Origin of the sequence: Enterococcus pingfangensis (assembly GCF_005405205.1) — a bacterium.
Taxonomy (GTDB): Bacteria; Bacillota; Bacilli; order Lactobacillales; family Enterococcaceae; genus Enterococcus_A; species Enterococcus_A pingfangensis.
Window position 1 is genome coordinate 1 of the sequence record NZ_BJDP01000012.1, and the last position, 55,239, is coordinate 55,239.

General features: G+C 39.3%; 53 protein-coding genes and 1 tRNA gene. 7 read left to right on the forward strand and 47 right to left on the reverse strand.

Annotated elements, in window-relative coordinates:
- Positions 1–513: 513 nt before the first annotated feature.
- The 12 genes from FFM63_RS08055 to map all read right to left on the reverse strand — a co-directional run bounded on the left by FFM63_RS08055 (position 514) and on the right by map (position 13,350).
- Entirely contained in the window at positions 514–1,683 is a 1,170-nt protein-coding gene (locus FFM63_RS08055) for a nucleotide sugar dehydrogenase (RefSeq protein ID WP_137609796.1), read from the reverse strand.
- 347 nt (positions 1,684–2,030) lie between these two features.
- The gene (locus tag FFM63_RS08060; protein WP_137609797.1) at positions 2,031–3,974 is read right to left on the reverse strand and encodes a GH25 family lysozyme; all 1,944 of its coding nucleotides are present in this window, start codon (positions 3,972–3,974) and stop codon (positions 2,031–2,033) included.
- Between the two features lie 237 nt (positions 3,975–4,211).
- Positions 4,212–5,051 carry a glycosyltransferase gene (locus FFM63_RS08065; RefSeq protein ID WP_137609798.1) on the reverse strand — a complete coding sequence of 280 codons (840 nt, stop codon included), beginning with the start codon at positions 5,049–5,051 and terminating at the stop codon, positions 4,212–4,214.
- A 24-nt stretch (positions 5,052–5,075) separates the two neighbouring features.
- A complete protein-coding gene (gene rfbD / locus FFM63_RS08070; protein WP_137609799.1) occupies positions 5,076–5,921 on the reverse strand; it encodes a dTDP-4-dehydrorhamnose reductase in 846 nt (281 codons plus the stop codon).
- Between the two features lie 127 nt (positions 5,922–6,048).
- Positions 6,049–7,077: a dTDP-glucose 4,6-dehydratase gene (gene rfbB / locus FFM63_RS08075; RefSeq protein ID WP_137609800.1), complete on the reverse strand. Its 1,029-nt coding sequence runs from the start codon at positions 7,075–7,077 to the stop codon at positions 6,049–6,051.
- A gap of 109 nt (positions 7,078–7,186) precedes the next feature.
- Entirely contained in the window at positions 7,187–7,768 is a 582-nt protein-coding gene (gene rfbC, locus FFM63_RS08080) for a dTDP-4-dehydrorhamnose 3,5-epimerase (RefSeq protein ID WP_137609801.1), read from the reverse strand.
- 2 nt (positions 7,769–7,770) lie between these two features.
- Entirely contained in the window at positions 7,771–8,640 is an 870-nt protein-coding gene (gene rfbA, locus FFM63_RS08085; protein WP_137609802.1) for a glucose-1-phosphate thymidylyltransferase RfbA, read from the reverse strand.
- 234 nt (positions 8,641–8,874) lie between these two features.
- On the reverse strand, positions 8,875–9,612 hold the full coding sequence (locus FFM63_RS08090; RefSeq protein ID WP_137609803.1) for a glycosyltransferase family 2 protein: 738 nt from the start codon (positions 9,610–9,612) through the stop codon (positions 8,875–8,877).
- A gap of 15 nt (positions 9,613–9,627) precedes the next feature.
- Positions 9,628–10,422, reverse strand: a complete 795-nt coding sequence (locus tag FFM63_RS08095) for a glycosyltransferase (RefSeq protein WP_137609804.1) — start codon at positions 10,420–10,422, stop codon at positions 9,628–9,630.
- A gap of 15 nt (positions 10,423–10,437) precedes the next feature.
- Positions 10,438–11,556, reverse strand: a complete 1,119-nt coding sequence (locus tag FFM63_RS08100) for an MraY family glycosyltransferase (protein WP_137609805.1) — start codon at positions 11,554–11,556, stop codon at positions 10,438–10,440.
- A 90-nt stretch (positions 11,557–11,646) separates the two neighbouring features.
- On the reverse strand, positions 11,647–12,570 hold the full coding sequence (locus FFM63_RS08105; RefSeq protein WP_137609806.1) for a YihY/virulence factor BrkB family protein: 924 nt from the start codon (positions 12,568–12,570) through the stop codon (positions 11,647–11,649).
- Between the two features lie 15 nt (positions 12,571–12,585).
- A complete protein-coding gene (gene map / locus FFM63_RS08110) occupies positions 12,586–13,350 on the reverse strand; it encodes a type I methionyl aminopeptidase (RefSeq protein ID WP_137609807.1) in 765 nt (254 codons plus the stop codon).
- A gap of 338 nt (positions 13,351–13,688) precedes the next feature.
- Here map and FFM63_RS08115 point away from each other — a divergent pair, with 338 nt between their 5' ends.
- Both FFM63_RS08115 and FFM63_RS08120 read left to right on the forward strand, forming a co-directional pair.
- Positions 13,689–14,132, forward strand: a complete 444-nt coding sequence (locus tag FFM63_RS08115) for a flavodoxin (protein ID WP_137609808.1) — start codon at positions 13,689–13,691, stop codon at positions 14,130–14,132.
- A gap of 266 nt (positions 14,133–14,398) precedes the next feature.
- Positions 14,399–15,634 (forward strand): aminopeptidase, encoded by a 1,236-nt coding sequence (locus FFM63_RS08120; RefSeq protein ID WP_137609809.1) that lies wholly within the window; start codon positions 14,399–14,401, stop codon positions 15,632–15,634.
- 173 nt (positions 15,635–15,807) lie between these two features.
- On the opposite strand, the gene FFM63_RS08125 is transcribed toward FFM63_RS08120, so the two are convergent.
- The 4 genes from FFM63_RS08125 to sfsA form a co-directional block, all read right to left on the reverse strand.
- Positions 15,808–15,881, reverse strand: a tRNA-Arg gene (locus tag FFM63_RS08125).
- Between the two features lie 156 nt (positions 15,882–16,037).
- Positions 16,038–17,213: a DEAD/DEAH box helicase gene (locus tag FFM63_RS08130; RefSeq protein WP_137609810.1), complete on the reverse strand. Its 1,176-nt coding sequence runs from the start codon at positions 17,211–17,213 to the stop codon at positions 16,038–16,040.
- Between the two features lie 8 nt (positions 17,214–17,221).
- On the reverse strand, positions 17,222–18,223 hold the full coding sequence (locus FFM63_RS08135; RefSeq protein ID WP_137609811.1) for a Gfo/Idh/MocA family protein: 1,002 nt from the start codon (positions 18,221–18,223) through the stop codon (positions 17,222–17,224).
- 14 nt (positions 18,224–18,237) lie between these two features.
- Complete coding sequence (gene sfsA, locus FFM63_RS08140) at positions 18,238–18,969, reverse strand: DNA/RNA nuclease SfsA (protein ID WP_137609812.1); 732 nt, start codon at positions 18,967–18,969, stop codon at positions 18,238–18,240.
- Between the two features lie 187 nt (positions 18,970–19,156).
- Between sfsA and FFM63_RS08145 the strand changes: the two genes are divergently transcribed.
- The 3 genes from FFM63_RS08145 to zwf all read left to right on the forward strand — a co-directional run bounded on the left by FFM63_RS08145 (position 19,157) and on the right by zwf (position 22,200).
- Positions 19,157–19,513: a DUF4828 domain-containing protein gene (locus tag FFM63_RS08145; protein WP_137609813.1), complete on the forward strand. Its 357-nt coding sequence runs from the start codon at positions 19,157–19,159 to the stop codon at positions 19,511–19,513.
- 379 nt (positions 19,514–19,892) lie between these two features.
- A complete protein-coding gene (efaR, locus tag FFM63_RS08150) occupies positions 19,893–20,540 on the forward strand; it encodes a transcriptional regulator EfaR (RefSeq protein ID WP_137609814.1) in 648 nt (215 codons plus the stop codon).
- Between the two features lie 145 nt (positions 20,541–20,685).
- Positions 20,686–22,200: a glucose-6-phosphate dehydrogenase gene (gene zwf / locus FFM63_RS08155; protein ID WP_137609815.1), complete on the forward strand. Its 1,515-nt coding sequence runs from the start codon at positions 20,686–20,688 to the stop codon at positions 22,198–22,200.
- 87 nt (positions 22,201–22,287) lie between these two features.
- On the opposite strand, the gene ileS is transcribed toward zwf, so the two are convergent.
- The 17 genes from ileS to FFM63_RS08240 all read right to left on the reverse strand — a co-directional run bounded on the left by ileS (position 22,288) and on the right by FFM63_RS08240 (position 40,525).
- Positions 22,288–25,074 carry an isoleucine--tRNA ligase gene (ileS, locus tag FFM63_RS08160; protein WP_137609816.1) on the reverse strand — a complete coding sequence of 929 codons (2,787 nt, stop codon included), beginning with the start codon at positions 25,072–25,074 and terminating at the stop codon, positions 22,288–22,290.
- A 379-nt stretch (positions 25,075–25,453) separates the two neighbouring features.
- Positions 25,454–26,158, reverse strand: a complete 705-nt coding sequence (locus FFM63_RS08165) for a DivIVA domain-containing protein (RefSeq protein WP_137609817.1) — start codon at positions 26,156–26,158, stop codon at positions 25,454–25,456.
- A 19-nt stretch (positions 26,159–26,177) separates the two neighbouring features.
- Entirely contained in the window at positions 26,178–26,960 is a 783-nt protein-coding gene (locus FFM63_RS08170) for a YlmH family RNA-binding protein (RefSeq protein WP_137609818.1), read from the reverse strand.
- 13 nt (positions 26,961–26,973) lie between these two features.
- Entirely contained in the window at positions 26,974–27,249 is a 276-nt protein-coding gene (locus FFM63_RS08175) for a YggT family protein (protein WP_137609819.1), read from the reverse strand.
- Between the two features lie 13 nt (positions 27,250–27,262).
- Positions 27,263–27,895 (reverse strand): cell division protein SepF, encoded by a 633-nt coding sequence (locus FFM63_RS08180; RefSeq protein ID WP_137609820.1) that lies wholly within the window; start codon positions 27,893–27,895, stop codon positions 27,263–27,265.
- 9 nt (positions 27,896–27,904) lie between these two features.
- Positions 27,905–28,582, reverse strand: a complete 678-nt coding sequence (locus FFM63_RS08185) for a YggS family pyridoxal phosphate-dependent enzyme (protein ID WP_137609821.1) — start codon at positions 28,580–28,582, stop codon at positions 27,905–27,907.
- A gap of 15 nt (positions 28,583–28,597) precedes the next feature.
- Positions 28,598–29,836, reverse strand: coding sequence for a cell division protein FtsZ (gene ftsZ, locus FFM63_RS08190; RefSeq protein ID WP_137609822.1), 1,239 nt, complete (start codon positions 29,834–29,836; stop codon positions 28,598–28,600).
- A 120-nt stretch (positions 29,837–29,956) separates the two neighbouring features.
- Positions 29,957–31,282, reverse strand: a complete 1,326-nt coding sequence (gene ftsA, locus FFM63_RS08195) for a cell division protein FtsA (RefSeq protein WP_137609823.1) — start codon at positions 31,280–31,282, stop codon at positions 29,957–29,959.
- A gap of 165 nt (positions 31,283–31,447) precedes the next feature.
- Positions 31,448–32,545: a cell division protein FtsQ/DivIB gene (locus FFM63_RS08200; RefSeq protein WP_137609847.1), complete on the reverse strand. Its 1,098-nt coding sequence runs from the start codon at positions 32,543–32,545 to the stop codon at positions 31,448–31,450.
- Between the two features lie 9 nt (positions 32,546–32,554).
- Entirely contained in the window at positions 32,555–33,646 is a 1,092-nt protein-coding gene (gene murG / locus FFM63_RS08205) for an undecaprenyldiphospho-muramoylpentapeptide beta-N-acetylglucosaminyltransferase (protein ID WP_137609824.1), read from the reverse strand.
- Between the two features lie 9 nt (positions 33,647–33,655).
- Positions 33,656–35,020 carry a UDP-N-acetylmuramoyl-L-alanine--D-glutamate ligase gene (gene murD / locus FFM63_RS08210; RefSeq protein ID WP_137609825.1) on the reverse strand — a complete coding sequence of 455 codons (1,365 nt, stop codon included), beginning with the start codon at positions 35,018–35,020 and terminating at the stop codon, positions 33,656–33,658.
- Positions 35,021–35,034: 14 nt separating this feature from the next.
- Positions 35,035–35,997 (reverse strand): phospho-N-acetylmuramoyl-pentapeptide-transferase, encoded by a 963-nt coding sequence (mraY, locus tag FFM63_RS08215; RefSeq protein WP_137609826.1) that lies wholly within the window; start codon positions 35,995–35,997, stop codon positions 35,035–35,037.
- Between the two features lie 18 nt (positions 35,998–36,015).
- A complete protein-coding gene (locus FFM63_RS08220; RefSeq protein WP_137609827.1) occupies positions 36,016–38,205 on the reverse strand; it encodes a penicillin-binding transpeptidase domain-containing protein in 2,190 nt (729 codons plus the stop codon).
- A complete protein-coding gene (gene ftsL, locus FFM63_RS08225) occupies positions 38,206–38,583 on the reverse strand; it encodes a cell division protein FtsL (protein WP_137609828.1) in 378 nt (125 codons plus the stop codon).
- 4 nt (positions 38,584–38,587) lie between these two features.
- Entirely contained in the window at positions 38,588–39,541 is a 954-nt protein-coding gene (gene rsmH, locus FFM63_RS08230; protein ID WP_137609829.1) for a 16S rRNA (cytosine(1402)-N(4))-methyltransferase RsmH, read from the reverse strand.
- Positions 39,542–39,556: 15 nt separating this feature from the next.
- Complete coding sequence (mraZ, locus tag FFM63_RS08235; protein ID WP_137609830.1) at positions 39,557–39,988, reverse strand: division/cell wall cluster transcriptional repressor MraZ; 432 nt, start codon at positions 39,986–39,988, stop codon at positions 39,557–39,559.
- Between the two features lie 168 nt (positions 39,989–40,156).
- Entirely contained in the window at positions 40,157–40,525 is a 369-nt protein-coding gene (locus FFM63_RS08240; RefSeq protein WP_171000216.1) for a DUF3397 domain-containing protein, read from the reverse strand.
- A 230-nt stretch (positions 40,526–40,755) separates the two neighbouring features.
- Between FFM63_RS08240 and FFM63_RS08245 the strand changes: the two genes are divergently transcribed.
- Complete coding sequence (locus FFM63_RS08245) at positions 40,756–40,875, forward strand: DUF4044 domain-containing protein (RefSeq protein ID WP_137609832.1); 120 nt, start codon at positions 40,756–40,758, stop codon at positions 40,873–40,875.
- A 156-nt stretch (positions 40,876–41,031) separates the two neighbouring features.
- On the opposite strand, the gene recN is transcribed toward FFM63_RS08245, so the two are convergent.
- The 12 genes from recN to FFM63_RS08305 form a co-directional block, all read right to left on the reverse strand.
- The gene (recN, locus tag FFM63_RS08250; protein WP_137609833.1) at positions 41,032–42,702 is read right to left on the reverse strand and encodes a DNA repair protein RecN; all 1,671 of its coding nucleotides are present in this window, start codon (positions 42,700–42,702) and stop codon (positions 41,032–41,034) included.
- 29 nt (positions 42,703–42,731) lie between these two features.
- Positions 42,732–43,190 (reverse strand): arginine repressor, encoded by a 459-nt coding sequence (locus tag FFM63_RS08255; protein ID WP_137609834.1) that lies wholly within the window; start codon positions 43,188–43,190, stop codon positions 42,732–42,734.
- A 15-nt stretch (positions 43,191–43,205) separates the two neighbouring features.
- A complete protein-coding gene (locus FFM63_RS08260; RefSeq protein WP_137609835.1) occupies positions 43,206–44,021 on the reverse strand; it encodes a TlyA family RNA methyltransferase in 816 nt (271 codons plus the stop codon).
- A 45-nt stretch (positions 44,022–44,066) separates the two neighbouring features.
- Complete coding sequence (locus tag FFM63_RS08265; RefSeq protein WP_137609836.1) at positions 44,067–44,951, reverse strand: polyprenyl synthetase family protein; 885 nt, start codon at positions 44,949–44,951, stop codon at positions 44,067–44,069.
- Entirely contained in the window at positions 44,951–45,172 is a 222-nt protein-coding gene (locus FFM63_RS08270) for an exodeoxyribonuclease VII small subunit (protein ID WP_137609837.1), read from the reverse strand. Before FFM63_RS08270 ends, FFM63_RS08265 begins: the two co-directional genes overlap by 1 nt.
- Positions 45,172–46,506, reverse strand: coding sequence for an exodeoxyribonuclease VII large subunit (xseA, locus tag FFM63_RS08275; RefSeq protein ID WP_137609838.1), 1,335 nt, complete (start codon positions 46,504–46,506; stop codon positions 45,172–45,174). Before xseA ends, FFM63_RS08270 begins: the two co-directional genes overlap by 1 nt.
- Positions 46,507–46,521: 15 nt before the next feature.
- On the reverse strand, positions 46,522–47,379 hold the full coding sequence (locus tag FFM63_RS08280) for a bifunctional methylenetetrahydrofolate dehydrogenase/methenyltetrahydrofolate cyclohydrolase (RefSeq protein WP_137609839.1): 858 nt from the start codon (positions 47,377–47,379) through the stop codon (positions 46,522–46,524).
- A gap of 58 nt (positions 47,380–47,437) precedes the next feature.
- Positions 47,438–47,896: a transcription antitermination factor NusB gene (gene nusB / locus FFM63_RS08285; RefSeq protein ID WP_137609840.1), complete on the reverse strand. Its 459-nt coding sequence runs from the start codon at positions 47,894–47,896 to the stop codon at positions 47,438–47,440.
- Complete coding sequence (locus FFM63_RS08290) at positions 47,889–48,314, reverse strand: Asp23/Gls24 family envelope stress response protein (RefSeq protein WP_137609841.1); 426 nt, start codon at positions 48,312–48,314, stop codon at positions 47,889–47,891. The genes nusB and FFM63_RS08290 overlap by 8 nt, the downstream gene beginning before the upstream one ends.
- Before the next feature lie 241 nt (positions 48,315–48,555).
- Positions 48,556–49,620, reverse strand: a complete 1,065-nt coding sequence (locus FFM63_RS08295) for a M24 family metallopeptidase (protein WP_137609842.1) — start codon at positions 49,618–49,620, stop codon at positions 48,556–48,558.
- A gap of 124 nt (positions 49,621–49,744) precedes the next feature.
- Positions 49,745–49,981 (reverse strand): GlsB/YeaQ/YmgE family stress response membrane protein, encoded by a 237-nt coding sequence (locus FFM63_RS08300; protein WP_137609843.1) that lies wholly within the window; start codon positions 49,979–49,981, stop codon positions 49,745–49,747.
- Between the two features lie 303 nt (positions 49,982–50,284).
- The gene (locus tag FFM63_RS08305) at positions 50,285–50,986 is read right to left on the reverse strand and encodes an LCP family glycopolymer transferase (RefSeq protein WP_137609844.1); all 702 of its coding nucleotides are present in this window, start codon (positions 50,984–50,986) and stop codon (positions 50,285–50,287) included.
- Positions 50,987–51,425: 439 nt separating this feature from the next.
- On the opposite strand from FFM63_RS08305, the gene FFM63_RS08310 reads away from it, so the two are divergent.
- A complete protein-coding gene (locus FFM63_RS08310) occupies positions 51,426–51,653 on the forward strand; it encodes a DUF3021 family protein (RefSeq protein WP_246033333.1) in 228 nt (75 codons plus the stop codon).
- Between the two features lie 140 nt (positions 51,654–51,793).
- Here FFM63_RS08310 and FFM63_RS08315 read toward each other — a convergent pair whose 3' ends face one another.
- Both FFM63_RS08315 and FFM63_RS08320 read right to left on the reverse strand, forming a co-directional pair.
- A complete protein-coding gene (locus FFM63_RS08315) occupies positions 51,794–53,224 on the reverse strand; it encodes a family 1 glycosylhydrolase (RefSeq protein ID WP_137609845.1) in 1,431 nt (476 codons plus the stop codon).
- 14 nt (positions 53,225–53,238) lie between these two features.
- Positions 53,239–55,098 carry a beta-glucoside-specific PTS transporter subunit IIABC gene (locus FFM63_RS08320; protein WP_137609846.1) on the reverse strand — a complete coding sequence of 620 codons (1,860 nt, stop codon included), beginning with the start codon at positions 55,096–55,098 and terminating at the stop codon, positions 53,239–53,241.
- Positions 55,099–55,239: the final 141 nt, after the last annotated feature.

Here is a 55,239-nt window from a genome sequence, read left to right on the forward strand (position 1 = left end):
TTTGTCCTTTTCCATAAGGACACCTCCTATCTTTGATGGTGATGCGGTCGGGAAACCAACATCAGTTTATCAATTTTAGGAGGTCTTTTTAATACCACGCTGGAAGCTCTTTTGAACCACCAGCAGAGCAGGTGGTTTTCAAACATACAAAAAGGCCAAGAGGAAAAAGTCCTCTTGGTCTCCAATAATTCTAAGATTTCTCCTCACCAACACCAATTGACAAAGAGCCAGAATTTTCAGTCTACCTTAGATGTTCATAAATACTCTATCAGTCCTATTTGACAATGAGCCTAAAAAATGCGGTGCACAGAACGCACCACATAGGCCGCCTAGCCATTATTCAAACTTGTCTTTACCCACACGATTTCCCGAAAAGCCACTGTTCTATGCTGTATATAATTCAAAAGCAGATACTGGATATCATCTAAGGTTATTACTCTACCCGCAGAAGCAGTCATATCAAGAAATGAAGGTAAAAACTAACTTCTGAGTTTTAATAGGTAATCTACTCCATTAGTCTCGCTTGAAGATATCCCGTGTATAGATTTTTTTCTCTACATCTGTCAAAACAGGTTCCATCCTATTCGCTACGATAACATCGGAAAGAGATTTGAACTCATCAAAGTCTTTAATAATTCTAGAATTATAAAAAGTTTCTTCATGTAGTGTTGGTTCATATACTACGACTTCGATCCCTTTTGCCTTGATCCGTTTCATGATTCCTTGAATAGACGAGTAACGAAAGTTATCAGAGTTAGCTTTCATCGTTAGACGATAAATCCCAACTACATCAGGTTTTTTAGCTAAAATTTGTTCTGCGATAAAATCCTTACGTGTCGTGTTGGCATCGACAATTGCACCAATAATATTACTTGGGATATTTTCAAAGTTTGCACGTAATTGCTTAGTATCTTTCGGCAAACAGTAACCGCCATATCCAAATGAAGGATTGTTATAATGCGATCCGATACGAGGATCTAGCCCAACACCTTCAATGATTTGACGAGAATCCAAACCTCTAGATTCCGCATATGTATCTAATTCATTGAAATATGCCACACGCAATGCCAAATACGTATTTGAGAATAATTTGATTGCCTCTGCCTCAGTCGAATGTGTTAATAAAACTTTGACTTCTTTGTCAAACGCGTTCTCTTTCAACATATCAGCCACTTTTTGGCCTCGCTCTGAGCATTCTCCAACAACGATCCGTGACGGGTGCAGATTGTCATACAAGGCTTTTCCTTCACGCAAAAATTCAGGAGAAAAGATAATGTTATCAGTTTTTAATTTTTTCTTAACTTGTTCTGTATAACCAACGGGAACCGTAGATTTAATAATAAATGTAGCATCTGATCGAATCGCTAATGCTTTTTCAATCACATCTTCAACCGTGGTTGTGTTAAAATAATTTTTCTTTTCATCATAATCCGTCGGTGTCGCAATAATTAAGAAATCACCAAATTTTACTGCATCAGCAAAATCTTTCGTAAACTCAATATTCAAGTCATCCCGCTCTAAAAATTCATGAACTTCTTTATCTTCCAAAGGAGAAATTCCTTTTCGCAACGATTCGATTTTTGTATCAACAATATCATAGGCCTTTACTTGTTCATTTTGCGACAACAACAAGGCGTTTGCTAATCCAACATAACCTAATCCGAAGACAGATACTTTTGTCATTTTTACACTTCTTTCTAGCCCTACTCTTTTATAAGAATGCTTTGATAATTTTAACTCAGAATACCTCTATTTTTCTAATTTCGCAAGTTTTTGTACTGAAGTATATACCACCTTCTCACATTTAAAAAGAATATGATGCTCAAATTGCACCATATTCTTAACAAATTTTTATTCCAATATGTTTCTACTAACACGATTTAATGAGACAGAATATCTTTTCTTAAAAAATATCGACTAAACTATCAAGAATATAAAAAAATTTAAAGATTTACTTTAACACAAAATTGATTAATAAATCAATTTCAATTCCAAAGGTTTATTACCGATCAAAATAATAGAGTTTTTTTCTATTGAGGAGCAGCACTATATTTACGTGCTATCTTTATTTGAATGGCTTCCATTCGTTTATTTTTTCCTGTTGTTCCAGCAATTTCGTCATTTTTTACCCAGTTCTGCCAACCATACGTTTGACCATGTGCTCGATAATATATATTATAATGTTTAGCCAATTCTCCCGTCAGTCGGATTTTGACTGCCTCTACTTGCTGTCCTTGCCCTTCGGTCCCAGACAAAGCATAATTACTTACCGATTTTTGCCATCCGTTTCCATGAATGTTCGTTTGATATTCAATACCTCCAGAAAAGCTCAAAGGATTATTAGAGATCTTCAATTTCAAGGCTTCTAATCGTAACGCCCTCTCAACTGTACCTGAGACTTGACTGTTGGTCACGGAATCTATCCATCCTAGTTTTTGTATATGAGTTTGATAGGTAACATCAGCATTTTGAAACTTAACAAATTTTTTGCCTTGCCCTGCTGGTGCACTCTGTCCTTTAGGAACAAGTTGCACTTGAAAAGCTTCTACTCGATAAGAAAAGCCTTCAGTTCCAGCTTCCTCGCCATTTTTAGCCCAATTCATCCATCCAAATTTCTCCGAATGAACTCTATAATAGACATCGTATTGATTAGCAACTTCTCCAGTTAGTCTGATTTTCAACGCTTCAATTCGTTTGGCCTGCCCTGTCGTTCCAGAATTTTCACCATTCTTTTTCCAATTTGATTCCCAACCAATACTTTGGATATGTGATTGATATTCAATATTTCCAGAAACTTTATCAGATAAGGTCATTTTTAAAGCTTCTATGCGTCTAGATTCACCAATAGTCCCAGATATATAGTTATTTGAAACTGAACTTAGCCACCCCAAACCCTGTGCATGGCTTGAGTATGATATTGGTGAGTTAGGATCTGGTACCGGATTCGGATTTGGATTTGAACTCGGATTTGTAAACGAATGGTTATAATCAGCAGAAATATCAAATTCATTATTACTTATTTCTGGGAAACGCAACCGTGAATTCCATTGCCACGAGCTGTACTCAGTATAATAGTTTTTATTCGTTAGCGTGTACGGGTACGCAGCAACCCAAATTTTTTGTTTTCCTATAGTATTAGCATTTATCAGACCGTTAAACCAACTTAAAGAAGAATAATGACGAATTGATTGAAATCCCAACTGCTTCAATCTATTTTCAAAAGCAATCGAATTAGTTGTGTGATTACCTTTTCCAGCGATTTGAGGTTCTTCAATATCATTCACCATTACAGTAGAATTATCTAAACCGATACTTTTAGCAAAATTTGCAAAATAATCTGCTTCAGCTCTTGCCTGACTATCCGTTGTGAACCAACTATAATGATATGCTGATACTTTTAATCCAGCAGCTTTGGCATTATTTACCTGTGATGCTGCATATGGATTTTTATAACTAGTTGCCTCCGTTAATTTCACTACAACTCCAGCTACCCCATATTTTTTCATATTCAAAAAATCGTTAACTGAAAGTGCTCCATTATGTGAAGAGATATCAATAAAACTCTTAGTAGGAGTGTTCGTATTTGAAGCTAGAACTGAAGGGATAGAAGCTGATCTAGCTAATCTTCCTCTTGTATTGCTGTCAGATAAATTAGATCGATTTCTTGGTAAAGAATATACTCCGTACTCGTCTTCGCCCCAGGTTGGTAGTTCTATTGTTTGATCTGTTTCATTAGACTCTTCTGAATTCGAAACTGTGCCGTTAGTTTCCGAAGAAGGTTCTGTTCCCTCTATGTTTGCGCCTTCATTTGATACAGAATTTACTGTTGACTCAACAGTCGAATTCACTTGCGGTCCTACTGTGTTTTCTGTGGATGAAACAGTTTCAAGCGATTCTTCGACAGCTCTTGCAGCCACAGGAAAAAGTATCATCCCTCCCACTATCAAAGATAAGACAATTTTTTTATTCTTCATTAATATCCTCCTAAATTTTCTTATAAAATATACACAACTCAAGTATATTTTGACAAAAAAGAGATATTAAAAAAAGTTTAAACTTTAGATATAAAACTTTCTCTTTATATATTAAGTAAATTATTCATTATTTTTAAGTTCTGACAGTTCCCTAAGTAAACCAAATACATTGTCAGATAGTGAAAAGGTTCAATTAGAAATCGGTTACATCATACAAAAAAACTTGAACGATTCCTATTAGTCTCTCTTATCAAGAGCACTCCTCAAAAATAATGTAATAGTAATTTTAAAAAAGGCAAATCTTCCTAAGAACAACTGTTTCAGACTTCGAACAAACAACTGTTTTTTATAATCTTTTAATAATTTTTTTTGATATTTAGTATAGAAGATTGCTTCATTTTTTAAAATAGCTTTGTACCTTGATGCAGTTAATTCTGAGTCATGTAAAACTGATAATGAGTGAGCTAATGAGGCCTTCAAAATTTGTATATCTTTTTGATATTCAAAAATCTCCCCACTCAGCCAATGGTCCAAATAATCTAACGGAAAATCTAAATTATAGCCACCGATTTCTTGCAGGAAACTTACTCGTAGTGCTGTAGCTGAGTTGATCACCATAATATCTTGCGAATATATTTGATTGCCTTGAGGCAACGTGTTATGTAATGGCCGTAAAGTATCGCTGCGGACCGGTGAAATCTGTTGTTTCTGATCTTTTATCACAGGAGCGATCGCTGCGATCGATTCTGCAGATCCTAAAGAAGTTTTTATTAGTTCTTGTAAATACTGTTTTGTAAGAATCGTATCTTGATCAAGCGTTACAAGCCAGTCAGTTCCATCACCGCATTGGCTCAAAGCATAATTATACGCTTGTGCCAAGCCGACATTTGATGGGCTGTGATGATAACTGAAGCGTTCGTCTAAGCCTTCAGGTTCATTGGCTTGTTTGCCGTTATCAAAGATCAAGATTTTTTTGATTTCAGGAAAAATCTCAGAGGCAAGCAGTTTGTTCAAACTGGTGATCGTCGACGATTCTAAATAAGTCATCTGATATAAAACCACTACTAGTTCAAACAAACTTCTCACCTCCAAATCTTTTGATTATTGTTTTGCTTCTAATTCAAGAAAGCTGGCTAACGCTTCTTGCCATGTTGGGATTTCAAAACCAAGTGCTTTTGCTTTGCTTAGATCCATAACTGAATATTGTGGACGAGTCGCTTTTTGCGGATATTCAGCTGAAGTTACTGGCGCTACTTCCACCGTAGTATCTTTCAAGATTTCTTTCGCAAATTCGTACCAAGAACAGCTGTTTTCATTTGATAAATGATACACACCAAATGGTGCTTTTTCTGCAATTACAAACGTCATGAATTCGGCTAAAGTCCGTGTCCAAGTTGGGCGTCCGAATTGATCGTTCACGACAGTCAAATGGTCATGGGTCTCCGCTAATTTTTGCATTGTATAAATAAAGTTGTGTCCGTAAATACCAAATACCCAAGAAGTACGGATAATATAATAATCATCCATGATCTCTTGTACCGCTTTTTCACCTAACAATTTTGTCCGGCCGTATTCATTCAACGGATTCGTTGCTGCATCCACTTGATACATACCATCTTTGTTATTGCCGTCAAAAACATAGTCTGTACTGATATAAACCAGTGTTGATCCGGCAGCTTTAGCCGCTTCGGCTACGTTGCGCGTACCATCAACATTGATTTTTTCATCCAATTCTTTGCCTTCGTCTTCTGCTTTGTCGACAGCCGTATACGCTGCGCAATGATAAATGATTTCTGGCGTCATTTCAGTAATGAATTTATAAGTACCTGCTTTATCTGTAATATCTAATTGGTCTGCATCGGTTGAAACATACTCGATATTTTTTTCATCCAATAAATGACGCAGTTCTGTTCCTAACTGTCCATGTCCACCTGTGATTAAGATCATTTCTCTCTACCCCTTTTATTAAACTATTTTTTCTGCAAAGTTGTTCTGCTGTTTTTAAACTTCGAAAAGATCAGCGAAAGAAGAGCCGATAAAAAAGGCAGGATCTCCCTGCCTATTTCAATTTGTATTATTGGCCGTTTTTCGCGTAATTACTTTCAACCGCTTCTTTTTCAGCACTCCACCAATCTTCGTGCTCTGTATACCAGTCGATGGTATCTTTCATTCCCGCACGGAAATTAGTAAATTCTGGCGTCCAACCTAACTCTTCACGCAATTTAGTCGAATCGATCGCATAACGCAGATCATGACCCGCACGGTCTTTCACGTGATCGTAGGCATCTTTTGATTGACCCATTTCTTCTAAAATAATTTCCATTACAGTTTTATTGTCTTCTTCGCCATCAGCACCGATCAAATATGTCTCGCCGATTTTTCCTTTAGTCAAAATCAACCAAACAGCTGAAGAATGATCATTTGTATGGATCCAGTCGCGAACATTTTTTCCGTCACCATATAATTTTGGACGAATCCCTTTTAAAATATTCGTAATTTGGCGCGGAATAAATTTCTCGATATGTTGATAAGGGCCATAGTTGTTTGAACAATTTGAAATCGTTGCTTGCAAACCAAATGAACGAACCCATGCTTTGACTAACAGATCTGAGCCGGCTTTGCTTGATGAATAGGGGCTTGAAGGATTATAAGGTGTTTCTGCCGTGAATTTCTCGCCTTCACCTTCGCCATGACCAGGTAGATCTTCTCTTAAGGGAAGATCGCCGTAGACTTCATCAGTAGAAACGTGATGATACCGGACATTGTGTTTGCGACAAGCTTCAATCAATGTGTAGGTTCCGATAATATTTGTTTGGATGAATGGAAACGGATCTTTTAATGAATTGTCATTGTGCGATTCTGCAGCATAATGAACCACCGCATCCGTTTTTTGGACCAAACGATCGACTAAATCAGCGTCAGCAATATCGCCAACAACTAATTTTACTCGATCAGCAGGTAGACCTGCTAGATTTTCTCGATTGCCTGCATAAGTTAATTTATCCAAGACCGTCACGTGGACTTCTGGATGATTATTTACAACATAATGAACAAAGTTAGAGCCGATAAAACCCGCTCCACCGGTTACGATAATATTTTTCATCAATAATTTACTCCTATTTTGTATTAAAGTAATCATTTTTCTAAAATCAAAAAATGAAGTTGCTGCTCGCCATTTGCTAGATCGATACTGTTAGAACGGGCTAGCGCTTCTAGATTTCACCGTAAACGAAAGGATTTTCTGCTTCAAATTCCTTCAAGGTTGGTTGTTTGGCATCTTTTTCTGATGTGATCGCTTTTTCGATCGCGATCGGCCAGTCGATTGCTAACTCTGGATCAGCAAATGAAATACCGCCATCCGCTTCTGCATCATAGTAATTATCGCATTTGTACATGAAGTTGACATTTGGCGTCAACGTTACAAAACCGTGGGCAAAACCGCGAGGAACTAATAATTGACGGTGATTGTGTTCTGAAAGGATATAACCTTCCCATTTTCCATAGGTTGGACTGCCTTTGCGGATATCAACGATCACGTCAAGCACTGCACCCGTCACTACACGGATCAATTTAGTTTGTGCAGATTTGCCTTTTTGAAAATGCAAGCCGCGCAAAACACCTGGTTGTGTTGATAAAGAATGATTGTCTTGAATAAAATCAAAATCAACTCCAGCCGCTTTAAAATCTTCTACTGAATAACTTTCAGTAAAAAATCCGCGATGATCGCCGAAGACAGCAGGTTCGATAATTTTGACATCTGTTAGATTGGTTTCTGTTACTTTAATTTTCCCCATGTTTATTCCTCTTCTGCTAAACGTAATAAGTATTGACCATATTGGTTTTTCTTCAATGGTTGTGCTAATTCTACTAATTGTTCTTTCGTGATGTAGCCCATCCGATAAGAAATTTCTTCTAAGCATGCCACTTTTAAATTTTGGCGTTTTTCAATCGTCGAAATAAAGGTTGATGCTTCTAATAATGATTCGTGCGTACCTGTATCTAACCAAGCAAACCCGCGGCTCATTACTTCAACGGATAATTTATTCCGTTTCAAGTATTCTTTATTGACGTCGGTGATCTCTAATTCTCCACGTTCTGACGGCTGGATATTTTTTGCAATCTCAACAACATCATTATCGTAAAAATACAATCCAGTCACTGCATAATGTGATTTTGGTTTTTCTGGTTTTTCTTCAATTGAAACAGCTTGCATAGCGCCATCAAATTCTACGACACCGAAACGTTCTGGATCATTTACGTGATAACCAAAAACGGTCGCGCCTTCAGTTTTCTCCGCTGCTCGTTGCAACATGCTAGAAAGGCCGTCGCCATAATAAATATTATCGCCTAAAACTAAGCAGACGCTATCGTCGCCGATAAATTCTTCACCGATAATAAATGCTTGCGCCAAGCCATCTGGACTTTCTTGTACCGCATACTCGATGTGGATTCCTAATTCGCGGCCATCACCTAAAAGATTTTCAAAACGCGGTGTGTCTTGCGGCGTTGAAATAATCAAAATCTCATTGATTCCAGCCAGCATTAAGGTTGACATTGGATAATAGATCATTGGTTTATCATAAACCGGCATTAATTGTTTTGATGTTGCTTTAGTCAACGGGTACAAACGCGTACCGCTGCCTCCTGCTAAAATAATTCCTTTCATGCGTACACTTCCTATTCTTAGTAGTGGGTTCATTTCTCTTATCTGATAAATAAACAAATTTTATTGCCTTTGCTGATCAAACGTAAAAATCATTCAGAGAAAAGATGCTCTTCTTACTTGTCTTGGTACTTAGCCAATTGATTGCTGACTTTGACCGATAAAAGCAAGATCACAGTTTCTTCAATACATACGATAACATTATACCCGATGTTGGGTGTTAGAAAAATCGTTTTATTACTTTTTTTTAACTTCCTTTATTCTTTCTCTGACCAATCGCAACGCATTCCAGCGCCATTTGAATTGCTGGATCCGCGAAGCTGTCGTCTTGATCTCCGACGCATTCAATCCATGTCTGCGATAATAAACTAACGGGTCCGGGATAAAAACAACGCCGTGATAATAATCTGCCAGTAAACCAATCCACATATCATGCATCGGAACAGTCGGCGGGATCGGTAAAATAATTGCTTTGAATTCTGAACGAAATGCCATCCCGGCACCGATATAACTGCTTTTAGCAAGGTTATGCCAAAAACCTGCATGTGTGTGACGCATCGCCTGATAAGACGGCGCTAAAACTTCAAAATTGTTGTCTACGATGACTAGATCAGACACGACGACTTGTGTTTTCGGATCTTCAAAATACGGCAACATCTTTTCTACTTTATCCGGCTGCCAAACATCATCTTGATCACTTAAAAAAATAATCGGGTGAGTACTTTGCTGAATGGCATTAGTAAAATTCACGATTACGCCTTTTCCTTTATTTTGAAAAAGTTTGATTCGCGGATCTTTGGCTTTTAATTCTAATAAAAATTCCCACGTTCCATCGGTTGAATGGTCGTCGGAAATAATCAGCTCGTCATATTCTGAAAGTTGTGGGAATATGCTGTTCAATTGTTCTTCAATAAAGTGACGGCCGTTATACGTCGCCATGCAAACGGAAATTTTCGTCTTGGACTGCCTAGCCATTCCCTACCTCCATCATCAAAAAAATTGCCAGCCCCACTTATGAAAATATTTTCCCATGGACTGTAAAAAAATAAAAAATAATTTACGGCTTTTGACCGCCCCACGTTCGTACAAGTGCACCACTGAAAATTGCGGACTATAGATCACTTGATAGCCCGCTTGTTCCACTTTACGGCAAAGATCATTGTCTTCAAAATACATAAAATAGCGCTCGTCAAAGCCTGCGATCTCATTAAATTTAGCTAGATCAACTACCATAAAACTGCCTGAAATCATTCGGACATAGCTATCTCGATCATCTGGCAAATCACGGCATTCAAACTTCGCCAAACGTTTGTCAAAAAGCTTTTTGATAGATTTAAACGGAACAAAGCGCAACATATAATCAAAAACATTCAGCTGATCACGCATCAAATATTGGGTCGTTCCATCTTCATTTAAAATCGTAGGCGCCAATAAAGCGCAATTAGGTTGTTCAGCGAGATGCTCGACCATTTTTTCCAATTGATTCTCTGAAAGAATAATATCCGGATTAAAAATGATTCCATAGCCAGTTGTATTTAACAGATTGGCGTTATGACCAAAGCCAAATCCTTTATTTTCAGCATGAAAATCGATCGTCACAAATGGATAAGTAAGATATTTACTCAATCGTTTGCGATAGTCCGGCTCTGAAGCATTATCAAAAAGCTTGATTTGAATCGTCTGATTTTCACCTAGCGTTTTGATTAGTGCATCCAGACTCGAAAAAATCTTGTCACTGTTGTGGGTCACGATGCTGACAGTCACATTTCTATTATTGCTATTCATAACGGACGACAACACTCATTTCTTGAAATATTTATGCAGCACTTGCAAACGATAATCCTTGTTGCCAAAGAAACGAAAACTTTTTGTAATGAAACTATATTTTTCGCTGATCAAACCGATCAGTTCTAAGAGAAAAGTTAGTGCGAAAAGCATCGCAACGATCAAAACGATCGTTCCTGCACGACTTGTATAATTCAACAATACGGCGGTAAAAGAAAACAATACAGCAATGGCATAGATCGTTAAAACGGCTCCGCGATGAGTAAACCCTAGATTCAACAAACGATGATGCAAATGCTGTTTGTCTGCTGCTGAAACCGACATATTTTTAGCTTTCCGCCGCACGATCGCGAAAAATGTATCTGTTACCGGTACACCTAAAATGATCAGAGGTGTGATCAAAGAGATGAACGTCACATTTTTTAACCCTTGTAATGACAGTACTGCGATCATGAATCCTAAAAATAAAGCACCTGTATCGCCTAAATAGATCTTGGCGGGATGAAAATTATAAGGGAAAAATCCCATGATGCTCGCAACTAAACAAAAAATAGCCAACGAGATATAGACTGTCGAGGCATGCAAAAAGAAATACCCGATGACACCGATCGTTGTCAAGCCGATGATTGATACTCCTGAAGCAAGTCCATCTAATCCATCGATCAAGTTCAATGCATTGGTGATCCCATAGATCCAGAACAATGTCGCCGGTAAGCTCAACCATTCAAGATTGATTCGACCAAGTAAAGGCGCGGTGAAAAAATTGAAGCGGATCCCCGCGAAATAATAAATGACCAATGCGGCCAACAAGATGCCGACACTTTTTTGTCTAGGCGTAAGTTCATATTTATCATCAAGCAAGCCGGTGATCACGATAATCAGACCGCCTAACAAAATTTTGCTGATATAATCAAAAGGAATCACTTCACGGAATAAAACCAATGAAGAGATAGCAAAAGTTATAAAAATCGGCAAACCGCCTGCACTAGGCATTGGTACTTGATTCATTCGACGTGCATTAGGATTATCCACCAACCCAGTCTGGACCGAAATTATTTTAAAAATTGGAGTTAAAATCAATGCCATCAAGAAGGTTAGAAAATACCTGACGATCAGCCCGAAGGATACTAACATGTTGCCACCTGCCCTTTTTTTCTAAAATTATTATATAGGATTCAACATTCTTTACAAGGTTCTCTTAAAAACTTACAACAAAACATGAGATTATTTTTTTTTCTTAGCAAAACGATCTTTTAATTTATTGAACCATTTGTTCACTCGATTGGAGCCTTCTTTGACTTCTTGGCCTGTCAGATACTCCTCAATCGTCACATTTAGTATTCCGCCTAAAATGATGATAGTCGCCGCAAAATTCAGCCAAAACATCAACACGATAAAACTTCCGATGATTTGATACCCGGATACTCGTTGCGCAAATGTCTGAGCATACAGACTAAACCCTTGTGCTAAGACAATCCAGCCAATCGTTGCAAAGATCGTTCCCGGTAAGGCAAATTTCGGATGCACTCGCGCATTCGGGATCACGATATACAAACCGCCTAAAATAACTAGCAGTCCAACTAATGTTACTGGCCAACGCAAAGTTAAAAAGGTGTCGATAATATCAGGAGAAAAATGCAACAATTTCTGTAAGGCATCTAAAATTACTTGCCCTGCACTAAAAAATAGAGCCACCGCTACAATCGCCATCATAAAAATGCCTACGATCCCTACTGACACGATTCGGCTGATGACAAAATTTCCGCGCTTTTCAACGCCGTAAGCTCGATTCAATGCCGTTTGCAAGGCATTGATCCCCCGACTAGAAGACCACAACGCTGCTAAAACAGAGAGCGACAGCATGCCGCCTGACGTATCTTCTAACAATCCAGTGATCGCTGGTTTCAAAAAGCTGAAAACATTCGGCGGGATCGCTTCACTTAAATAAGGCAAGACGATTTCCGGCGTAATATTGAAGTACGGCAATAAATTACCGACAATAATCAACAGCGGAAAAAAAGACAGCAACAAATAATAGGCGACTACCACTGAGCGGTCGCCTATTTCTGTTTCTGTTAGATGTTTTCGGATCGATTGGATAAAACCCATTAATTTCTGATTGTTTTTAATTTTATCTATTGGTCCCATAAAAACCTCGTCATCCTAATAAGTTCCTTCTTCACCTTGTGAAGTTAAAATTTTGGGTCCTTCTTTTGTGATGGCCAATGTATGTTCATATTGCGCACACCAACCACCGTCACGCGTATAAGCGGTCCAGCCATTTGGATCCATTTTCATTTGCCAAACACCGGTATTGATCATCGGTTCGATTGTAATGACCATACCTTCTCTTAAACGCAAGCCTTTTCCAGCTACACCATAGTGAGGGATTGCTGGTTCTTCATGGATCGTAGGCCCAATGCCGTGTCCGACAAAATCACGAACAACAGAGAAGCCTTCTCCTTCAGCATACGTTTGGATTGCCTGACCAATATCGCCGATTCGATTGCCAACTTGAGCTTGTTCGATTCCTAAATACATTGCCTTTTTGGTTACTTCCATTAGGCGTTTGATTTCAGGTTCGACTTCACCGACTGCATAAGACCAACAAGAATCAGACATCGCGCCTTTGTATTCGACACACATATCCACTTTGATCAAGTCGCCATTTTTTAACGGTTTTTTTCTTGGGAAACCGTGACAGATCTCATCGTTGATACTGCAGCAAGTTGCGTATTCATAACCTTCAAAACCGATTTGAGCAGCTGTTCCGCCATGGCTTTCAATAAAGTCTCTAACAAATTTTTCAATATCCATACTAGTAATTCCCGGTTTGATGAAATCTCGTAAATGACGATGGACATCAGCCAATAATTCGCCTGATTCATTCATCATTTCAATTTCGCGGGGTGATTTTAAAGTAATCATGTTCTCGTCTCCTAGTTCCTTTTATAATTTCTGCAAGTATTTGTCTACGTTTGAAAACTAGACAAATATCCTTTTTCATCTTATTTATTTTAACATAACACTATAAAGCGAACAAATGGTTAAAGAGCCGTGTTTTCCTTTTGATTTCTATTTTGATATAATGACCATAAATTTAGCTTAAAGCTAAGGATGTCCATTCAACTTTTCGCAGTCTGATAAGAAGAAAATTTAGTTGAATAATCGGCGCGAACGCTCTAGTTGAGTGATTGACGGCATTCGAATGGAACTAATTTTTCCTTGGAAAATTAATTCATTCAAACGAATAAGGAGGAATTTTTTTGACATTAGCAAAAATTGTTTATGCCAGTATGACTGGAAATACCGAAGAAATCGCCGACATCGTCGCCGAAGCCTTCGAAAATTTAGATCTTGAAGTTGAAATCGATGAATGTACACAAGTCGATGCAGAAGATTTTGAAGCTGCTGATATTTGTGTCGTTGCTACTTATACTTATGGTGAAGGCGATCTGCCCGATGAGATCATGGACTTTTATGATGACTTGCAAGAATTAGATTTGAGCGGAAAGATTTTTGGTGTGTGCGGTTCAGGCGATAGTTTCTATGATGAGTATTGCAAATCCGTTGATGATTTTGATGCTGCCTTTATAAAAACTGGAGCCACTCGCGGGGCCGATAGTGTGAAAGTTGAGATGTCTGCAGAAGAAGAAGACATTGAAAACTTAGAAGCGTTCGCCAAAAAAATCGCAGAAGCGGCTTCATAATTCACGTGATGATAGCGTGGGTAACTTCAAAAAATAAGTAGGAATTTTTGAAAATTGCTCCTTATTTTTTTGTAGAATTTTAGCTGATTCCCGATGAAGTTACTAGAACACTTGTTTATTCGACAAAAAGATGTATCAAAAACTGGTACATCTTTTTTGTCATCTCACTTTTTATTGAGAAATATTTTACTTCTCAATTGAACGCCTTTTCTTTTGAGAAAACCTAAGAAATGCTAAGATGGAACTATTGAAACGGAGGGATAGAGATGGTTTTACCAAATTTTGAAACACTCTTACAAAAATATGCTCATTTGATCGCTAAAGTAGGTGGAAATGTCCAAAAAGAGGATACTGTTGTGATTTATGCCAGCGTAGAACAAGCGACTTTAGCACGGCTAGTTACTAAGGAAGCCTATCAATTAGGCGCGGCTGAAGTCATCGTGCAGTGGAACGACGACACGATCCAACGAGAATTTTTAAGTCATGCTTCTGACGATCGGATCACGACTGTTCCTGCCTACAAAATTGATGAAGCAAATACATTTGCCAAAAATCGGGTCACCCGCATCAGCATCGTTTCACAAGATCCAGATGCATTAGCAGGTGTTGATACTAAACGTGTGGCTTCTTTCCAAGCAGCTCGCGGAAAAGCCTTGCAAGCAGTCATGGAAGCAACTCAGTCTAATAAATTACGTTGGACAGTCGTAGCAGCAGCTAGTCCTGCGTGGGCGCAAAAAGTTTTCCCAGATATTTCAAGTGAAAAACAGGTGGACCAACTTTGGGATGAGATCTTTAAGACGACCCGAATCTATCATGATGATCCTGTTGCGGCTTGGGCAGAACACGATGCTGCAATGCGAAACCAAGCAGAGCGTTTGAACAAAGAACAATTTTCTGCTCTTCACTACACGGCGCCTGGCACAGATATCGTGATTGGTCTACCGGACAATCATATTTGGGAAGGTGCTGGAAGCTTCGCTGCAGACGGCAACGAATTTATGGCGAATATGCCGACAGAAGAAGTTTTCACCGCACCGGATCGCAATCGCGTCGATGGTTACATCACTAGTACAAAGCCATTGAGTTATGCGGGAACAACACTGACTGAAATGAAATTTACTTTTAAAAATGGTCAGGTAGTAGAATTTTCTGCTAAAAATGGTGCTGATGTATTGGCTTCATTATTAGATATCGATGAAGGCGCCAAACATTTAGGTGAAGTTGCACTAGTTCCTGATCCTTCACCGATCTCTCAATCAGGAATCACTTTCTTCAATACTTTATTTGATGAAAATGCGTCAAATCATTTAGCCCTTGGTGCCGCTTATCCCTTCAGTGTTGAAGGCGGGACCGAAATGACGAAAGCTGAACTTGCCACGGCTGGATTGAACAGCAGTCAAACCCACGTCGACTTTATGGTCGGATCTGATCAAATGAATATCGACGGTATTCGTAAAGACGGCTCAAAAGTTCCAATCTTCAGAAATGGCGATTGGGCTTAACAAAAAACCACTTAGAAAAATCTTCTAAGTGGTTTTTGTATTTCTGACGAACGATTTTATTTATTCCCTGTTCCAGCGATTTAAAATCGTTCACATAAACTTGAGACGTTCTATTCTTTATTTGCATAAAAAAATAAAACCTATTAGAACGATACTCTAACAGATTTATTGTATGTTCCCGACTGGAATCGAACCAGCGACCTATCGCTTAGGAGGCGATCGCTCTATCCTACTGAGCTACGAGAACGTGACCTTATTATTGTAGCGATTTTCACTTATTTTAGCAAGATGACCTGATCAAATTTAATCAAGTCATTCGCTAAAAACGAGAACCATTTAATCAAGTCATTCGCTAAAAACGAGAACCGATTGTTTGAATATCGGCTAAAAGAAAGGAAAAGACTTATTTACGTCTTTTCCCTTTCTTTTTTTTGCTCTTTTTCTTCGGTTCGCTTTGTTTGACCGGTTCTTCAGTCAACAATTCTCCGCCAAATAGATAGATTGGTGCAAGTGTTAACTCAAGTTTTTTCGCGATTTTTGTTAAATCGGCTTTTTCTTGTGGCGTCACAAATGTAATCACGACACCGGTATTTCCCATTCGACCAACTCGACCCGCCCGATGCAGGTAACTTTCTTCACTTAACGGCACATCAGCATTGATCACAAAAGGCAATGCTTCAATGTCCAAGCCGCGGCTTGCTAAGTCCGTCGTCATCAGTCCTAAAACTTGATGCTTTTTGAATTGTTCGATCGCAGCTTTGCGCGACATTTTCGCTTGATCTGATGCGAGACTTGCAACTGGCAAATGATGGAAAAGTAATTTTTCTTCTGTGCTACCCATATCGTTTAGCTGATTGAAGAAGACCATTCCCCAAAATGCCGGCAGATTCAATAAACGCCGCAGTTGATCAACTTTTTTACGTTCGCTGACTTCCAAATAAAAATGTTGAACCTCACCTTGACTGTCATCTTCTTTTGAAACGTCGACAATCAATAGATCCGTTTCAAACTGATTCAGCTCAGCCAAAACAACATCTGCTGTTGCGGAAAAATATAAGTGCTGCGTGTTATTATCAGTTGCCTTCAATATTTTTTGAACTAGCTGCAAGCTTTGACCTTGGACCAATTGATCCACTTCGTCAAAAACGATAGTTTTGATATTGGGTGCTTTGATTTTTTTAGCTGTGATCAATTCAAAGACACGGCCAGGCGTTCCGATCAACACTTCAGGTTTTTTCTTTAACGCTTCTTGTTGGCGTTTAACATTCGCACCGCCAATTAATGGTTGAGCTTTCATGCCAGAACCGGTTAGCCACTTGCGAGCTACTTCAACGACTTGCATCGCTAATTCTTGGGAAGAAGTTAAGATAAGCAGCTGGCTAGGTTTGCCTAGTTCCAGCTGGTTGAACAGCGGCAATAAATAAGCCAATGTCTTCCCGCTGCCGGTCGGTGCGATCCCAACTAAATTTTTTCCTTCGGTGATTGGTATAAATACTTCTGCTTGGATCAATGCAGGTTTTTGAAAGCCTGCGTCCTCCCAATTTTTTTGTAAAAAGGGAACAAATTCCTGATTATTCATGGTTTCCTCTATTTCTCGTCAGCATCGAAAACGATACCCGCGCTTTTTCTCATATCATAAATCACTTGGTTCACGTTACGGGATAATTCAACCCATTCTTCATAATCAGTACCTAACTTATGATCGGTCGGATTCAAAATCACTTTAGCAAAATTTTCTGCTTCTTCCACCATCGGATTTTCCAATTGATGAACGTTCAATTTTTTGATTTGCTGATGATTACGATCGTGAAACTCCGCTTCATCGATCGAGTTGATCGCATTCATCACTAATGTTCCATCCGTCAAATAAATCTCAGCTGGTTGGAAACTGTCGCTGATCTTGCCTGTCCGAATCGTTACATCAAACTGATCATAACGCAAGATTCCCGTCCCACTGCCATCAACACCTGTTGCGATTTTTTGCGCATAATAAATGCTTTCTTTAGGCAGACCAAACCAAGCCAGTGCTGCGTAAACTGGATACACGCCCAAATCGACCAGCGCGCCGCCTGAAAAGTGAAGCGAAAATACATTTGGTTCTTGACCGGCTAAAACTTGATCGTAACGGGAAGAATATTTCATGAAACTAAAATCGGCCCCAATGATCTGGTTCTTCAATGGCAGAAAATCTGCGACTGTTTTAAAAGCCCGTTCATGGATATTTCGAGCCGCTTCAAAAAAGAAAACTTTTTTCTGGTTGGCTAACTCAATGATCTCATCCATTTCCTTTGGTGTTGAAAATGCTGGTTTTTCAACGATGACGTTTTTCCCAGCTAAAATCCCTTGTTTTGCTTGTTCAAAATGCAGACTGTTCGGTGAAGCGATATACACCGTATTCAAATGCTCAATCTTAAAAAATGTATCAAGATCGGTCGCGTACTCCACATCGTCATATTTTTCACCAAATTTTTGAGCCGTTTCTAAGCGCCGTGAATAAACTGCTGCTAGTTGATATTTCCCCGTCTCATGTGCCGCTTGAACAAATTGATCGGTGATCCAATTTGTTCCGATGATACCTAATTGAATCATGCTTATTCCACCTTTCACTGATTTGGATCAATAAATTTTTGTTTCAAATCAAAGGGAACTGCCGCTTTGATTGAAATTGTTTCCTGATCTACTTCACAATTATACGCTAAAACTTGAACGCCGTCTGCCGCAGCCGATTTTACCGCGTCATAAAGTGCCGGCTGCATTTTACGATGGAGGGTTGCGACTTCAATGATTGGAAATTGGACAACAAACAAAACATAACAGTGATAGCCTATCCTTTGCGCCAAACGTAATTCCTCGACATGTTTCAATCCCCTCAATGTTGGTGCATCGGGAAAAGCCCCGATTCCTTGATTTTCCAACGTCATCCCTTTAACTTCAACAAATCCTTTTTCTTGTTGGTCTGTCTCAAAATAAATATCAAATTTTGAATGTTCAAAGGTATATTCACGTTTTAAATAAGTGAGGTTCCCGTTCAGTCCAGGTAAGTCGATTGTCCCATTCAAAATACCTTCAGCAGCTAATGGATTGGGTATTTGCGAATCGATATTGACCCACATCTCACCTTTTTTAACTGCGACAAGATCGTAAGCCGTTTTTCGTTTTAGTGACGGTTGATGATTGACTGCCACCAAAGAATTTGCTAATAATAATTCTTTGCTGCGTCCAGTATTTTTCACATGGGTCACGACTACTTCGTCTGTCTCTGCTAAACGGCAGTAAGCAACGAAGCGATTGGTTCTTTCAATAAAAGTAGCAAGTTGAATGGCAGAATAGTTCATTTTCTATCAGAATCCTTTTAAAAAGTTAAATAGTCCTTAAGTTGGATGGAAAGATTACAGACTTTATTATATAGTATAACAAAGTAAGCAAGAAAGCATAGTGGTTCATTTTTTGCTAATGTTGCATTAAAATTAATTGGTTCAACTTGTTGGTTTAAATCGCTGAATTTGAGAGAGGAGTTTTTTGATGAGATTGAAATGGCCTGTTTTCCTCAGTGCGACGTCGCTCGGTGTAGCCGCAGTGGGTGCAAAATTTGCCCGAAAACGTGAAGCAAAGGACTTAAATAATATTTATGTCGGTTCTTGGACATTTACTCATCCTAAAGATCATAAAGCTCATACTATTACGATCTATCCAGATCTTGCGATTGTTTTAGACGGCGCTGCCATCATCTATCAGCTGATCGAGTTGAGCGACCAAAAATTAGCGATCCAAGATCAATACGGTTATCATCTATTGATCCAAACAAAAAACGGTACCCCGGTTACGCTTTACGATGAATTAGAAGATGCTTCATTTCCGATCCTTCTGCTGAAAAATTAGTAAGCGGTGTCTATTTTGTTATTCAAAAGATTGATTCGCGCAAAAGTTGATAAAAATATCTTGCTTCATTCTATATCCAGCCTAAAACTAAAAAAATCGCTGAACTCTTTTAATTGAGACTTCAGCGATTTTTTTCAACCGGTTTTAGTATTATTTGTTTTAGCGATTTCACTTCTTTTACTCGTTTTGTATTTCTCATTCATTTTTAATACATTTTCTTTCATAAAAAAACAGCAACGCTCTCTCATGGAAAATTTTCTGATTCCCTTTGTTATTACTAAACCGATATTTTTAAAGAAAAAAGCTAATCAAATGGAAAAAAAAAGATTTATTTGGTAAACTTAATCTGATATGCTTCGTTATGAAAGGATGAACATCAATGACGCCAAATCGCGAAGATTACTTAAAATTAATATTAGAATTAGGTGGCGATAAAGAAAAAGTTAGCAATAAAAAGATTGTTGCTGGTTTGTCCATTTCCGGAGCTTCTGTCAGCGAGATGATCAATAAGCTGGTCAAAGAAGAACTCGTTGAACACTCTCCTTACCAAGGCGTTCAATTGACGCCGACCGGTTTAGAAAAAGCCAGTGCTCTCGTTCGCAAACATCGCTTATGGGAAGTTTTTTTAGTCGATCACCTCGGCTACTCATGGAATGAAGTCCATGATGAAGCAGAAGTATTAGAGCATGTAACCTCTTCCCAACTAGAACAAAAATTAGATAATTACTTAAACCATCCCGCCTTTTGTCCTCATGGCGGAATGATCCCAAAACAGGATCAAACGGTCCACGAAAAAGAACGTCAAACGCTAGTAAATTATCCTGAAGGGACGAACATTCGAATTGCTCGTGTCTTAGATGAAAAAGATTTATTAGATTACTTAATGGCGCTTGGTATAAAGATCCACGAGGACTATACGATCACAAATATCGCAGCTTATGAAGGCCCTATTACTTTAAAAAATGAGCAAAAAGAGGTTTCAATCAGCTATAAAGCTGCCTCCACGATTTTTGTCGATTCATTGTAGAGCATCCTCTACTTTTAAGGATGGTGTGAAAATAAATTCCCAACCTGAACAGAAACTTGGTTCATTGGTTTAGAAAAGTTTTTTTAGTTAGAGAGAATAAAGAATGCATTTTTGAAAATAATTATATAAATTAGGAGTGAACTATATGGAACAAGCTGCATTATTCACCATTTTTGGTGGTACTGGCGACTTAGCACAACGCAAACTTTATCCTTCGTTGTTTCGCCTATATAAAAAAGGAAACCTCGCCGATCATTTTGCTGTGATCGGTACCGCTAGACGTCCTTGGAGTGACGAACACTATCGAGAGATCGTTCGTGAGACAATCAAAGATCTCGCTCCTACTGATAAAGAAGCCCAAGAATTTTCTGAGCATTTTTACTATCTGTCACACAACGTCAATGATACTGCCCACTATGACCATTTGAAAGAATTGGCAGATCAGTTAGATGAAAAATACAAACTACAAGGCAATCGGCTATATTACTTGGCCATGGCACCGCAGTTTTTCGGTACGATCGTCAACCATTTGAAATCACAAGAGATTTTGACGACGACCGGTTATAATCGTTTAGTGATTGAAAAACCATTCGGCTTTGATTACGATTCAGCCAATGAATTGAACAATCAGATTCGAAATGTCTTTCCAGAACAAGATATTTTCCGAATCGATCACTACTTAGGTAAAGAAATGATTCAAAATATCTCGGTGATCCGGTTTGCAAATAATATTTTCGAATCCCTTTGGAACAACCGCTATATTGAAAATGTCCAAATCACATTTTCGGAAGCACTAGGTGTAGAAGACCGCGGCGGCTACTATGAACACAGCGGTGCATTAAAAGATATGGTACAAAATCATATCTTGCAAGTCGTTGCTTTATTAGCCATGGAAGTCCCTACTTCTTTTTCTAACAAATCAATCCGTGAAGAAAAAGTCAAAGTTTTACAAGCCATTCGTCGTTACGATTCTGAAGAAGTCTTGCAAAATTTTGTACGCGGCCAATATGACAAAGGAATAATCGATGGCAAAGAATATATTGCCTACCCTGATGAGCCAAATGTCGCTGAAAATTCTTTGATGGAAACATTTGTTGCTGGGAAATTTTTGATCGATAATTTCCGCTGGTCCGGTGTACCGTTTTATGTTCGGACTGGGAAACGAATGACTGAAAAAGGGACTCGGATCAATATCGTCTTTAAACAAGTTCCTATCAATGTCTTTAACTTTGAGCAAGAAGAAGCAGAAGGCGAAGAACTGCCGCAAAATATTTTAACAATCTACATCCAACCAACTGAAGGTTTCTCGTTGACTTTAAACGGTAAAAAAATCGGTCAAGGCTTCAATACAGAACCGGTGAAATTAGACTTCCGGCAAAGTGCTGAAGTAACTGAAAATAGTCCTGAAGCGTATGAAAAATTATTGCTGGATGCTTTACACGGCGACGGGACTAACTTCTCTCACTGGGATGAAGTAGCAAATTCATGGGAAATCGTCGATCGGATCCGCAATACTTGGGATCAAACGACACCTGGTTTCCCAAATTATGCGGCTGGAACAATGGGGCCGCAATGTGCCTTCGATCTTTTAGCCAAAAATGGTCATGAATGGGCTTGGCAGCCGGATCAATGGTATCGTGAACGCGGAAAATTAGAATAAATAGGATTAAGAGGATGTGATAGGAATCTTGTCACATCCTCTTTCATTAAAAAAGTCATGCCGAGAATTCTCAGCATGACTTTTTTATTATTCCAATCCTTCAGAAACAGCTTCTGGATAGTTTTCTTCAACAATTTGTGCACATGAAGCACATAGATGTGGTAATTTTTCATCTTCACCGACTGTCGTCCGAACTTGGCGGCAGCGATCACAAACTTCGCCTTCAGCTTTTTCCACTAAGATCGCTACATCATCAAATACTAAAGCATTTTCCGGTGCCGCTTCTTTTGAAACACTGAATGAATCTGGTGAGACGATCAATAACTGAGCTAGATCAGCATCTAGTGCGGTTAGTAAAGCCGCAACTTGTTCATTCGGATAGATCGTTACTTTTGCTTCTAACGATTTTCCGATCACTTTTTCCTTACGTGCTTCTTCTAAAGCTTTCAAGACTTCATCACGGAATTCCATGAAGGCTTTCCAAGTATCTAATAATTCAGCTTGGTTAGGAAATTCTTCATAGCCTGGTAATTCTGCTAATTGAACGTATTCTTCTTCTTCTTTCAAATATGTCCAAATTTCTTCAGTCGTATGCGGGATGATTGGTGTCAATAGTTTCGTCAATGCAACGGCTGATTGATAGAAAACAGTTTGCATACAACGACGTTCATAGCTGTCTTCTGCTTGGATATACACGACATCCTTCGCAAAGTCCAAATAGAATGAAGATAGGTCTACTGTTAAGAAGTTAACAACTGTTTTGTAAATTTGCGTGAAGTTGTATTTATCATAGCCGTCTTCACGAATCGTTTTGATCACTTCATTCAAACGTACTAACATGTATTTATCGACTGAACGCAATTCATCGTAAGCTACTGCATGTTTTTCTGGTTCAAAATCTGTCGTGTTCGCTAATAAAAAGCGCATCGTGTTACGGATCTTCCGATAAACTTCAGAAACTTGGTTCAAGATATCCATCGATACTCGAACGTCTGCTTCGTAATCCACACTGCTGACCCATAGACGTAAAATATCGGCACCCATTTGTTTGATTACTTTTTCAGGAGCGATCGTGTTGCCTAACGATTTACTCATCTTGCGGCCTTCGCCATCCAATGTGAACCCTTGGGAAAGAACCGCTTTATACGGAGCAACACCATTGATCGCTACACTTGTTGTGATACTTGAGTTAAACCAACCGCGATATTGGTCAGAACCTTCTAAATACATATCCGCTGGGAACGTTAGATTTTCTCTTTGACGTAAAACAGCTTCGTGAGAAGAACCTGAGTCAAACCAAACATCCATGATGTCTGTTTCTTTCGTAAATTCGCCATTTGGTGAACTTGGATGCGTGAAACCTGCTGGTAAAAGATCTTTGGCTTCTCGTTCAAACCAAATATTTGAACCATGTTCAGCAAATAATTGGGCAACGTGATCCGTTGTTTCCTTTGTAATGATTGCTGAACCGTCTTCGCCATAGAAAATCGGCAACGGTACACCCCACGCACGTTGACGAGAAATTACCCAGTCGCCGCGATCACGGATCATATTGTATAAACGAGTTTTTCCCCATGGAATAATCCAATCAACTTTTTCGATTTCGTCCAAAATATCTTGACGGAATTTATCGATTGAGGCAAACCATTGTGGCGTTGCCCGGAAAATAACTGGTTTTTTCGTCCGCCAATCATGCGGATAACTATGGGTAAAGAATGTTAATTTCAATAAAGCGCCCTTTTCTTCCAAAAGTTTTGTGACCATTGGATTGGCTTTGTCATAAAAGACGCCTTCAAATCCTGGTGCTTCATCAGTCATCACGCCGCGATCATCTACTGGTGAAATGATATCGTTGCGATATTTTTTCCATGCAAAATAGTCGTCTTCCCCATGACCAGGTGAGGTGTGTACCAAACCAGTACCAGCGTCTAATGTTACATGATCGCCTAAAATAACTAGTGATTCACGATCATAAAATGGATGTTGAGCTGTCATGTATTCAAGCTCTTTACCCGCGACTTCTTTGATTACTGTTGGCTCGTTCCATTCCAATTCTTCAGCAACAGTGGCTAATAAATCTTTTGCAACGACATACTTTTTACCAGCAACTTCTACAACGACGTAAGTATAGGCAGGATTGACTGAGATCCCTTGGTTTGCTGGCAACGTCCATGGTGTTGTTGTCCAGATGACAAATGAAGTATCTGTATCTAAAATATCTTTTCCATCTTTGACTTTGAAAGCAACAAAAATCGATGGTGATTTTACATCTTTATATTCGATTTCGGCTTCCGCTAATGACGATTCACTTGATGGTGACCAGTAGATTGGTTTAAGACCTTTATAAATATAGCCTTTTTCTGCCATCTTACCAAAAACACGAATTTCAGCCGCTTCATAATCTGGAGTCAAAGTGATATAAGGATTGTTCCATTCACCGGCGACACCTAATCGTTTGAAATCTTCTCGTTGTTTATCTACTTGTGACAACGCGTACTCTTCACACTTTTGACGGTATTCAGACATGGTCATTTCTTTACGTTTGATGCCTTTGTTTGTAAGGACTTGTTCGATCGGCAGACCGTGTGTATCCCAGCCGGGTACGTAAGGCGCACGATAGCCTGACATAGATTTTGAACGAACGATGATATCTTTACTGATTTTATTCAGCGAGTGTCCGATATGGATATTCCCATTAGCGTATGGGGGGCCGTCATGTAAAACAAAGGTTGGTTTGCCTTCATTTAATTTTTGACGTTTTTCGTAGATTTTATTTTCTTCCCAGTCTTTTTCCCATTGACCTTCGCGATTTGGCAAATTGCCGCGCATTGGGAAACCGGTTTTTCCTAATTGAAGTGTTTCTTTTGTCTTCACTATCGATCGTCTCCTTTTATTGTTTTACTATTTTTTTAATAATTTTGTTTGGAATAATGAGTCATTTAGCCAGCAAACGGGCGACTCTATTTTTAGCCACAGTTTACCGTTTGCCCTATCAATCCACTCGAAATCACATAGCTAATGAAAAAATAAGGCAAAAAAAACAAGCGCATCCGCAAAGGGACGAGCTTGTCGTGGTACCACCCAAAATTTGAAACCTAAGTTTCCTCTAGTCATCGTTAACGCAATGACGCGTCGACTGCTACTACTGTTCACAATCGAATAATCTAGAGGATCTTTCTAATTAGAGGGTCTGCCGAACTTTCACTGGCATCGGCTCGCTCAAAGAATCTAATCAGCTTTTCTGTTCTAGAATCTAATCTTCGTCTGATTTAATCAATTCAGGAATATCAATCGTCAATCCCATATCTTCTTGCGGTTCAGCATCAACAATTGGTTCATTTGAGTCTACTGCAATCTCTGCCCCATTGTCAAGTTCATTAGCTAAAACTTCTCGCAAAACTTCATGACCATTACCGACATAAGCTGACATTGGTTTTAAAATTTCTTCCCAATCTCCGCTACGTGCTTGATCTAATTGTGTTTCTAACAACAACAATAATTGTTGGTGGAAAGTCCGAGTTTTTTTCTTCAAATCATTCGTTTCAGCTGCTAATTGACGGGCTTTAGCAGTCGCGTCCGTTAAGATTTCTTTTGCCTTGTCTTCCGCTGTTGTCGTCAATAAGTTGGCTTTTTGGACAGCGTTAGAAATCAACTCATCTGCACGGTTTTGTGCGGAGCTGACAATAACTTCAGATTCTTTGCTTGCTGAAGATTTCACTTTATCAGCAGTATCTTGAGCCACTACGATTGATTGGTTCAAAGCCTCTTTCAATTCATTGAAGTATTCTAACTTCTCTTCTGAATGTTTTAAGGCTTTTTCTAATTCACGATTTTTTGCGATACTATCTTCATAGTCGCGAACGATCATATCTAAAAAATCATCGACTTCATCTTGATTATAACCACGCATTTTGGTGGAGAAATTTTTATTTTGAATATCTAATGGAGTTAATGCCATTTCTGTTCACCTCATAAATTTATTTTCGTAAAACGCCTAAACGCAAACGGATTTTTTCTTTCTTTGTTTTTCCTTCTAATCCTTGGATCTGGATTCGTCCATACCCGCGAACTGAAACGACATCTAATAAATCAAGCAAGTAATCTGGCCGTTCATTCACAGACCAGTTTATTTTTACCTTACCGGCTTCAACCAATTGTTTCGAACGTTGACGTGAGATATTATACACAGTGGAAATAATCGAATCTAACCGCAACGAACTTGCTGTAGCGGTCTCTTCTGTCCAACTATCTTTTGGAACGATAATATCCGTATACAGACGTTCTTCCAAGTGAACTGTCACACGACCGATTTTAGTTACTTGACTTTCAATATAACTAGCGGATTCTTTAGCTAAAAAGATTTGCCAGCGATTGCCGTCAGAAATAATATCGCCAAAATAATCGCGCTTGATTCCTGCACTCATCATTGTCCCTAAAATTTTCCCATGTGAAAGCTCTGTAAATTTTTGCGGATAATTGATCTCGATCATCACCAGTTCAAAATCATCGATTTGCGGTTCGTAATAATCAGGATAAATCATACAACGACATCGTTCTGCTTGTTCATAGCCGCCATAGAAAGAAAATTTCAAATCGCTATTTTCGCGAGTCAAAGTTTCTAGGATGTAAGCTTGCCGCGGATCTAAAAAATTCGTCAAATAAGGAGCGTACTGGCTTTCAACTTGTTCTAACCAATCGCCAACACTGTCAACAAATGGATGCTCTTCTGGTCTAAAGTGTTGATAGACATTTGCATTCATACTGCCCACCTCCTTAATAAATAAGATTAATCAGAATTTTTTGTAAAACCTCCATCACAATATTTAATGCTAAGATTGCGACCATGATCGAAAAATCAATGCCGGCAAATTGTAAAGGCAAACGTCGAAACAAATTAAGAAACGGTTCGCAGATTCGACCTAAAAGCTGTCCAAATCTGGATTGGTAGGCTCCAGGGAACCATGACATCAACGCATAAACGACTAAAAGAATCGTATAGAGATAAACTAGTCGGTTCAAAACATTGAAAAGTGTAATAAGTAAATTCAAATAAGGGTCTCCTTTACATTTCTAATCCATAAATATCATCATCGACCATTGAGCTCAATGCCGAATTAGTAATTTCAACATTCGTTGGTGTACATAAAAACATTTCATTTCCAACGCGTTTGATATCGCCATCAATCATGAAAACGACCCCGGTTAGAAAATCTACTACACGGCGGGCTTTCATTTCATCAAGCGATTGGAAATTAATCAAGACGACTTCACCTTGACTGACACGTTTTGCAATCGTCATCGCTTCATTATATGCTCTCGGTTCAACTACTGAAATACGGTCTTTGCGTTTTTCTTCCATTCTCGGTGCAAGCCGTTGTGTTCGACTGCTAGTGTTTGGCATAGAAACGACTTTTTCATTTTTCTTCGGTGCCGGCGCACTCTTAGCTTTTTTCATCACTGCTTCTGCGCGGCGTTTCGGCTGAGGTTCAGCAACTGGCTGAACAGTTTCTTTGATTCTTTCTTTTGGACGTTCTTGTTTTTGATAGGTAGAACGTTCCTTTATTATACGTTCCTTTTTAGGTGCGCTTTTTTTTGGGCGGCTAACCTGCTTCTTTGGGGCAGGTGCTGGTTCATACATCATATCATCATCTGCTAAACCAAAAAAATCAGTGATCTTTGCTAGACTAATTCCCATTAACTTTACCTAACCTTTCCTAAATAGTGCCGTTCCAATACGAACAAACGTAGCACCTTCTTCAATTGCCGCTTTGAAGTCTTGGCTCATGCCCATACTCAATTCTGTACAGGGGGCGTATTGCAAGTTTTGTTCTTTCACACTTTCTTGAAGTTGTTTCAAGGTAGCGAAGATCTTTCGAACACTTTGCTGACTCGCTTCATAAGGAGCCATCGTCATCAAACCAATCACTTTGATCTTATCTAAGTCTTTTAGTTCTTGGATAAAAGACTGAAGCTCTTCCGGTTTGATTCCTTGTTTTGATTCCTCGCCTGAAACATTCACTTCAATAAAACAATTTATTGGATGTTCTGCACGTTTTTGAATTTCTTGTGCTAAACGCAAACTGTCTAATGCGTGAAAGTAATCAATTTCATTTATAATCAATTTTACCTTGCGGCGCTGTAAATTGCCAATCAGATGCCATTTAATTTGCTGATGGTGCGAAAGAGCCTGCTTTTTTTCTAGTAATTTGTCTACTCGATTTTCTGCTAGATCTGTTACACCTAATTCAACGAGTTCATTTGCTGTCATAGAGTCGACACTCTTGGTCACTGCAACCATAGTAATATCCTGTGGGTTACGTGAAACAAGAGCACACGACTCCTGAATCTCTTGCTCGATTCTATGCAAGTTTTCAGCGATCATGTGCTCTCCCCCTTTTTATTTTCTACGGCGAAAGAATGGTGGTGTATCTAGTTCTTCGTCTTTATCAGATTTTACTTCTTCGCGATTGAACGTTTCAAATTCTTTCTTCTCGATATTCTCAAATTGTGTTTCTTCAACTTTTGGACGGATATTTTCTTCTTTACGAATATCCCATTCGCCAAAAGCAGATTGACCTTCATTGTTTCTTGCAGGCTCAATATCTAAATTTTGTTTTTGCGGAACTGATTGGATTTGGCTAGCACGTTGTGTGTTACGAGTAGCCTTACGCTCCTTTTTTGTTGGATCGATTCCTGTCGCAATTACTGTAACGCGAATTTCATCGCCCAATTCTTCGCTGATTGATGTTCCTAAGATAATGTTTACATCGCCAGTCGCTGCATTGGCAACAATGTCAGATGCGTCTTGCGCTTCAAACAAGGTCATATCCAATCCGCCAGTGATGTTCAACAGCACTTGTTCAGCACCATCGATCGATGTTTCTAACAATGGAGAAGAAATTGCTTTTTTCGTCGCTTCTACAACACGATCTTCGCCGCTGGCAACACCGATACCCATCAAGGCAGTTCCTTGATTAGCCATCACAGTCTTCACATCAGCAAAGTCTAAGTTTACGTAACCTGGTGCAGTGATCAAATCAGAGATCCCTTGAACTCCTTGGCGTAAAACATTGTCTGCTTCACGGAATGCTTCAAGCATTGGCGTTTTCTTGTCAACAACTTCAAGTAAACGGTTATTTGAGATGATCAATAATGTATCAACGTTTTCTTTCAGCAATGAGATACCTTCTGCCGCGAAACGTCCGCGTTTTGGTCCTTCAAAACTAAATGGTCGTGTAACTACACCAACAGTCAACGCACCAAGATCTTTTGCGATTTTCGCAACAATCGGTGCAGCGCCTGTTCCTGTTCCGCCGCCCATACCGGCAGTGATGAAGACCATGTCTGCGCCTTCTAATGCATCGCGGATTGCTTGTTCACTTTCTTCTGCTGATTTTTGACCAACTTCAGGTTGTGATCCGGCTCCTAAGCCGCGGGTGTATTTAGGTCCTAATTGGATGACTGTTTCTGCTTTTGAATTTCTAAGAGCTTGTACATCAGTGTTTGATGCGATGAATTCAACGCCTTTAACGTTTTCTTCGATCATACGGTTGATGGCGTTGCCGCCGCCACCGCCAACACCGATAACTTTAATAACCGCACCTTCGTTAATATTGTTATCTATTGAGAATTCCATGTTTTTTATTCCTCCTACTTCATATCTAATGTAATTACTTTCTCAGGGGAAAAAGCAAATCTTCATTTTTAGCCGTAAATTATGCTACCAAACTATGCAAAGAAGAATTTCAACTATCGATTAGTCAAAAATATTTGAGAAGAAGTCTTTGATCTTCCCGCTTACTTTTTCTTCATTTTTTGGTTTTGTTTCTTCTTCGTAATCATTTGATGCTTCGTAATCGTCATACACTGGTGCGGTTGAAACAGCACTTGTCTGCGGTGAAGTAGATAAGGATACTTTTTCACCTGTTACAGCTGATTTTGCTAAATGATAAACATCGCTCAATTCTGCTGAATAATTAACAATACTGATGACATTTGTAAAGACTGGATTTCTCAAGCCCATTTGATTTGGCACGTGCAGCTTCACTGTCGTTCCAAAAACATCTTCAGCTAAATCAACAACTCCAGGCAAGCTTGCTGCGCCGCCGGTTAAAACAACACCGCCTGGCAACTCAAGCGCTTCAATCTCATCTAAAGATTCCTTAGCTTTGCGGAAAATTTGTTCTAAGCGAGCTTCAATGATCTCAGCTAAATAGCGTTCATCAACTTTGACTGGTTCTGTTTTGCCGATAACATCGACTGGAAAATCTTCATCAGCGGATGTCCGACTTGGATAAGCATCTCCATAGTTGATTTTCAACGCTTCTGCATTATTGAATGATGTGTTCAAAACGATGGAGATATCCTTTGTAACGAACTCTCCGCCTTCTTGATCGACATGCGTAAATTTCAATTGTTTGTCATGCATGACAGCAGTCGTAGTTTGACCGCCGCCCATATCAATCACAATCGTACCAAAATCTTTCTCACCGTCAGATAAAATAGATTCGGTCAAAGCTAGTGAAGTAATCACTGTTTCTGCAACGGACAATCCTGCTTTTTCTACACATTTTGTAATATTATGAATGATCGTCTTAGGACCTGTAAAGACCAGCCCAAACATTTCAAGACGAACACCGATCATTCCTCGCGGATCTTTGATGCCTTCAAAACCGTCAACAGTAAATTCTTGAGGCAATAACGCAACGATTTGTCTTTCAGGAGGAACTGAACGAACCATTGCTGCTGAAGCGACATTACGAACGTCGTCGTCCATAATCTCCTTCGACTCATTGTTAACAGCGATCATACCCTGACATGTCTCAACTTCTAATAAGTTGGCAGGTAGTCCTACGCTGACACTTTTGATCTGAATCCCAGCTTTTTCCTCGGCCTGTTTTACTGCTCGTTGAATCGCCTGTACAGTTTTATCGATGTCTACGATAATCCCACGGTTGATTCCTTCTGATTTTGCGTTTCCAACACCAATGATATTCATTTGGCTATCGATGTACTCGGCAACAACAACTTTTATCGATGTTGTCCCGATATCAAGGCCTACATACATTCCTGCTTTTGCCATGAATGGGATTCCCTCCTATTTTTAAATAAATGCTTTGTTCAGTTTCCATATTTTCACTTACTGTTAAGCATGAAATATAATTTTTTGCAAGTAATTCACTGCCTTCAATTTTACCACATTTTGCCTAGAATGAAAAAGAAGATTCAATACTTTCTTGTAATAAATTTAATCATTTCCAACAGATGTTTCTGATTGTTCTGTCGAGGCTTGCACTGAACTTTCAACGGTTGAATCCTCAACATACGGATAGCTGTAGATTCCCGCTTCCATATCAACGACACCTTTGATCTGTTTATCATCCATTTCTTTTGCGATTTGCGGATAATATTTCATTTTCTTGCCAAAATCATCGATACTTACTAGAACTTTATTTCCATCATTCATGAAAATTTCCAATAGTTCTTTATTTTCATCCGTCGGGGCATATTTGATCTGAGAGATCCCTTGTTTGACTTCTTCGGACAATTTCCCGTAACCTCTCAGCACTTTTAGAATTCGTTTGGAGCCAGTAAAACTTTCTAAAATCGGGAGATCGCCTTCACTTTTTTCAACTTCAACTGGAATGATCGTACCATTTGAAATAATCGGAGAATACTTTCCGTTGCTTTCAAGATAAGCAATTTCAGGATATTCTTTGATTTCGATCCTAAAATGATTGAGTCCATCGATATGGACCTCCGCATTTTCAATTTGCAGCTCTTGTTTTTTCAACGCTTTCACATGATCTTTGCGTTTAAAATACTGTCCCCAAAGATTATCACCGACAGTAAAATTAAGTTCTTTTTCGATTGCCTCTGTCGAAATTCGTTCATTTCCCTCTATACTCACTTCGCCCAGCTTAGCTAATGGTGAAATGTAGTACAACAATAAAAGTGCTGGGATAGAGAATAATCCAATCAAAATCGAGGCTCTGCGCAATAAACGCCGATTCCGTTCATGTTTGATATTAGGCAATCTTTCTAAAAACGACCCGTTTTTGGGACCTTTTGAAACTTCCTCAACTTCTGCCGTGTCCTCTTCTGGAAGATCAGAAACATTTTCATCTGGTTCTTCAACATTTTCATCGGCAGGCTCACTAGTGTTTGATGTTTCAGCCGGCTGCTCAGAATTTTTTGGCGGCAGTTCTGTTTCGTTATTTTCAAGCGCTTTTTGTTTCAAGTACTCTAAATTAGCTAATTGCCAAGGGGTTAAATTCTCCTGTTTCGGTTGTTCTTTTTGTTCTTTATTTTCTTCCGGAAACTCTTCACGACTAATGATCCTCACCTCCAAAAATTATTTGACGATCTCATTGACCAATGACCATAAACGTTCGGCTGCATCCGGGATGCCTTCTTGCCGCGAAGCTTTGGCCATTGTCTCTCTTTTTTCAGCATTGTTCATGATTCCATCAACGGATTCAACTAAGTTTTCACCGGTCAAGTCAGCATCTGTAATCATTTGGACAGCACCGGCATTGACTAGACTTTGAGCATTCTTCGTCTGATGATCATTCGTCACATAAGGACTCGGGATCAAAATAGCTGGTAGTCCCAGCGCCGTGAACTCCGCAATAGACGTTGCCCCAGCTCGTCCAATCAATAAATCGACATTTGCCATAACATCCTTCATATTGTTGATATACGGTTGCAGTGAAAGATTGCGGCTGATTTTTTCTACATCGAATTTTTCTGATAGTTCAGTATAATACCGGTCACCTGAAGCATAGAGTACTTGGTAATCTTTTTGTGAAAATTTAGGCAGCGCTTGGATAACCGCTTGATTTATTTTAAGGGCACCTTGACTGCCGCCGAAGATCAAGACGGTTGGAATAGCTGTTGATAAACCATATTGTCCTAAAACTTCTGATTTTCCGCTAGTCACAACTTCTTGTGCCCGCGGATTTCCGACTAAGACTGTTTTATTCTCCGGAAAGTATTGCGCAGCATCTGGAAAACAGATTCCGACTTTGTCCGCAAAACGACTCAAAAACTTATTGGTAATTCCCGGAACACTATTTTGTTCATGGACGATCGTCGGAATTTTCATACGAGCTGCTGCATAAACAACAGATCCCGATACATAGCCGCCGGTACCAATCACGACATCTGGTTTAAATTCGCACAAGATTTCTTTTGAACGTTTGATGCTTTCAAGAAACAGTTGAACAGTTTTGATATTATCGAGTGAAAGTTTCCGTTTGAATCCTTGGATCTTGATTGTTTTAAAAGCGATGCCTGTCTCAGGCACGATCTTATTTTCTAATCCGCGATGGGTTCCTACATATAAAAATTCAGAATCAGGTTGGATTTTTTGTACATAGCGGATAAACGCTAAGGCTGGATAAATATGTCCGCCCGTGCCGCCGCCGGTAACAAGTATTCTCATTTTATTTCCCTACTTTTCTAATTGCTTCACGGCCTGCATAAACTTGTCGCCCCGAATCTCAAAATTCGGATATTGATCCCAGCTGGCATTTGCTGGAGACAACAAAATACTATCGCCGGCTTCGCTTTGTTCATAGGCTAAAGGAACGGCTGTCTCAACATTTTCTGTCATAATTATCGTTGAAATTCCAGCTTTTTCAGCTGTTTCAGCTAATTTGTCCTTTGTCTCGCCAAATAGAATCATTGCTTTGATTCCTTCAAAAGATGGGATCAATTCATCAAAACCATTGCCGCGATCCAAACCGCCAGCTAATAAAATCAGCTGGTTATTAGCGAAACCGCTTAATGCCATTTCCGTTGCCAGACTATTGGTTGCTTTTGAATCATTATAAAATTTACGGCCATTGATTGTATCGACATATTGAGTACGATGAGGAACACCGTGGAAATTACTTAATGCTGTTCGGATCCCTTCGTTAGAGACACCTTTTAATTTTGCCACCGCGATTGCTGCCAATGCGTTTTCAATATTGTGCGCACCAGGTACGCCTAGTTCAGCAGCAGCCATAATTTTTTCTTCTTTATAATACAGCTCGCCATCCATCAAATAAGCGCCATTTTCCAGTTTTGTCTTGGTTGAAAAAGGAATGACTTGAGCCTTGGTTTGTTTGCTCATTTCCTGCAGTTCTTCAGAATTCCAATTTAAAACTAGATAATCATCGGCAGTCATGTTTTTTTGGATTGCCCACTTAGCCGCTACATAATTTTCACGGTTTTTATGATAATCCAAATGCGCTTCATAAATATTTGTAATCACAGCAATCTGAGGTTTGAATTCTTCGATTCCCATCAATTGGAAACTTGATAATTCCATAACGATATCATCTTCTGCTGTCGCATTAGCCGCTACTTCACTGCCGGGAAAACCAATATTACCTGCCAAGTGCGCTTTGCCTTTTTCACGTTCTTGGTTCAATAATAAGCCGATCATTGTCGTCGTCGTCGTTTTGCCGTTTGTCCCAGTAATTCCTATGATTGGACATTCTGCGACTTGATACGCCAACTCTACTTCAGTCAAGATCGGGATATGCAATTTTTCCGCTTTTGCTACTAACGGATTTTCATAAGGGATCCCAGGATTTTTTACCATCAAAGCAAAGTCTTCATCTAATAATTCAATAGGATGATGTCCTGTGATTACTCGAATTCCTTGTTCCAATAAACCTTGAGCCTCTGGATTTTCCTCAAAAGGTTTTCCATCATTGACCGTAACAAGTGCGCCCAAGTCATTCAACAACTTGGCCGCACTAAATCCGCTCTTCGCTAATCCTAATACTAATACTTTTTCATTTTCATATTGTCTAATTTGTTTCATTTCCTAGTCATCTCCTACAGTACGATCAATAAAACAATAATTGACGCTACAAGTCCAATTATCCAAAACACCGTATCTACTTTCCATTCTGACCAACCAGACATCTCAAAATGATGATGTAACGGTGACATTTTGAAAACACGCTTACCAGTCATTTTAAAGGAAGTAACTTGAATAATCACGCTTGCTGTTTCAAAAATATAAACCAAGCCGACTAATAACAACGTCCACTCTTGATGTAAGAGGATCGATACGGCAGCTAGCAGTCCACCTAAAGCAAGTGAACCGACATCTCCCATAAAGATCTTCGCTGGTTTTTTATTGTAAGGAAAGAAACCGACCAAGCCGCCCATGACAGCTAGACAGACAATCAAAACTTCATACTGTTGTTGATTCCATGCGATGATCCCGTATGTTGCAAACGAAATCGTTCCTAAACCTGAGACTAATCCATCGATGCCATCGGTTAAATTTACTGCGTTAGAAAAGCCGACCAACCAAAAAACGACAAACAAGCCGTAAATGATGTTCAGCGGCAAATCAATACCGAAGAAGTTCAATGTATTTGAATTGCCTTCTATCCGATAAACAGCATAAAAAACAATCGCCACAACAACTTGTGCAATAAATTTCTGACTTGAAGTCAATCCTTCATTTTGTTTTTTGGTCAATTTAATGAAATCGTCTAAAAAGCCGATGATTCCATATAACAATAAGACAAACACTAAGATCACTAGCGATGTCGTCATTTTTTGTGTCCAAAGGCTGAACCAAATTGCTGTAATCACCGCAGCAGCTAAAAAGCCTAAACCGCCCATTGTCGGTGTCCCTGCTTTAGAGTTATGCCACTTAGGTCCTTCTTCGCGGATTTCTTGTCCTTGCTTCTTCATTCTAAAATAGCCGATTATAAAAGGCATGCCTGCAACAGTAATTGCGAAACTACTGGCAAAGGCGATAAATAGTTGTGCCGGTTGCATGTTTTTTTCTCTCCAGTCCTAACCTAACGTAATTTTCAATTTCTTTTTCGATATTTCTGCATAAGGAGCGATACTTTGTTTTGTACAGTACCCGTCGCCTTTAAAAGTAACTTCTATATCTAACAGATTCGTTAATTTTAAGATATCTGATTTTGACCAGCCGCGAACATCCGGCATCTCTTTTTTACCATCGGTCAATAAGATCAAATGTTCATTTGCCATGACCTTTTCACCCGGTTTTTCAGATTGCTTAATCACTTTATCCCCATCACCAACTACTACCGCTGTCAATCCGCGTTTATTCGCATCAGCCGCCGCTTTCGAAGTTGAAAGGTTGCGATAATCTTCTACAGTAACTTTTGTATCACTTTGCTCATCTGAAGAATCTGACTGATCACTTTGGAATTCCATCGCCCGACTTAGTAGCGGATTCGCAATTTCACCCAAAACACCTTCCTTGCTTTCTTGCGGTTGTTTCATCGTCAAATACAAAATATATTCAGGATCCTCAGAAGGGATCATCAAAGCGATTGAGTAGATATAATTTGTCGTTCCAGTCAAATAAGTGCCGCCGCTTGCAATCTGAGCAGTCCCGGTTTTAGCAGAAATGTTATACCCCGGTACTTTATATTGATCATAAGCGGAACCGTAGTTTTCACTTTCAACCGTATCTCGCATATACTCGCGAACCTTTTGCGCCGTTTCAGCCGTGATTGGCTCTCCTACTACTTCTGGTTCTGCAATGATTTCTTTGCCCGTATTAGGATCTGAGACTTTTTCGATATAATGGGGCTGCAACATTTTTCCATCATTTGCTACTGCGGTAAAGCCGCGCATCATTTGGAAATTCGTTACCCCGATTGCTTGCCCGTAAGCGCTCATGGCTTGGTCGACGATATTGCTTGTCGGTAATGTGCCTTTTGATTCGCCAGGCAAACCAGAATACGTACTCTGACCAAAGCCGAAACTTTGTACATATTCCGGCCAGCGATCGCCTAGTTTTTCTTCCAGTTTGACCATTCCGACATTACTAGACCAAGAAAGAGCTTGACGCATTGTCAAAATTCCTTTTTTACCTAAATCCCAGTCATTGATGGTCGCATCGGCTACTTGGATCTTACCAGACACATAGCTTTCATCCTCATTAAAAACTCCTTCATTAACTGCAGCAGAAGTTGTGAAAACTTTCATTGTTGAACCTGGCTCATAACTGTCTTCTACTAAAAAGTTTCGCCATGCATCAGATTCTCCTAAACCTTCTTTTGTTTCTGGATTAAATGTCGGCCGCTGAGACATTGCTAAAATGTCACCAGTTTTTGCTTGCATCAACATCGCAGTCATTTCTGACGGTTTAACTTCCGAATTGACTTTGTCCAATAGTGTTTCTAAATAACTTTGCAGCCCGGAATCTAACGTAGTATAGATATCTTCTCCGTCTACTGCTTTTTTCTCTTCAGCAATACTGCCGGGAATCGGTCGCTGATTTTCATCTTTTTGGTAGACGACCTTGCCGTCCTTGCCTTTTAATACATCATCGTAGGCCGCTTCAACACCCATCATCCCTACCAAATCCTCTTGTTTATCAGGTTGTGCGTAACCGATAAAATGAGAGGCAAAATTACCATTTGGGTACATGCGATCAATATGTTCTGTAAAATACAGCCCTTTGACCTTCGCTTTTTCCATGGCATCTTCAATATTTTGCTTAGTCTCTTCGGAAATATTCTTGCCTTTGTTACCAAACTCCACTTGATAATATTTGCTGGTGCCGTCGCTATTGATCCCACTTTTTAACGTTTTTGATGCTGATTTTTTTTTGATCCCTAAATACTTATGTAAGATAGAAGCCAATTCATCAAAATTTTTCTCTTGGGCGTAAAGCTTGTCTTTTCCTGAGACATAACTTTCTGACAAAATCGCATAGACCGAGTAAGAAGTCGCATCTTCCGCGATCACTTCTCCATTTCGATCATAGATTGTCCCACGTTTAGCTTTGACTACTTCACCACCGTGATACAATTCTTCTGTTTTTGCCTCTAGTGAGGTCCCCGCTACGTGCCCACCCGCCACGACATAAATCATGCGAATGGCAAATAAAAAGAACAATCCAATACTCGTAGCAAACAAAATAACGCCTACTTTTTTGCGATTGTTCATCGGAGTCAAATTCTTTTTTCGGATTTTTCTTCTTAGCCTTTTAAAGCTCATCTACTTCACTTTCCTTAAATTCTCGTCATTGATTGTAAGTCCAGCTTTTTCAGCCACTTCTTTCAGCCGATCTGAACGAGACAATTCGCTTTTTTCTTGTTGCAGCTGCGTTGCCGTTTTTTCTTTAGTATCAATGTCGGTTTGAATACTTGTAATTTCGTTTTGAGTTTTACTAATTTCATTGCGATAATTGACCATCACGATCGATAATCCGATTAGCATTGCTAAGAAAGCCAACACCGCGAATTTTTCAACTCGCGTGATTTTCTTTAAACGATCTCCTGGAGAAACGAAAACTTTGAAAGAATCTGGCGTTTGGTGAATTTCTTCTTGCTGAGAATCAAATGGAAATGATTGATTATTTTTTAATTCTGCCATAACCCTATCCTTTCTTCACTTTCTCAGCGATTCGTAATTTTGCACTTCTCGCGCGGTTGTTGTTCTCTAATTCCTCTTCTGAAGGAATGATTGGTTTTCGGTTCACTAACTTCATTACCGGTTGAAACTCTTCAGGAACCATCGGCAAGCCGGGAGGCATATCCTTTGGCATACTGAATTCTTTAAACATCGTTTTTACGATTCGGTCTTCTAATGAATGGAAGGTGATGACGCTGACTCTTCCTTCAAGAGCTAGCAGGTCGATCGCTTGTTCCAAAGAACTTTCGATTGCGCCCAATTCATCATTTACAGCGATTCGAACAGCTTGGAAAACACGTTTGGCAGGATGTCCGCCTTTTCGCCGTGCCGGAGCAGGGATCGCTTCTTTAATGACATCCACTAGTTCACCCGTTGTTTCGATTGGTTTGTCCATTCGTTTGCGTTCGATTAAACGAGCGATTTGTTTAGAAAATTTTTCTTCGCCATAGCGAAAGAAAATTTTTACTAATTCATGATACGAATAGTCATTTATGACTTGATAAGCACTCAATGGCGCCGTCTGATCCATACGCATATCTAACGGTGCGTCTTGATGGTAGCTGAATCCACGCTCTGCTTCATCGAGCTGCGGAGAGGAAACGCCTAAGTCATATAAAATACCATCGACTTCTGTCACGCCCAAATGACTCAATGCTATAGTAAGTTCTCTAAAATTAGCTTTAACAAACGTTACTTGATTTTTGGCAACATAGTCAGCCAAACGGATTTTTGCATTATCGATTGCTTTTTGATCTTGATCAAAAGCATAAAGATGCCCATCTGTATTTAGCTGACTCAGTAAGTACTCACTATGACCAGCTCCGCCCAATGTACAATCAACATAAATACCGTTCGGTTTGATTGCTAGACCGTCAACTGTTTCGTGAAGCAAAACGGTTGTATGTTGAAAGTCTGTCATTAATAATCCTCTTCTCTAAAATCCAAAATCGACCATTGTCTCTGCAATGTCATCAAAACTAGCTTCTGTTTCTTTAGTAAATTCATTCCAGCGGGTTTGATCCCAAACTTCAATTCGATTGGCCACGCCGATGATTACACATTCTTTTTCAAGTGATGCATGATTGCGTAAAGAGACGGGAATATTGATCCGTCCTTGCTTATCAATCTCGCATTCGGTAGCTGCGGAATAAAAGAACCGAACAAACGCGCGTGCATCTTTTTTTGCAAGCGGCATTTCATTCAGCTTTGTTTCCAGCTGGTTCCATTCGTTCAATGGATAGCCGAATAGACAGCCGTCCATTCCGCGGGTCACGACAAATTTCTCGCCTAGTTGTTCACGTAATTTTGATGGAACGATCAGTCGACCTTTAGCATCGATATTATGCTGATATTCGCCCATGAACATCTAGACTCCACCCCTTTTTACCACCACATGAGATTAGTCTACCACAATCCTCCACAATCTACCACACTTTGTAAAAAACAAAAATAACACTTTTCTGACCTTTATTGACCATATTGTTAAATCAAGAAGATTTAGAGCTATTCGGAGTTTTTTTAAAGTACTTATTGTTTATAACACGCTGATAATACTTGCAATGATCAAAGCAAAATAGACCAGAACTGAGAGTAAAAACGTTAGGCGCCAAAACATTTTAAAAAAACGACCATACATGATTTCCCGATAGCGGTAAGTTTGAAACACGACCACACCAATCCCTAACAATAAAATGGTCAACAAAAAGTACGGTAATATTGAAAATGAGCTGATACTTTTAGAGATTTCATGCATTCCAACGATTAAAAAAGGTACGGTAATATCTGGTGTTTTTAAATTGAAGCGTTGTTTTAATTTAAATATTGTTACAATATAATCAGACGCTAAAAAGACGATAATCGGAAAAATATACCATAACAATAGTACTAGCAAAGATGATACCAACAAACACAGTCCTTCCTCTTCAAACTACTTTTTTAACTATAATATATTATCGTTACATTCTTGTTGCATTTCATCTAAAATATAAAGGATTTAACAAGTTTTAACAATTGAATTCGTGAGATTGCTGCGAAAAGATTTCTTAGTATTTTTTAAAAGTTTTTTTAGTTGTTTGCAGAGTTTTCATAAATGGAGTATGATGAGTTTGAAATTTTTTTGAGGATGGTGACATCATGAATAATAAAAAATCTACGAGTACATTTTCTAAAGTAACGAAAGTTGTTATTTGGACCATGTTGATTTTAACAATCGGTTCATTAGTTTTAGGCAGTCTGTTTAGCGTCATGATGTAACCACCGTTTCATCAGCTGGTCGAGAGGCTATATACTTTCGGTTTGTTGCTGACGAGTTGTTTTATCAAACCAGTTAGGATGATACTGCAAGAGTTTTCTTATTAGAATAAATCGATCTCTTAGTGAGTAAAAAAATAGCCGAAGCAATTGCTTCGGCTATTTTTTGGCTAGTTGCAATAATTCTTTAGCGTGTTCGATCGACAGCTCCGTGATCTCAGTTCCTGCTAACATGCGAGCTATTTCTTCGATCCGAGCTTTTTCCGTCAATTCTTCTACTTTAGTCAGCGTACGACCCGCTGTGATTTCTTTACGGATGAATAGTTGATGGTCGGCCCTAGCTGCGACTTGCGGCAAATGAGTAATACAAAGTGCTTGTGAATTTTGACCGATTTGATAAATTTTATCCGCGATTGCTTGCGCCACTCGGCCGCTTACACCAGTGTCGACTTCATCAAACACAATACTAGTCAAGCCTTGCGTTCTTGAAAAGATCGTCTTCAACGCTAACATGACACGGGAAATTTCTCCGCCTGAAGCGACTTTGACTAACGGTTTCAACGGCTCTCCTGGATTGGTCGTGATATAAAATTCTACTTCATCAATTCCCTCTCCGCCAAAAGTGACCGCTTTAAATTTCACCTCAAAGCGTGCATTTTCCATATACAGACTTTTTAATTCATCTTGAATCGCCGCTTCTAGTTTTTTAGCCATTTTCTTTCTGGCAGTTTGCAGCTTCTCTGCTAATTTTTGCAACTTCTCTGCTTTGGCCGCTAATTCGAGCTCCAATTTTTCAAGCTTATCTCCTGAAAAATCTGAATCTAACAATTCTTGGCTGATCTGCTCATAATAATTTAAAATAATCTCGATTGAATCACCATATTTTCGTTTTAACTGGTGAATCAATTCCAATCGCTCATTGACTAAGTCTAGCCGCTCTTCGTCCAACTCCAATTGATCCAGCTGACGTCCAATCTCGCTGACAGCATCTTGCAATAAATAATAGGCGCTGTGGACATTATCAGAAATACTTTCATAATCCTGATCTAAAGATGCAATCGTCTGAAGCTCTTGACTAGCCGAACCAATCGTATCTAACGAGCTGGTTTCTTCATTGGTCATCGCTTGGTAGCTGTAAGAAAGACTATCGACGATCTTTTGATAGTTTGTCAGTTTTTCACGTTCTTCTACTAATTTTTCTTCCTCACCGCTGATCAGTCCAGCATTGCTAATCTCTTCTTGTTGAAAAGTCAGCATATCGATTCGCTGGGCAAAAGATTGTTCGTTTTGTTTGAATTTTTTTACTTGATTCGCTAAAGAAATATAGTCCTTGTAAGCTGTTTGATAATTACTTTTGGTTTTTTGAAAAGCTGCATCGCCAAAACTGTCCAGCAGGCGCAAATGAGATTCCGGATGCATCAGTTCTTGATGATCGTTTTGTCCTTGAATATCGACTAAAAATTGTCCGATCCGGCGCAAGTTCGCTAACGTTACGATCCTGCCATTTACCCGTGAGACACTTTTTCCAGAAACATTCAAATCTCTTTGAACGATCAGTCCCGCCTCATCGACTTCGATCCCAAATTCCTCCAGCAATAAACGGAATTCCGGCTGTTCAGGCAAATCAAAAAGTCCTTCTACTAAACATTTATCGCTGCCTTGGCGAATATATTCAATTGAAGAACGGGCACCAGCTAATAAGCTGACGGCATCGATAATAATCGATTTCCCGGCACCAGTCTCGCCGGTCAATGCGGTCATTCCATCAGTAAAACTTAAATGCAACGAAGAAATGATCGCAAAATTTTTAATTGTCAATTCTTGTAACATTCTTCCAATTCCCCTTTTGATCAGACCTGCTAATTATTTTGACTTTTCTCAGTAATTTCTTGGTGGATCTGCTTAGCATCTTCTTCTGTTCGAACGATCAGCAAAATGCTGTCGTCATCATTCAGTGTCGTAAATAACTTTGCCGAAAATTGCTTTTCTAATAGATTCGCACAAGCCGCCGCATTTCCCGGCAGTGTTTTCACGTTGATGAATTTTTCCATCTGATCAACGGAGATCACTGCTTCTTTTAACAGATCGGTCAGTTTTTCATTTACATCTTCTTGTTCTTTACGCGGTACGCTGTAACGATACCCGCCATTTTGCGCCGGTACTTTGATCAATTTCATTTCCTTGATATCTCGTGAAATCGTTGCTTGCGTTACCGCCACACCTCGTTGCGCAAAGATCGCTACGAAATCTTCTTGCTTTTTCACGTCGTGTTCACTCAAAAGTTGAGTGATGATTCGGTGCCGTTCTTGTTTTCGCATTCCTTCTCCTCCCGATTACTTATCTAGTTGCTGATGCGCCTCTGATACTACGGCGTCTAAACTGATTGCTGGATTAATGACACCTGTTTCCGGTACCTTTTTCAAATGCGCGAGAAATTCAATATTCCCTTCACCGCCTGTGATAGGAGAAAAAGTCAATCCTTCCACATCAAATCCATGAGCGATAGCAAAGCTGGTAATATCTTCTAAGACCATCAAATGTATTTTAGGATCTTTGATGATTCCCTTTTTACCGACAAATTCTTTTCCGGCTTCAAATTGAGGCTTGATCAAGGCAATCACATCCCCATCATCTGTCAAAATGTCATGCAATGGCGGTAAAATCAATCGCAATGAAATAAATGAAACATCGATCGTAGCAAAATTTGGCTGTCCGCGATCAAAGTCGGCCAATTTAGAATAGCGGAAATTGGTTCGCTCCATTACAACTACGCGTTCATCTTGCCGTAATTTCCAAGCCAGCTGATTGTAGCCGACATCTAACGCATAACTTAATGTCGCACCATTTTGTAAAGCAACATCTGTAAATCCGCCTGTAGAAGATCCAATGTCTAATAACGTCTTTTGATCAATCGCTACATCAAAGAACTTTAATGCTTTTTCTAATTTCAATCCGCCGCGGGAAACATACGCCAAGCTTTGGCCTTTGACTTGTAACATCGTTTCAAGCGGGATCTTTTCACCTGGTTTATCCAGCCGTTCATTTTTCTGATCGTAGACTAGTCCCGCCATCACGCCGCGTTTTGCTTTTTCTCTCGTCTCAAAAAGACCTTGATTAAAAGCTAATACATCTACACGTTCTTTTTTCATTTCGTCCCCTACTTCATAAATAGATTTAGTCTTGCTTTGAGTTGACTACTTTTCTAAGACAAAAAGTGTTAATAATTCTGTAAAGATCTGCGGTTGGAATTCTGCGGTCTCTTCTAGTTGTTGAATGATCATTTCAGCTTGGCTCAATTCATCCGTCAGAGCTTGACGTGCACCTTCTAAACCTAATAATGCTGGATACGTACTTTTCTCTGATTTTTCATCTTGGCCAACTTGTTTGCCCAATTCCTCAGTAGTCCCGACAATATCTAATAAATCATCACGAATTTGAAAAGCCAAGCCAATGTGTTCACCAAGTTTTTCAAGCCGTTCTAACACGTACTCTGTCTGATTGGCTAAAATACCGCCTGCCACAAAAGCATAGGTCAGCAACGCACCTGTTTTTCCGCGGTGAATAGCCTTTAATTCCGCGAGCGAGACATGCCGCTTTTCTGCAGTCATATCTCCTGCTTGTCCTGCTACCATTCCACCGATTCCTGCTGCTTTTGCCAGTAGTTGGATCAACAAAACATTTTCTGTTGAAGTCAGCGTCGTTTCACTGATCAATTGAAACGCACCTGTCAAAAGACCATCGCCGGCTAGAATTGCCAGTGCGTCGCCAAATACTTTATGATTCGTTGGCTGACCGCGACGCAGATCATCATTATCCATCGCAGGCAGATCATCATGGATCAGCGAGTACGTATGGATCATTTCAAGTGCTCCAGCTGTCTGATAAACAGGCAGTGTGCTTTCTTTTTGAAATGCTCGAACGGTCGCCAAAACGATCAGCGGTCGGACCCGTTTGCCGCCTGCTTCAATTGAATAAAGCATACTTTTTTTCAACTCATCATGAGTAGTGTAGTTGGTGATAAAATCAATGATCTCTTTTTCAACTTTAGGTAGCTCTTCAGCAGAAAGCTGCTGCAACATTAGGCTTCCTCCTCACCAGTAAAAGGGACTTCCTCATCTTCGCTCATCATTTTTGTCAACATTTTTTCTGCTTTAGTCAATGTATCTTGACATTGTTTGCTCAAAACCATTCCTTTTTGAAAAGCTTCTAGCGCTTCTTCCAATGGCACATCGCCGCGTTCTAGCTGAGTTACGATCGTTTCTAGTTGTGCGATTGATTCTTCAAAGGTCGTGTTCTCCATTATTTTTCCCCTTTTTCGATTTCTAAAACGGATGCTCTCACGGAGCCATCCACAAAATGAACCGTCATTTCTGCTTCTTCTAAATCTTTTACCGAACGGATCACATGATCATTTTGAGTCGTATAAGAAAATCCGCGTCCCATCGTCTTTAAAGGACTCAATAAATCAAGCGATGTGATTGCTTGCTGCAGACGTCGCTGCTGATTTTCTAAATAACCTTGTATTTGTTCTTGCAATCGTTCATGTAAATAGTCTGTTTGTTGTTGTGCTTGTTTTACACGACTGACGGGATTGGCTTGAACTAAACGATTGTTAGCTTGCATTAATTCCCGTTCTCGTTGATTTACTAAAACAGTCATATTTTGCTGCAATTGTTGCGTCAAGCGATCTAATTGGACACTTTGCGCTTCATATAAGCGATTCGGCTGTCTAAAAATATACGATTGCTGCAGTCGCTCAAAGCGCTCTTTTTTCCGCTGTAATTGATGCAGAAAGGCTTGTTCTAAACGTGCTTGTTTTTCTTTGATTCGTAAAATTTCTTCCGATAAAACTGGTACTGCTAATTCTGCCGCCGCTGTCGGTGTCGCAGCCCGTACATCGGCAACTAAGTCCGCGATCGTCGTATCTGTTTCATGTCCGACAGATGAGATAATCGGAATGGGCGAAGCAGCGATTGCACGAGCGACGATTTCTTCATTGAAAGGCCATAAATCTTCAATCGATCCGCCGCCTCGTCCAATGATTATCGTATCAAAGTCCAGCATTTCGGCCCTTTTGATATTTTCAACAATATTGGCCGCTGCTTTCTCGCCTTGGACAAGCGTTGGGAATAAAACTAGCTGAGTGATAGGATAGCGCCGCTTTACTGTCGTGATGATGTCGCGAATGACCGCACCGCTAGGACTGGTCAACACGGCGATTCGTTTAGGATAGCGCGGCAATTGTTTTTTCGGTTGTGAAAATAGTCCTTCTTTTTCTAATTTCTCCCGTAATTCCGCCAACGCTTGGTATAACGCCCCCACACCGTCAGGTTCCATATGATCAATATAAATTTGATACATCCCGCTGGCTTCATACAAGGCGATTCGACCTACTACTAAAACTTTCATTCCTTCTTTAGGAGTAAATTTCAGTTTTTGGAAAGCACCTTTGAACATGATCGCATTGATTTTGGAGCGTTCATCTTTCAAACTAAAATATTGGTGATTATTGGGCCGCATACGAAAGTTGGAGATTTCTCCGGTCAAATAGACCCGCTCTAAATAGGGGTCTACATCGAACTTTCGTTTAATATATTTATTTAACGCACTGACAGTCAAATACTCTTGTGCCATTTGAACACCTCTTTGCTATTTATGATCCAATACTTGGCGTTCGCAGCACTCGACTGTTTGCTGCATCAACATTGTAATGGTCATCGGACCCACGCCGCCAGGAACTGGTGTGATATAGCCAGCAATCGGTTCGACTTCATCAAATTTCACATCACCGATCAACTTGCCGTCTTCATTCCGATTCATCCCAACATCGATTACAACTGCTCCAGGTTTGATGAACTCTTTTGTCACAAAATGTCCTCTGCCGATCGCTACGACTAAAATATCCGCCTTGCTAGCGACTTTTGCTAAGTCTTCTGTTTTTGAATGAGTCAATGTCACTGTCGCATCCGCCTCTAAAAGCAAGATCGCCATCGGTTTGCCGACGATATTGCTTCGGCCAATCACAACTGCTTGTTTGCCGGCTAGTGGGATATCATACTCTTCAAACATTTTCATGATCCCATAAGGGGTACAAGGAATCGTATGCGGCATCCCCGCAAATAATCGGCCCATGTTCATCGGATGGAACCCGTCGACATCCTTTAACGGATTGATCGCAAGCAACACTTTTTCTTCATTGATATGCGCCGGTAATGGCAGCTGTACTAAAATACCGTGGAACTCGTTGGCTTTATTGAAATATTCAATCTCTTTGATCAGCTCAGCTTCGGTAATCGACGCTGGATACCGTCTTACGTCAGAATGGATCCCAATTCTTTTTGCAGCACGTTCTTTATTCCTTACATATATTTGACTAGCGGGGTTCTCTCCGACTAGTAACACGACTAAGCCTGGGTGGATATCTTTTGCTGCTAAATTTTCGACTTGTTTCGCCGTTTCTTGTTGAAGCTTCTCTGCTAATTTTTTACCATCAATAAGTTGCGCCATGTTACTTCCCCACTTCTTTTCTCTAGATAGTTTAAATGAAGCTGGGTAAATAGCTTTATTAGCTATTTGCCCCAGCTTCATCGATTTCTTTCATTACATTAGATAAGATTCCATTGACAAACTTTCTTGACTGATCATCACTGAAAGTTTTGGCTAATTCGATTGCTTCATTCAGAACCACTCGATTGGGCACTTGAGTGTTGTACAGCATCTCATAGATCCCGATTCGCAAGATAATCAAATCCATTTTTGCAATTCGTTGAATCGACCAGTTAGAACGCAAATGTTTTTGGATGATCGCATCTAGTTCTGTTTGGTGCGCTACGACTCCGCCGACTAATTCATCCAGATAACCCGGAACGAAATCTTCTTCGTCTTCACTGACAAATGCCTGTTGGTCAATGCTCAACGCATGGTTGATCGCATCTTTTTTAGTTAATTCTTGATTAAAATCCAATGGAAACAATGCCTGTAAGGCTTTTTCCCGGATCTCATGACGTGATAGTTCTTTACTCATTATTTTCCTCTTCATCATTAAATAATTCTTCTAGGGACGGTTGTTCTAATTTTTCCGCAACAACGCCGACTACGTGAATGTTTACTTCACTTAATTCGACATCCGTCATAAACAAGACTTGTTGTTTTACACGTTCTTGCATAGCCATCGCCACTTTTGGTACAGAAGTGCCATAGTCAAAATAAGAATAGATATCGACTTTCAAGCCGTCTTCATCATTTTTAAGATAGACACCTTTGCCATGAGCCGCTTTACCAAGCAATTCTGTCACATTGCTAGCTAAAGATCCGCGCATCCCATAAACACCGTCGACTTTTGAAGCCGCAATTCCGATGATCACTTCGATTACTTCTGGTGCAATGATAATCTCGCCAAGTTCTGGGCTTTCGCCTAAAACTAAATTTTTTTCGTCTGCCATCTTACTCTCCCCTTATTCCTCCAAATATCCTTATTTCCTCGATCAGAAAAAATAAGTCTGATGTTTATGTCTTATACTATCTGACTGTGCTATCAAAAACGGCGGTTGATTATTAAGATATGAATTTCTTTAATGTAGAAATTCAAAAAAATCTTATATACCTTCCCGTATGTTGCCCATCTTTGCAGATTTGTTTCTAGTTTATCATTTCTTGATTACTTACGCTACTACTCTATTATCTTTATAAAAGGATGAGCTCTTTTGGCGCTTTAGTCAAGATCCGATTACCTTCTGCTAAGATCACTAAATCGTCTTCGATCCGAACACCGCCAAGTCCGGCTAAATAGATTCCCGGTTCATCCGTAATGACATTTCCTGCACTCAATGGATGCTTATTCGAACGACTGATGTTCGGTCCTTCGTGAATCTCCATTCCGATACCATGACCCGTTGAATGTCCAAAGGCCTCGCCATAACCCGCCTCAGTAATAAAATCACGGGCTACTGCGTCTAGTTGTGCGCCAGTCACTCCCGCTTGTGCTGTTTCAATGACTTTTAGTTGTGCAGCCAAAACGATTTGATAAATGTCTTTTAGCTGTTGGCCTGGATCACCGATCGCAAAAGTTCTTGTAATGTCTGAAACATAGCCTTGGTAGACACAACCAAAATCAAGCGTGATCATATCGCCTTGTTGGATCATTTTCTCACTGGCAACACCATGAGGCAAAGCAGATCGTATGCCGCTAGCCACAATCGTATCAAAAGAAGTGCCGCTTGCGCCCAGTGAACGCATAAAGAAATCAAGCTGATTAGCTACTTCGATTTCAGTCATTCCGGGACGAATCATTTTCAAAATATATTCGAACCCTTCATCAGCAATCGCACAAGCTTTCTCAATAATCGCAATTTCCCCAGTATCTTTTTGCTCACGTAATTTTTCGATCATACCACTGGCCGGAGCCAATTCTGCATCGATCACTTCTTCAAACACAGAATATTCCGCATACGTCATCAACGCATCTTCAAACCCCAGAACACTGATACCTTCTTTTTCTACCAGTTTAATGATCTCGCCGACGATATCTCCTTGCTGTTGAATGATCGTCATTTCTTCAACTTGTTCATTTGCTTGCTCCGTATAACGAAAATCCGTAATAAAGAACGCTTTGTCTAATGTGATGAACGCTAGACCTGCTGTACCGGTGAAATTCGTCAAATACCGAAGATTTGCCGGACTTGTGACTAAGTACGCATCAATTACTTCGTTTTTCATCAATGCACGTAATTTCTCAATTCGTTTTATCATTCTTATCACCCATCTTCCATTATAACAAAGAGTTTTAAAAAGCAGAACGAACAAGTCCAGAAAAACAAAAAGGTTCTTAAAATAAAAAAACAGAAGCCGCAATCTTGGCTCCTGTTATCAGTTTTTATCGTCGGCTAGTGAATAAAGAGACGACCGCTACCACGATCACAGCACCTAAGATCGACGGCACTAACGCCATCCCAGCTAATTGCGGTCCCCAGTGACCAAAAATCGCTTGACCGACATACGATCCAACCAATCCAGCAATGATGTTAAATAAACAGCCCATCTGCTTGCCGCGTCCGGAAAGTCCGCCGCCGATTGCTCCAATCACAGCACCCACTATCAAAGTCCAAATCATCCGTATTCCTCCTACTCCAGATTACTATTTTCAGCTCAAAATGATCTTAGTTAATGTTATATACACGCAGCACACATTTAAAGAAAAAAATGAAACGAATCTTTCATTTTAGTCTAGCATAGTCTTTTTTGATCCCAATCATTGCATGCTCACGGTGATTGTCAAGTACCTAACAATCGCTTTTTCAAAAAGTTTCTCAGTTGTGAAACTCAGCTAAAGTTTGATATAAAAGCTTTTTCTCTTTTGTAAGCGGCTAAACGGAGCAATAAAAAACCTTTTTTAGCATATCCTGTGAATAACTTTTTATTGAACCAACTCAGATCTTAGTTTTATCGCATTTTTTCTCCAGTCGATGCTCCCTAATCGATAAGGAAAATCACCACTTACTGTAAAACTTCCAAATTCCGGAACATTTGTCTTACTCATCCGAGCATTGCCTTTAGCTAAATAACCTGTTCCCAGCTTTAACATGTCTTTTAGCTGAAGATTGCTGCCGGCATATTCTTTGACTGTTCCATAATTATTAGTGATGGAAGATAACCGCGGACGAACCGTTTTGCGTTTCATCAGCCGAATCATATCTTCTTGCCGTTCAAATACATCGATTCGACCATCGGGATCAATTTGATAACTGATATACGCATCGATTTCAGCCAATGTCAGGCGCTGTTCCCCTTTTGCAAAGGACTGCCCAGTTTTTACAGCAAGAAAATCTTTATAAACCGTCACCGGCATTTTACCGTCGTCTTCTAGTCCCGCTTCTTTTACTCCGTGTAAAAAATCTGCTTTTTTTAAAATTAAATATTTCTTTACTTCAAGCGAAAAAGCCGCTGAAAAATAAACTAAGAATTTTTCGATTGGCACTTGCATATAAAGTTCACCCAATGGTAGTTTTTTGATCTTTATTTCTGGCGAGATCCGCAATAACCCATTAACCCCATCAGCCAAGTCATAAACAAAAAAACTAGAATATTCCTGATCTTCAAATACAAACAAAACTTTCATACCGATCTTCCTCTCTAAAATAAGTTTATAGAAAAATGAAAGAAAAAACATCCGCCGGAAGACTGAAGTAAAAAATAGCGACTATTTTTTATTATTGAATTCTATTCATCTCTCTGATTTCCATAAAAAATGAACTATCTCTAGAAATTATTATTCGGCTATCAAAAAAAGTTTATCATTTTGAAAAATAGAAATGATTTGGTACTAAATAGATAGATTAAAAACAAATTCAGAACTAGCATCCAAATTCCAAACGAGCTACTAGAATCATACTATTTATAACCGCCCAACAGCTACCTAATCAACAAGCTTCTAACACTTAAAAGAGATTGGAGATATTGGAGAAATTTATTAGGCGTGCGACTGAGGAGGAATTTCGTTTATTCTCATGACTGGGATTTCAGCTATCATGCAGCTGTAACAAATCAATAGTTTCCAAGTGCGATCCACGTTTATTACTGGATTAATCATTACGATAGTTTCTGCAACTTCCGTTCTTTATAATATAGAAACTTGGTCGTTAGTCAAACAATCCCTTATCCACTTTCTAATCATGTTGGTAACGGTCTTTCCATGTCTTGTATTTAGCAATTGGTTCCCAAACAATACAACACAAGATTTACTTAAAATATTAGAAATTTTTCTAGTCTCAGGAATAATCTTATAGAGCATTTTGTACCTGTTATTCAAAAAAATCTTAAAAGACTAAAAAATCATCTGTTCGAGAAAAACACGAACAGATGATCTTACCTTTTGTATTTTTCGCATAAGGAAAAAGTATAAAAACAAGAAAGGTTTTTTGTTTTTCTATTCCTGAATACTTTCTCCATTACTTTTAATAACCTTTTGATACCAATCAAAAGAATCCTTTTTAAACCGTTGTAAACTCCCTTCGCCTTCATTATCTAAGTCCACATAAATGAAGCCGTAACGTTTACTCATTTCTCCAGTAGTTGCACTGACTAAGTCAATTGGTCCCCAAGTTAAGTAACCGAAACATTCAACATAATCTTCCTCCACTGCTTGTTTTACTGCCTCGATGTGTTTTTGTAAATAATTTATCCGATAATCATCATGCACCTTCCCATTTTCAATTTTATCGGTAGCACCTAAACCATTTTCAGTAATAATAATCGGTAACTCGTATTTCCGGTACAAGTAATTCATTACATAGCGGATACCTGTAGGATCAATCCCCCAGCCCCATTTTGATTGTTCTAAATATGGGTTTTGAAGTCCACCAAACAGGGATGATTCACCTTTTACTGGAATATTTGGTTCTGAAATACTAGACATATAATAATTTAATCCAATAAAATCAATTGATCCTTTAGAAAAATCTTCCACATCACTCGGCTGATTTCTCAACTTAACATCCAACGATTGATATTGTTTCATCTTGTAGTTAGGAAATTTGCCATTACACATAGCATCTACTTGATAATAATCTCGATCGTTGTCTAAAAAGCCTTTCAATACATTATCTGGCTGACAATCGTAAGAATAAATCGGATTTAAGCCAAAGACACAACCTATTTTATTTTCAGAATTAATCTCATGTCCTAAACGAACAGCCTTGACTCCAGCTAGTGTCATATTGTAGCCAATCCGCGCCAAGTCTTCTACTGGATTCTCCATCTCACTGTACTTCAATCCTGCGATCAAATACGTAAAAATATCTGATTGTTTGGATTGTGGATCAAGATGATTCATTTCATTAAATGTCACCCAGTACTTAACTTTCCCATCATAAGCCTGCATCACTGTTTCACAGTAATGTAGGTAAAAATCAATTACTTGTCGATTTTTCCACGAACCATATTCATGAACCAAATGAATTGGTAGCTCAAAATGATATAGTGTGATAATCGGCTCAATACCATTTGCTAATAATTCATTGATTACATCTTCATAGAAATTGAGTCCGTCCTGATTCGGCTCTAGTTCATCACCTTTAGGAAAAATCCGTGACCAGTCAATCGAGATACGTAATGCATTAAATCCCATTTCCTTAAACAGCTGAATATCCTCTTGATAATGATGATAGAAATCAATTCCCAAATGTGAGGGATAATCTAGTTTTGAATCAATCCTATTAGTAATTGTCCGTGGTTCTTTGTTTGAACCTTTTGTGACAAAGTCCATAATAGCTGGGCCTTTCCCGCCATCTTGCCAAGCCCCTTCACATTGATGGGCAGCGATGCTACCGCCCCAGAAAAAATCTTTCGTAAATGTCATTTGCTTCTCCTTTTTTACAGAATCACTGTCAATAATTCATTCTCTTGATTATTATTCGTTGTGATTACATCTAGATAATCATTTGAGTTTGTTACGACAACGATAATCACTGGATCAAAGCCGGCTTCCTCGACTTTATCGGCTTGATATTTAGCCAACAAATCACCTCTTTTAACTTCTTGTCCTTGCTCCACGAAACCTTCAAAATATTTTCCTTCTAAATTTACTGTATCAACACCAATATGAATCAATAATTCCACGCCATTTTTGGTTCTGATACCGTATGCGTGCTTGGTTGGAAAAGCAACTGTGACTGTTCCTTCAACTGGGGAAATAACAGTTTCTTCTGCTTGAGTTGGCAAGATTCCAACACCTTTTCCTAAGGCTCCTGACGCAAAAGCTTTATCACTAACTTCACTTAACGGAATTATTGTACCTTCAGCTAACTTTCCAATACAGACTTGTTTCAAACCTTGATTATTTTCTAAAGCTTCAATTAGTTCTTTCTCCTCCAGTTCATCTTCAGACTCCGTAGCTGGAATGCCTATACCATAGGCAACAACTGTTGCTCCCACAAAACCAACGACAACACTGATTAACATCCAAATAAAATTACTTGTTCCACCTGCCAGATAAGTTGGTAGTGCAGCCAGTCCCCAAACGAATCCCATTGTTTTAACACCGGCTAGACCTGCGATTAGTCCACCAAGGCCGCCGCCGATAATAACAGCTAAAAATGGACGACGATATTTAACAAAAACCCCAAAAACAGCTGGCTCAGTGATTCCCATCAAGGCACTGAAACTGACCGTACCAAACATTTGACGTTGTTGTCCTTTTTTTGCACGCAAAAAGTAGCCAAACATTGCACCACAAACTGCAATATCAGAAATTGTCGCTGCATGATTAATGATTGGATCATAACCTAATGTCCCAAGAAAGTTCAATACAATTGGATAGGTAAAGTTTGCTGCTCCTAAGACGATCAAAAATGGTTGGAAAGCTGCATACAACGTCACGACAATCCAGTTACCAATCGTATTCATCAATAAATCAAAGAACGCACTTATGCCATTACCAATTAGGGTTCCAATAGGACCAAAGAACACTAGAATTACTGGAAATGTCAATACAAGAGACAATGCTGGTACTAAGAAGTATTGCAACCCATTTGGAATAATTTTCTTTAGGTATTTAGTTACAATATTTAAGAACCAAACACCTAATAAGATTGGAATAAACGTGTTAGCATAACCAATCGTTGGTAAATTATAGCCAAATAATTCTAATCCTTTCACACCGTCAATACTGGTAGAAAGCAATGCAACTGCCAATGCCATTGCGACATATTCATTTAACTTTAGTCTTTTAGCTGCAGAAGCTGCAATAAAAACTGGCAAGAAGTGAAAGACCCCCCCGCGCAATGTATCAAAAATCATATAAGTCGAGCTATCCTTAGAAATCAAACCTGTTAAGGAAATAATTGCCATAATTCCGGCAATCATCCCGGCGGCTAACAATACTTCAATAATCGAAGACATCGTTTCAGAAATCATTACTAAAATTGATGAAGCAATTCCTTTAATACCTCTTACTTTTGGTCTATCAATCTCTTCACCGTCTGGTTTTAATCCAAGCAATGCCATAAATTCATTGTATACATCTGTAACATGTGTTCCGATGATAATTTGATAGGCAACTTCATTAGAGACCACATCGATTACACCATCCAGATTTTTAATTTCTTCTGTCTGGGCTAAACTTCGGTCTTTTAAAGTTAAACGTAAACGAGTCACACAATGAGCAACCGCTTTAATGTTTTCTTTACCACCGACTAATTCGATCAACCGTTTATTTAGTTTTTCATAACTCATTTTTTATTCCCCACTCTTTCTGTTACACGATTAATATGAAGCATCAAATACGTTTCTTCATTGATTTGGATGTATGCTAATAAAGTAGACAATTTTTCTGCTATACTGCTATTTGACTAGACACTATTTTTGAAAGGAATG

What these genes read in the sequence shown, in the direction of transcription:
- FFM63_RS08105 (WP_137609806.1), bottom strand. Translation starts at nt 12,570, where the DNA reads ATGGGACCAATAGATAAAATTAAAAACAATCAGAAATTAATGGGTTTT.
- rfbC (WP_137609801.1), bottom strand. Translation starts at nt 7,768, where the DNA reads ATGGGGAAAATTAAAGTAACAGAAACCAATCTAACAGATGTCAAAATT.
- xseA (WP_137609838.1), bottom strand. Translation starts at nt 46,506, where the DNA reads ATGGCACAAGAGTATTTGACTGTCAGTGCGTTAAATAAATATATTAAA.
- rfbD (WP_137609799.1), bottom strand. Translation starts at nt 5,921, where the DNA reads ATGATCTTAATCACAGGTGGACATGGACAGTTAGGAACAGAACTGCGT.
- ftsL (WP_137609828.1), bottom strand. Translation starts at nt 38,583, where the DNA reads ATGGCAGAATTAAAAAATAATCAATCATTTCCATTTGATTCTCAGCAA.
- FFM63_RS08295 (WP_137609842.1), bottom strand. Translation starts at nt 49,620, where the DNA reads ATGATAAAACGAATTGAGAAATTACGTGCATTGATGAAAAACGAAGTA.
- FFM63_RS08090 (WP_137609803.1), bottom strand. Translation starts at nt 9,612, where the DNA reads ATGGCTAGGCAGTCCAAGACGAAAATTTCCGTTTGCATGGCGACGTAT.
- FFM63_RS08060 (WP_137609797.1), bottom strand. Translation starts at nt 3,974, where the DNA reads ATGAAGAATAAAAAAATTGTCTTATCTTTGATAGTGGGAGGGATGATA.
- FFM63_RS08315 (WP_137609845.1), bottom strand. Translation starts at nt 53,224, where the DNA reads ATGACATTTACGAAAGATTTTTTCTGGGGCGGTAGCATCGCTGCCCAT.
- FFM63_RS08300 (WP_137609843.1), bottom strand. Translation starts at nt 49,981, where the DNA reads ATGATTTGGACTTTGATAGTGGGTGCTGTGATTGGAGCAATCGGCGGC.
- recN (WP_137609833.1), bottom strand. Translation starts at nt 42,702, where the DNA reads ATGTTACAAGAATTGACAATTAAAAATTTTGCGATCATTTCTTCGTTG.
- murD (WP_137609825.1), bottom strand. Translation starts at nt 35,020, where the DNA reads ATGAAACAAATTAGACAATATGAAAATGAAAAAGTATTAGTATTAGGA.
- FFM63_RS08265 (WP_137609836.1), bottom strand. Translation starts at nt 44,951, where the DNA reads ATGTTGCAGCAGCTTTCTGCTGAAGAGCTACCTAAAGTTGAAAAAGAG.
- ftsZ (WP_137609822.1), bottom strand. Translation starts at nt 29,836, where the DNA reads ATGGAATTCTCAATAGATAACAATATTAACGAAGGTGCGGTTATTAAA.
- efaR (WP_137609814.1), top strand. Translation starts at nt 19,893, where the DNA reads ATGACGCCAAATCGCGAAGATTACTTAAAATTAATATTAGAATTAGGT.
- FFM63_RS08305 (WP_137609844.1), bottom strand. Translation starts at nt 50,986, where the DNA reads ATGAAAGTTTTGTTTGTATTTGAAGATCAGGAATATTCTAGTTTTTTT.
- rfbB (WP_137609800.1), bottom strand. Translation starts at nt 7,077, where the DNA reads ATGAAAAATATTATCGTAACCGGTGGAGCGGGTTTTATCGGCTCTAAC.
- ftsA (WP_137609823.1), bottom strand. Translation starts at nt 31,282, where the DNA reads ATGGCAAAAGCAGGAATGTATGTAGGCCTTGATATCGGGACAACATCG.
- sfsA (WP_137609812.1), bottom strand. Translation starts at nt 18,969, where the DNA reads ATGAACTATTCTGCCATTCAACTTGCTACTTTTATTGAAAGAACCAAT.
- FFM63_RS08245 (WP_137609832.1), top strand. Translation starts at nt 40,756, where the DNA reads ATGAATAATAAAAAATCTACGAGTACATTTTCTAAAGTAACGAAAGTT.
- FFM63_RS08290 (WP_137609841.1), bottom strand. Translation starts at nt 48,314, where the DNA reads ATGGCAGACGAAAAAAATTTAGTTTTAGGCGAAAGCCCAGAACTTGGC.
- FFM63_RS08185 (WP_137609821.1), bottom strand. Translation starts at nt 28,582, where the DNA reads ATGATCGCTGAAAACTTGCATAGAATCGAGCAAGAGATTCAGGAGTCG.
- FFM63_RS08270 (WP_137609837.1), bottom strand. Translation starts at nt 45,172, where the DNA reads ATGGAGAACACGACCTTTGAAGAATCAATCGCACAACTAGAAACGATC.
- rfbA (WP_137609802.1), bottom strand. Translation starts at nt 8,640, where the DNA reads ATGAAAGGAATTATTTTAGCAGGAGGCAGCGGTACGCGTTTGTACCCG.
- FFM63_RS08145 (WP_137609813.1), top strand. Translation starts at nt 19,157, where the DNA reads ATGAGATTGAAATGGCCTGTTTTCCTCAGTGCGACGTCGCTCGGTGTA.
- FFM63_RS08320 (WP_137609846.1), bottom strand. Translation starts at nt 55,098, where the DNA reads ATGAGTTATGAAAAACTAAATAAACGGTTGATCGAATTAGTCGGTGGT.
- murG (WP_137609824.1), bottom strand. Translation starts at nt 33,646, where the DNA reads ATGAGAATACTTGTTACCGGCGGCGGCACGGGCGGACATATTTATCCA.
- FFM63_RS08165 (WP_137609817.1), bottom strand. Translation starts at nt 26,158, where the DNA reads ATGGCATTAACTCCATTAGATATTCAAAATAAAAATTTCTCCACCAAA.
- FFM63_RS08100 (WP_137609805.1), bottom strand. Translation starts at nt 11,556, where the DNA reads ATGTTAGTATCCTTCGGGCTGATCGTCAGGTATTTTCTAACCTTCTTG.
- FFM63_RS08220 (WP_137609827.1), bottom strand. Translation starts at nt 38,205, where the DNA reads ATGAGCTTTAAAAGGCTAAGAAGAAAAATCCGAAAAAAGAATTTGACT.
- FFM63_RS08180 (WP_137609820.1), bottom strand. Translation starts at nt 27,895, where the DNA reads ATGGGAATTAGTCTAGCAAAGATCACTGATTTTTTTGGTTTAGCAGAT.
- FFM63_RS08255 (WP_137609834.1), bottom strand. Translation starts at nt 43,190, where the DNA reads ATGCGAAAACAAGAACGGCACCGAATCATCACTCAACTTTTGAGTGAA.
- FFM63_RS08280 (WP_137609839.1), bottom strand. Translation starts at nt 47,379, where the DNA reads ATGGCGCAACTTATTGATGGTAAAAAATTAGCAGAGAAGCTTCAACAA.
- FFM63_RS08130 (WP_137609810.1), bottom strand. Translation starts at nt 17,213, where the DNA reads ATGAATAATCAGGAATTTGTTCCCTTTTTACAAAAAAATTGGGAGGAC.
- FFM63_RS08055 (WP_137609796.1), bottom strand. Translation starts at nt 1,683, where the DNA reads ATGACAAAAGTATCTGTCTTCGGATTAGGTTATGTTGGATTAGCAAAC.
- mraZ (WP_137609830.1), bottom strand. Translation starts at nt 39,988, where the DNA reads ATGTTCATGGGCGAATATCAGCATAATATCGATGCTAAAGGTCGACTG.
- FFM63_RS08170 (WP_137609818.1), bottom strand. Translation starts at nt 26,960, where the DNA reads ATGAATGCAAATGTCTATCAACACTTTAGACCAGAAGAGCATCCATTT.
- FFM63_RS08135 (WP_137609811.1), bottom strand. Translation starts at nt 18,223, where the DNA reads ATGATTCAATTAGGTATCATCGGAACAAATTGGATCACCGATCAATTT.
- nusB (WP_137609840.1), bottom strand. Translation starts at nt 47,896, where the DNA reads ATGAGTAAAGAACTATCACGTCATGAGATCCGGGAAAAAGCCTTACAG.
- mraY (WP_137609826.1), bottom strand. Translation starts at nt 35,997, where the DNA reads ATGCAACCGGCACAACTATTTATCGCCTTTGCCAGTAGTTTCGCAATT.
- map (WP_137609807.1), bottom strand. Translation starts at nt 13,350, where the DNA reads ATGATTACTTTAAAATCACCCCGCGAAATTGAAATGATGAATGAATCA.
- rsmH (WP_137609829.1), bottom strand. Translation starts at nt 39,541, where the DNA reads ATGACAGACTTTCAACATACAACCGTTTTGCTTCACGAAACAGTTGAC.
- zwf (WP_137609815.1), top strand. Translation starts at nt 20,686, where the DNA reads ATGGAACAAGCTGCATTATTCACCATTTTTGGTGGTACTGGCGACTTA.
- FFM63_RS08120 (WP_137609809.1), top strand. Translation starts at nt 14,399, where the DNA reads ATGGTTTTACCAAATTTTGAAACACTCTTACAAAAATATGCTCATTTG.
- FFM63_RS08095 (WP_137609804.1), bottom strand. Translation starts at nt 10,422, where the DNA reads ATGAATAGCAATAATAGAAATGTGACTGTCAGCATCGTGACCCACAAC.
- FFM63_RS08260 (WP_137609835.1), bottom strand. Translation starts at nt 44,021, where the DNA reads ATGAAAAAAGAACGTGTAGATGTATTAGCTTTTAATCAAGGTCTTTTT.